Genomic DNA, 57,223 nt, shown 5'->3' on the forward strand with positions numbered 1-57,223 from the left:
ATTTCTGTTGGGGATGGGTTCAATCAGATTGAAGCTGGCAGCGGTGATGATCGGATTTCAGCTGGCGATGGTGAAAACTCGATCACGGCGGGTGAGGGTCGAAACCGCATTCAGGCCGGTGACGGGGACACTCAGGTTCATACTGGATCGGGTAGCGATGATATCCGCCTAGGTGATGGCGCCAATGATATCTGGTCCGAAGGCGGCGACAATAAGATCAGTAGCGGAGACGGCCATAACATCATTGTCACGCATGATGGCAAAGACAGTATCAAAGTCGGCAATGGCCTTAACGAAATCGATGCTGGCGAAGGGCACAACCGGATTGATGCCGGGAAGGGTGAGAACCGGATCACAACCGGCGATGGCAACGATACAATTCGCGTCAAAGGGCGAGAAAACACCATCGAGGCCGGGCATGGAAAGAACTCCATTACCGCAGGTGACGGCGATACCGAGGTCAAAACTGGTGATGGCAATGACACCATCAAACTGGGCGATGGGCTAAATTGGGTCCGGGACGAAGGTGGCGACAACCGGATTACAGTCGGGGACGGAACCGCCTTGATCGAGACGGCTGACGGTAAGGATGACATTCGTGTTGGGGATGGGTACGCCGACATTTCCACCAGTAATGGCGACAAAAAGATTTCCGGCGGCGATGGCAGCATGAGTGTTTTTGTAGGAAACGGTAGGAACACCATTACGCTGGGCGATGGTGACAACGAGGTGCATGCCGGCGATGGCAATAACCGGATCACCATTGGGGATGGATCCGGTTTTATATTTGTTGGCGACGGAAATAACAGCATCCGCACCGGCGATAGCAATAACCAGATTTCGGCGGGCAATGGCAACAATAAAATTTCTTCTGGCGACGGATACAATGAAATCATCACCGGCGACGGCAAAGATGACATCCGCGTCGGTGATGGTGACGGTGAAATCTATGCAGGCGCAGGCGATGATAAGATCCGCACCGGCGACGGTAATGCTGAAATCTGGGGGGACGAGGGCGACGACTCCATCCAGACTGGTGACGGAGATGACAAAATCCGGGGTGGTCAGGGCAATGACCAGATCTCGGCGGGTGATGGTTATGACACGGTCTATTACGCCGGTTCATTCAGTGATTACGTTCTTGAGGGGTCGCGCGAACGTATGCAGATCAGCTCTATCGGCGAAGGTGTTTCTGACGCAGGTATAGATCAGCTCCGAGATGTTGAGGCGATTTATTTCTGGGGTGATGGCACTCTGCTGGATCTCACCTGGGAGGGCGACCCGACGCTGGTTGAGGATCATGTATCAGCCCAAGGTGATGACCCTTTGATCATTTCCCTGTCGACGCTGCTGGAAAATGATGAGGGCCTGGGCGACCAACTGCCTGTATTTACGGTAAGCGAATACAGCACATCCGGCATTCGGGTGACCTATGATGGCGAGAATATCACCTACAACGCCGATGACGTGCTGCAGTACCTGGCTGAAGGCGAGCTGTTTGAAGACAGCTTTACCTATTCAGTGGTCGACCCATATGGCGAGGTTTTTGAAGCCGTAGTGAATGTTTCACTGACGGGGGAAAATGATGGCCCAGTTGCGAATGATGATTTGCTTATCGACGACACCGCGCCTGCGTACGCCGTTGAGCTTGGTGAAAGGGTCGTGGTCAACCAGGGTATGCAGGGGAGGCAGGCCGATCAATCTGTGGTCACCCTAAAGGACGGCGGCTATTTAGTCGTCTGGTACTCTAGGGGGTACTACGACCCAGACGTCAGTGTTGAGGACCGTCCAGCTGTTGGACTTTGGGTGCGTTCTTTTAGTGAAAACGGCGTCCCGACAAGTCATGACATTAATGTTAGTCAGGTGCCTGTATCTAATCAGACTGGACACGACATCGCTGTTTTGGAAAACGGCAATTATGTTTTGACCTGGCTTAGCGCTGACGAGACAGTTGGTGCGCCAGGGGAGGTGCGGCCATGGTGCGTCAAGGCAAGAGTATTTGAGGCTGATGGCACGTCGGTGACAAATGAGTTCCGTGTTTCTGAGGAATGGGGCAACCAGTGGTCTCACGTGAATTACCAAGATGTCGTGGAACTTGAAAATGGTGGATTTGCCGTCACGTGGAGGGTATCTGAATACACCTCTACGGGCAGCATTGACACTCCAATGGCTTCGGTATTTGACAATGAAGGGCAGCCTGTTCGCGAGCAATTTGCGCTCACAGAAGATTCAGAAAATCTATATGGAGCCCCCAGCATGGTTGCACTGCCTGATGGTGGGTTTGCCATCGTCCAAGCATACGGTACGGACGTACAATATCGCCATGACATAAACATCGATTTCTATGATGACGCCGGAATTTTGACATCTACCTATGCAATAACCGACAATGCTTCTGAAGCTGTTGAGAACCGAACTCCAACGGCTAAGGTTGGCCCAAATGGAGAAATTCTAGTCACCTGGCTTAGGCTTGATTACCGAAATACGGAAGATCTGGGTTACTACGCTACGATACTTAACGCTGATGGTACCGAAGCAGTGGGTGAGTTCCGGCTAGATCAATCGTCAGATCCATATACTATGCCAGACACAACATGGCTGGATGATGGTCGATTTGTTGTGACTTGGACCACATCCACAGCTAGTCAAATAGACGAAGTGCGCGCGCGGGTTTTCAATCCGGACGGAAGCGAAAATAGCTCCGTTTTCGTAGTTTACGAAGATCCCAATAGTTCGGGACCCGCGGTGCCCTCAGTTACGACCTTGGACGGCGATCGGATTGTGGTTACATGGTATCAAGAGCGTTATTTCGAGACGGGGGTAGGAGGTACCGACATCCTCTCTCGTGTTGTTGACGTGAATGGAGACATTTACAGCGCGGTTTACACAGATGAAGATAGCCCGGCGGTAATCGACATTGCAGAGCTACTTGGGAACGACAGTGATGTAGAAGGCGATGAGTTTATCTTCTCGCTGGCGAGCGCCACCAGTGAACACGGGGCCACGGTGACCTATGATGCGGAAACTGGCGCGCTGACATATGACGCGACACAGGCCGCTGATATTCAGGCTTTGAACGGTGGCCAAGCGATGGAAGATAGCTTTGTCTATACTATTTCGGACGGGCATGGCGGCATCGATCAGGCGACTGTTACCATCGTTGTCGCTGGCGTGGATGAGGCTACCCCGATCGCTTCAGATCTGGCGCTTACACCGCCCGTGATCGACGATATCTGGGGGTAAAAACGAATTGCTCCAACGCGGTTGCCCTAGCATCATGCAACGAGCCGCTTGGGGCATGAACCTGCCGTTAGACATGGTTGGGACAAACGACCGCAGTGCGTTGGTCCTGGCTGCCTAACACACCTGGCGCCCTTACTTAGAAAAGGTGGCTTACTGCGCGCAGCGGCCGTCAATGCTGATTGCAGCCAATGTTGGCAATCTACCCCTATGCTGGATCTTACGCCTGCGCTGTGCAAAAACGTTTCCCACTTCCAGCGTTTAGATGAAGCAGGCACTTAACTCTATGACATTGATTGTTTGGAACTAATTCTCTTCTGGGAAGCGGTGTCGGAACTGGGCGCAGGATTTCCCAGTTTCGACACCCGGAATCTGCACATTTGGCAAGATCAAGACATGGGTGAAATGGCCAATCAGCTTTATTTGTAAGGCTGTTAAGGAGGGCAGGACAAGTTGCAAGAATGGGTGTCTCAATATTGGCCGACTGGCATGAAAACTCCGTTTCTCGCCGCTTTGAAGGACACCCGCCAAATCTGTCCAGAACGCGGTTTGCCGTTACGATACTCTCTATTTATTGGGGTAAATCCGGCTTTTTCTGCCATCCTCTGGGCTCTTCTGTTTACTGCAATAATAATCCAACAACACGGGACAGAGTTTCTTGCAATCTTGGACATAGAAAGTTGCAGAAACTCGTTTTTGAGTTCTAGGACACCCTTGCGCGATATTGATCGCCTGCCATTCCAAGTTTTCAAAAGTTGTCAATTTGACCCCGTCTGCGTGGGCGAGTGCTGCATTTTCGCTGAAACTGCTTCTGGTCAAATTGAAACCCAGACACTCCTGTCCAGCCTTAGCGTTCCTCGGTAAAAATGGAAAAAGTGCATGGGCGGGGTATGCGATGCGCGGCTTAGGTCGGACGTTTCACAAATAGAAATAACATTTTTTGAAGTCGGGGCGGCTCTGAAACCTAGCAACTGGATGTTGATCTCCATTCCACGCGCGTCAAAATTCATCTAACGTCTGCGGTGACCAAGGCTGGTCTGCCAACTGGGGCCAGTAACGATTTGTTTAATGCTCGCCGCAATTTGAAAATACAGGGATACAAATGGCTGAATCTGACGAAGAAAAAGTAGCCGGGCGCCTTCATGGTGAACAGTTCGAGCCCGAGAAGGAGGAAAATATTTTGGCCCGGCTGGTCTACATGCTGCTGATCGCAGTCATGATATCTCTTGCCCAAACGGTTCTGGGGGCGGCTACCGTGTTGCAGTTTATTGTCATGTTGACCAACAACAAGCAACCGAATGAACGGCTTGCCGATTTTGGAACCGATCTGGGAATATGGATTGCAAAAGCGGCGCGTTTCCAAACTGCTGCGAGCAACGTTAAGCCATGGCCCTGGACGGAGCTGGATTAAACCCCGGATGCCAGAGCTATTTGCTTTGCATCCGCTGGAAGGCCATGGGCAGAATTGAAGGATAAACAGAGTGAAAGTTTTTATTAGCGCTGATATTGAAGGCACCGCTGGAATAGCCAGCTGGGACGAGGCACGCAAAAGCGGCCCCGACTATGGTGAGTTTCGCGAGTACATGAGCGCCGAAGTCGCGGCGGCTTGCGAAGGTGCTTATGCTGCGGGCGCCCGTGAAGTTGTGGTGAAAGATGGCCATGAAACCGCGCGCAACATCATTTCCGCACGGCTGCCTGATTATGTTACGATTATCCACGGTTGGCCTGGAAACCCACATTCGATGATGTGCGGTCTTGACGAGAGTTTCGACGCAGCACTTTTTACAGGCTACCACGCCAAAGCCGGCAGTTCAGCCAACCCTCTTGCACATAGTTTCAACGGGAGGATCTCTCGGTTTTATTTCAATGGAGAGCTGTCTTCTGAGTTCACACATAACGCCCACATTGCAGCGTATCACCACGTGCCATCAGTTTTTATATCCGGAGACCATGGCATTTGCGGTGACGCCTCATCACTTGTCCCCAATATCCGAACTGTACCTGTCTCCAAAGGAATTGGACCTGCCTCTGCCTCAATGACACCACAGCGGGCTTGCTCTGAAATTCGCGCTGGTGTTGAAGCTGCGTTAAAAGGTGATCTCTCGTCCTGTATGCTGACCATGCCAGATGAGGTGGACATGCAGATCGAATATTCAAACCCAACTGAGGCCTACCGATGTAGCTGGTATCCGGGTGCCGAGCTGATGTCTGACTGCCGACTGCGGTTCCGCCACAAAGATTTTTTTGAAGTTATGCGAGCATTTCGGTTTATCGGATAAAGATCGGCTATCCCACTTTCGCACCCTTTTTGACTTGGCATCTACATCGTCAGGTGTTTTTCGGCTAGATATCCAACCACGCGAGGCGCGTGCGCCTGTAAAACACAGGTGTCAGCCCTGTAAGTCTTTTGAAATTCCGTGACATGTGAGCCTGGTTAGCGAAGCAGGTTAAATAGGAGACTTCTACGGTAGGATGGCCGCGAGACAGAATTCTTCTCCAGTGGCTCACCCGCGTGCACTTCGCAGGGTGGTCTCGCGAACAACACGCCACGACCACCCAGATGGGGCTCGCCGCGATATCGGATACCTTGGGTCCCGTCATCCGCCAGCGATAACGTCAAACCGCCATGTCTGTGACTAGCTTGGTGTTGTGGGTACAAACGGTAGCGGCACCCGACAGCTACTCCAAAGTGCGCGTTCCGCTGATTGGGATACGTGATCCAGTATGTCCCTCCCAGTTTAGTTCATCCGGACCTGGGAGCATAACTGTTGTTGCAGCGCATCTGAGCACTAACCTTATCAATAGATCTGCAACATAGGAAAATTGGATCAATAAAAACGAGGCCGGTTTTGTGATTTATAAACTCCGTATCCTGGCATTTATACTGGTTTTATCAGCTGGCGTCGTCCCAAGAGCAATTTTGGCTGAAAGCCGCATCGCGCTGGTTGTAGGTAATGGAAGCTACAGCTCAGTATTGCCCTTAGATAACCCCGAAAATGATGCAACGCTAATTGCAGAAACTCTTGTGGACCTAGGATTTGCTGTCACACTTCTGATTGATGCAAGCCAAGCTGAATTGAGACAAGGGATTTCCCAATTTGGCAGTGATCTACGCAAGGCCGGGCAGGCTGGGACCGGGCTATTTTACTATGCGGGTCACGCTCTACAATCCTTTGGCAATAATTACTTATTGCCTGTTGATGCCAGCCTAACCGACGCGGCTGATTTGGGCCTGGTGGCGATAGAGGCTGAGTCTGTTTTACGGCAAATGTATTCCGCTAAAAATCGTACAAATATCGTCATATTGGATGCTTGTCGCAACAACCCGTTTAAGACCATTCCGGAGTTCAGTGACAATGGTTTGGCCGAAATGAAGGCACCTGCGGGCACCTTTCTGGCCTATGCAACCGAACCCGGTGGTGTTGCGCTTGACGGATTAGGCGATAACAGCCCGTTTACCCAAGTTTTGGCCCGCGAAATGATGACACCCGGCGCCCCGGTTGAACAGGTTTTTAAGAATGTCCGTGTGGCTGTACAGGCCCTTACCAATCAACAACAGACCCCTTGGGACACGTCTTCCTTGATCAGTGATTTTACGTTTGCTGTCGCAGAAGATCTCAGCTCTGAAGACAGGGCCGAATTGCAATTGTGGAACGCTGATCGGTCAGCCCGGGATTTGGCGCAGGTGAAGTTGTTTCTGGAAGCATATCCCCAAAGTCGTTACGCGCCGGATGGTCAAAAACTACTTGCTGCGCTGACGGAAGGGACGCTGTCGGAATTCGCCGACACAGAGCAAACAACGGTGGGACGAGCTGCTGACCCGCCCGTAGATGAGCGTTTGTCGAACGTACAAAGTTGGATGTTCCAGCTTCAAGAACTGGATGAAGACGGTGCTGTCGAAGCTTTGGCTGCAACGGCCTATGACATGTTCATTATCGAAGCAGGGTATAATTTTTCTGATTGGTCCTACAATACCCCGCAAATCATAGATCAGCTAAAAGAAAAGCCAGATGGGAGCCCGAGGGTATTGATTGCCTATGTTGATATTGGGCAAGCAGAAGACTACCGGGCTTATTGGCAGGATGACTGGGTCGCGCCCACAAAAACCAGCCGAGGATACCCGAGCTTTCTGATTACGATTGATCCTGACGGGTGGTCAGGAAATTTTCCCGTCGCCTATTGGGAGGAAGACTGGCAATCGCTTTGGCTAGGGTCAAACGGGATTATTGCGGATCTCGCAAGGTATGGCTTTGACGGTGTTCTTCTGGATTGGGTTGAAGCCTATGATGATGACCTGGTTCGCAAGGCCGCCAAAGAGGCTGGCGTTTCTCCTGAACTTTCGATGATCGCATTTATTGAGAAACTCGGGGAGGCCGGAAAAGCAGTTGACCCAAACTTTCTGGTGGTTGCCCAGAACGCCATTTATCTTATCGATACTGATCCTGACCGATACACAAGCTCCATTGATGCGTTGGCGGTTGAAGACACTTGGTTTCACGGGTGGGGTGACAGTGACTGGGATGATCCAGACGGGGGGGATCAGCAATACCGTCACGATGATGAATATTCGACCAACGCGCGGTTTGCGCAAATCGCTCTGTACCAGAAAGTGGGATTACCTGTTTTTTCCGTAGACTATGCGCTCGATAAAAATAACGTTTCAAGGGTATACAGCGAGGCTAGTAATCACGGCTTTGTTTCACTTGTAACGCGCGTGGCACTTTCTAAGCTGACCGAAACACCGCCACCAAGGCTTGCATCCGATTAGATGGCATCACGCAATTCTGCCTGCTTTGGCTTCACTGTCGCCACTTGCTGGTGTGTATGTAGCACGCTTGGATGGCATTGATCCCTTGGCGCAGGTCGCACAAACGGCTGCTGTCAGCCCGCCTAGGGCCATCATCGGGCGTCGACTACCGGTCCTGTGGATCTAGCGGACAGCCAGCGGTGCAGTGGCAATAACTCTTCTATCAGCGCTCATAACATATCGAACTTCATAGCTACCCGGTTTACCCGGTACGTTGATCGTCAGCGGCGAACCATTTTTGGTGTAAGAATAAGTCTGGTCGTTTTCGCCCGGCCCACCAATTGCAATGATATCACCTCGATAGTCCGGACCACTCCATATGACTTCGATCTTTCCTCCCGCCGATGCGCTGGGCGGTGCTGACAAGGTGGCAGTTACCTCTGTCACGGTGATTTCTGATTTCGCCAGTGACTTTCGTTCGGTTCCGGCCAGATACTTCACAACGTAGTCACCGGGCAGCGCAGGAAGAGTGAGGTCGAGTGGTGTCCCACTTTTGGTGTAGCTGTAGTTCAGATAGCTGCGATCCGGTTCATCGGTTTTGCTGACGACAATGATATCCCCTTTGTAATCCGGGCCCTGCCAATCAATTTGAATGGTGCTGCCAGCAGGCGCTGTCTCAGGGGCTGTCAGGCTGGCACCAATCTCAGTCACTTCGATTTCAGTTGTCGCCTGCACAACGCGATCTTGTCCGAGAATGTAACGGATTTCATATCGCCCGGGCTTTAGCGGCAATGTCAGGTCAAGCGGTGAACCTTGTTTGGTGTAAGTATAGGAGAGGTATTTCCTATTGTCGGCTCCGATTTCGGCCACCGCTATGATATCACTCCGATAATCCGGTCCGATCCAATCGACCTGCACGTCACTGCCTGCGGGTGCTGACGCGGGACCGCTCACTGAATACTGCAAACCAGTCACTGTCACCGGCACACGGGCCAGCATTCGGTTTTTCTGGCTCATTCGATAGACGATTTCATAATCGCCGGGATCTGGTGGCAGCATGAGTTCTGCCGGTGATCCATGTTTGGTATATACATAGTTGATCAGTTGATCCGTCCCCGGTTCGGTGACTGCGATCACATCACTTTTGTAATCTGGACCCCTCCAATCGATTAGCACTGAGGCGCCAGCGGGCAGGGTGTCTGGTGGTGTAACCGAGGCCTCAACCGGGGTGACTGTGATAGTCTGAGTGGCCAGCACCTTGCGATGATCACTTGATACATATCGTAGCTCGTATGCACCTTCCTCCGAAGGCATCATCAGATCCAGAAGAGGACCGTGTTTTGTATAGGTGTAGTTGATCCAAGGGGATGAGGTTTCCGGGTCGGCGACGGAAATCAGATCACCCTTTTGGTCTGGTCCAGACCAGCGCACTTGTATCGTGGAACCGGCAATTGCGGTTGCAGGCCCTTCGATCGTGGCCGAAGGACGAAACTCTGGCAGCTCCAACACGACCTGTTTGTCTACAGACCCGATGCCAAACCGTTTTTCCACCGTTTCCTCATCAGCGATTCTGAGGACCGAGATTACGTATTCGCCGCGGTCCAGTTCGGTCCTGATGTCCGCAACTGCCTGGTTTTCGAGAATTGTCCCGTCTGGTGAGGTCAGGTTCCAGATCAAACCTTCGGTGATACGTGGGCCATTGCGCCCATCAATTGCATGAGCACGCAGGCTAACGGGATCAGGCTCTGGTTCTGGGGCTGGCGTAGCTATCACCGCTAGTGCAGTGCTTAGCTCAGCAGCAGTATCCGCCGTTCTGAACGTGCCGCCGGTTTCTTCGGCCAGACACCGCATCTGGGCAATTGCTTCGGGATCTCCGATATTGAACCCGACAACATGGGCGGTGAAATCAACACCTGACTCTTCTAGCGCACGTGCTGCGGCGCACGGGTCTGGATTGCAGGTTTCAATCCCGTCAGAGACTAGGATAACTGTGGCCTTCTCCTCGGTATAACGCAGTGCTTCGGCGGCGTTGATAACCGCGTCCGTCATTGGCGTTTTCCCTTTGGGCTTGATCGAATTTACCGCTTCGACGATCGCGCCGCGTTGATCAACCTCAGGGGGGATGATCGTTTCGATGTCACTGCAATCCCCCTTGCGGCGATGACCATAGACCGTCAGCCCGAGTTCCTGGTTGTCAGGCAGTGTCTTGATCAACTCTCCAACCACGTCCTGGGCGATTGAAATCTTGGCCGTACCGTCGATCTGCCCCCACATCGAACCCGATCCATCAAGTACCAAAATGGCTCGCGACTGCTCTTGTGCGGTGCTTGCTGATGGCGCGATAACGAATAATGCAGTGACGACAGCAAGAAGTAATCTGATCATGTCCTCAGTCCTTTTGCATAGCAAAACAGAGAGATTGCGGTAGGAATTTGCCGACCAAGTGTGGTTGGGCTCTCACCGTTTGGTCGTCGTTAATTGGCAAAGCACGAACTTCTGTCTAGGTTTCAAGCCAGAATTCAGGTGCAACCACGGACAAACCGTAACAGGTGCTCCGATCTGCAATCAAATAGATGGCCTTTCCCCAAATTCAATCCAGTTCAGTTCCTCAGGTAAGCATTGCAACGCCTGAAGCGCCTAAGGAGGCTGTCCGATAACCACACAAAACGGCTATCTATTGATCGCTGATATTTCCGGCTACACCCAGTTTCTGACATCTTCTGAACTTGAGCATGCGAACCCAATTTTGCAGTCATTGCTAAGTGCTATGGTCGAACAGGTCGGCGAACCGCTACAGTTCTGGAAAATGGAAGGCGACGCGGTACAGGCCTATTCAACACAGCAGGGCTTTCCCACTGGCGAGACTTTTCTGGCCACCTGTGGGAACCTCTACAATGCCTTTGCGACCCGCCGGCAGAACATCATCGCCAACACCACTTGCACCTGTCAGGCCTGCGCCAATGTGACTGGATTGGACCTAAAGATCATTGACCACCACGGGGAATTCGAAGAGATGCAAGTTGGCCCAATGAAAGACATCTCGGGGGCGGATGTGATATTGGTTCACCGGATGACAAAGACCGATGTTGGCTCCGTCACAGGCATCCGCAGTTACGCCCTGTTCAGTGAGGCGGCGGTGAGGGCCATGGATATCGAAGATGCGCTGGTCCCGTATTCCCACCCCTTTGAGCACTTTGGCGAGGTTTCGATGCAGGTCTATGATCGGGCAAAGCCTGGGAGAGCTTCCGCGTAGCTGTGAACATTTTTTCTTGGAAGAAACGGATGGCGTCTGGATCTACCATCGCCATTTTGATCTGCCGATTGTCGCAATCTGGGATGCCTTGACCGCCCCGGAACTTAAACAACGCTGGATGGACGGTATGATATCGGTGACGGTCGAACGACCAAAAGGACGTATTGGCGCCGGATCAGGATATCATTGTGCCCACAAAGCTGCCGACTTTCGTTATTGGGTCACGGATTGGGAACCCTTTGAATATTTTCCACGCGTATCCACGATCCGGGCCGGGAGAGCATCAGTAAGCCTGAGACGTACCAGCTGAAACCAACCAGTACAGGAACTGACTTTCGCTACACCATTGGCCAGGCCCATGATGCCGAGGGAAATCGTTCTAAGATTTCGGAACAGGAGGCTGTTGGTTTTCTTTCGGAATTCTGGCCGGTTTGCTTCGATGAAATGGAAGCACTGCTCCGCAATGTTGAATAGTCATTGATCCATATAGCTGGGATTGAGTGTTGCCCAAGCCAGTTGAGCCACTGGCTGTCCGCCGGGACAAGACTTTAAAAACCGTTGGTATGGCGATCCGTTAAAAGTGAGCTATCTTTGATCGATCCAGCCAATTACTGGCTGTGTTATCAAACCGGAGGTCTCCATGACACTTAAGCAATCCGCTCAACAGTTCTTTGATGCATGTGAGACTGGAAAAGGGTGGGAGATCTGCAAGCAATGGTGCCACGCCCAAGCGACGTTTTCAGCACAGGCTGATGCCCTTGCAGAGGTCTCGACGCTCGAAGGTTATACCGATTGGATGAAGGGGTTGCTGACACCAATGCCGGATGGGCACTACGAATTGAAATCCTTTGCCGTGGATGATGAACGAGGCAATGTGATGGCTGCAGCAGTGTTCCACGGGACCCATACCGTTGATGCCGGGTCAGGTGCGCCAACGGGCAAATCCGTTTCTGCCGACTATGTTTATGTGATGGATTTCGACGGTGAGAAAATCAAACACATGACCAAGATCTGGAATGATGGCCACTCTCTGAAACAACTCGGATGGGCGTAACAAGCATATTGAGACACTGAGCGCAGGCCCCGACCAATTGTCCATTTACGATGGCTGGATTTGGTTTGCCCGGTGTCCGCTCTTACAACGATTGGCTCCTCTCACAGGCAGACGCAGATACCCATTGTAGGGCATGTTTGAAAACCGGTTAGAGCAGGAACCATTTCTCCAGTCTGCTCCCCGCCCATTCTGTTAAAATTCCCTACCAACGGCATCGTTCTCAGGGCGCGCTAGGACGGTGAATGCAATACACCGTTCAGATAACATTTTTCGAATGTAATTGTTCGCGAACAATAGTTTATCAACGGTGCCTTTTCACTGCACATAACCGCGGGTCACCTTCCGCTTGCAGCAAATGTTGCAATTCTAGTATTGGCAAATTGAGTGCTAAAAGAATTTTTTTGTAAGGCAATGTAGTGCGAAATTTACTTAGGCTATCTGGTTCTGCGTTGGCCCTCTTATTTTTGGGTTTTGGTCTAAGCTGGCTTTGGGTGATGCCCAAGGGCGAGCTGAAAGGGGTTTGGCAGTCTGACGGCTATGGGCTGGTAATCGACGTTGGTTCACTTTGGATTGATGTCTATGAACAGACCAAGGTCAGCTGTTTGCATCAGTCACGCATACCGTCACATCTGAGCCTGGTGAACTGGCTTGAAGATGTGACGTTTGGGATGGAGGAAGACCGGCTGCGTCTTGATGTGTCTGGTGTGCTTAATCCGATCATGGCGGATGGGATCCCGGTTCTTCCAGATCTCTGCCATACAGCAACGCCCAAAGCCCCCGGTACTACACAAGAGAATTTTGACGTGGCCTGGCAGGTTATGCAGGAGCATTATGCTTTCTTCGATTTACATGGAGTAGATTGGAGCGAAAAGCGTAAGACGCTGCGGCCTTCTGTGGATGCTGTTCTGGACGACACCGCGTTATTTGCCCTGCTGAGCAAGCTTTTAACCGGGCTAGACGACGGCCATACCTATATCCAAACGCCCGGTGACGGGTTCTCCCCCGAGTTGACCGACCCATGGCATGCCGAGCGTGTTGCGTTTTCAAAGGTAACTGCAGGGGCAGTTCGTGAAGGGCTGACCAAAGTAGACGGAAGCCAACTTAGCTATGGTTGGTTGACGCCGGAGATTGGGTTTATCTCATTTGCGGGGATGTCAGTTGCCTCTGTTAACGGCCACACCGACTCGGTTGTAGCGACCAGGGCCTTCGCTGTTGTTGCACAGGAATTGGCAGCGGCAAAGGCCATCGTGTTGGATATACGGTTCAACCCTGGTGGGTCAGATGACGTTGCACTGGCCTATGCCAGTTTTTTCGTAGATGGAGGCGTTCCCGCCTTTACCAAATCCACGCGTAACGTATCCGGTTATACATCACCATTTACCGCAATGATCCCAGACACGCCCATTTCATTCGATCAGCCCAGCCTGCTTCTTACCAGTAACTATAGTGCAAGTGCGGCTGAGATATTCGCCCTCGCGATGCAGCCATTGGAGCACGTTCAAAGTCTGGGCACCACAACATCAGGTGGATTGTCAGATATCATGGAGGTCAGCTTACCTAATGGGTGGCAACTCGGATTTTCGCATCAGCGCTACCTAACGCTTGATGGCGTCCTTTATGAAGGCCTTGGCGTTCCGGCGCATTGGCCCCGTGCGATGGATGTCAGCGGGTTTCGCGCAGGCAACGACAGCCTGTTGGAAGAGGCAAAGCAGCGTCTTACGGCACAGATTTCCGTCTCTTCGGACTGATTTTATTGAGGTTAGGCTCCCCGAAGACGTGATCCGAATGCAGTTTAATGCGTTTGCGTAAGGCACGTCGATGGATGGCGTCGGCCACTCGATGACAATTTCATCTGGGTGTGGAACTGGGGGGCGGCAGGGCATGACCCTGAACAAAGGCGCGCGACCCAAGGTGTGAGAGCAAATGTGCCAAATCAAGAAGAGAAGGTGCGGTTGCAACAGTCATAAGGCAGATCAATAAAATAAATAAAGAGGGGACACTGTAGAAACGGTGTGGCTTACTAAATCAGTCAGATACCGAATATCCCAAGTACCAAAAAAGCTTTCTGCCTTGCGTTTGTTACAACCGCACCAAACATTTAGCCTTAAAGTTGACCATAGGGTATGCGGGTATTCCTGACCTTTTGAAGACGGTAGTTTTGAGCCATAGTTTCGTTTGATGCATTGACGCGGCAGAGCTGTCGGAACAGTCTGCCGATATGAAAAACTCTTTGACCATTCTCCGCCTGCCACGCCCATTTGATCCTGAACTTGGGGCGGACGCCCGTGCTCAGGTTCCTGCTCTGGACGGCGATCTGGCGGCGCTTGTGTACGGCGCAGCCGGGTCAAGCCCTTACCTGAAAGAGTTGATCGGGCGCGAGGCCAGCTGGCTGGAAGAGGCGTTGGATGACCCTCAGCTTGCAATGACACAAGTGTTTGATGCCTGTCGTGCTCTGGCCCCAGATCAGATGAAACCGGGATTGCGACAGGCCAAACGAAGGGTGGCACTACTGACGGGTTTGGCCGATTTGGGCGGCGGCTGGAGTTTGGAACGGGTGACCGGTGCACTAACCGACTTTGGCGCGCTGGCAGCAGATGTGGCGATTAAAGCAGAGATTGCAACCTTGATCCGCCGAAAGAAACTGCCGGGTATGGTTGAAGATGACATTGCCACGGCTGCGGGCCTTAGCATTCTGGCGATGGGCAAGATGGGCGCACATGAGCTGAACTATAGTTCAGACATCGATATGATCTGCCTGTTTGATGAAAGCCGGTTTGATCCCGATGATTTTTTTGAAGTCCGTCAGGGGATGGTGCGTGCGACGCGCAATATGTGCGCAACGCTGAGTGACCGAACGGCTGATGGCTATGTCTTTCGCACCGATCTGCGCCTGCGTCCAGATCCTGCCGTTACACCTGTGTGTCTGGCAATGGAAACAGCAGAGCGTTATTACGAAAGTCTGGGCCGCACCTGGGAGCGTGCCGCGTACATCAAAGCCCGCGCCTGTGCCGGAGATCTGGCGGCGGGTGAGCGATTTTTGAAAACACTTCGCCCCTTTGTGTGGCGCCGCCATCTAGATTTTGCGGCCATTCAGGACGCCCATGACATGCGGCTTAGAATACGCGAGAACAAAGGGACGGGTGGAGCCATCGAGGTCCCCGGCCACGACATGAAACTGGGTCGCGGTGGAATCCGGGAGATCGAATTCTTTACTCAAACCCGGCAGTTGATAGCAGGCGGGCGCGACGAAGGGCTGCGCCTGCGCGGTACGGTAGAGGGGCTGGCAGCATTGGCTGACCGGGACTGGATACCAGAAGAGGTTGCGGTGAAACTGACCGATCATTATTGCGCGCATCGCGAGGTCGAGCACCGCATCCAGATGGTACATGATGCCCAAACACATCAAATGCCAAAGTCAGAGGATGGGCTGGCACGCGTGGCATGTTTGATGGGCCGCGATGTCGAAGACTTGAAGGAAGAGATCAAGGAACGTCTGAGCGAAGTTCATGTACTGACCGAAGACTTTTTTGCACCCGGGCCTGATGCCAATCATGTTGCACTGTCCCATGATCTAAACGGCGATATCATCGCGCGCTGGCGCACCTATCCTGCGTTGCGATCCGCGCGAGGTGCGCGGATTTTCGAAAGGCTCAAACCTGAACTGCTGTCACGGTTGAATAAAACCGCGAAACCGGCAGAGGCACTGGTGGCCCTGGATGGATTTTTGGCAGGGTTGCCCGCAGGGGTGCAACTGTTTTCCTTATTGGAAGCCAACCCTCAACTGATTGACCTGTTGGTCGATATCGCGGGCACCTCTCCAGCACTTGCCAGCCATCTATCACGCAATTCAGGCGTGTTCGATGCGGTGATTGGTGGGTCGTTTTTTGATGCCTGGCCTGGAGTTGAGGCGCTGGGGCATGAACTGGCAACCATCCTGGCACAGGAAACGGACTATGAGACGCAGTTAGACGCTGCCCGGCGCTGGTGTAAGGAATGGCATTTCCGGATAGGAGTACATCACCTTCGCGGCCTGATAGGTGCACCTGACGCTGGGCGTCAGTATGCTGAATTGGCAGAGGCGGTGATTGTCGCAATTTGCCCCGTGGTGGTAGCACAGTTTGCCATCAAACATGGACCTCCTCCCGGACGCGGGGCTGCGGTTTTGGCCATGGGCTCATTAGGGGCCGGGAGGATCAATGCGCAATCTGACCTTGATGTCATTGTGATCTACGACCCGCAAGCGGAAGACACCTCTGACGGTAAACGTCCACTGGCAACACGTCCCTATTACTCCAGACTGACCCAGGCCCTGATCACTGCTCTGGCCGCCCCGATGTCGCAAGGACGCTTGTACGAGGTTGACATGCGGTTGCGGCCTTCCGGCTCAAAAGGGCCGGTGGCCACCAGTTTTACCAGCTTCATACACTATCAGAAAAACGAAGCCTGGGTCTGGGAACATCTGGCTCTCACCCGCGCCCGTGTTGTGGCTGGGGCCACAGGTCTTGCGCGCGATATTGAAACGTTTCGAAGCTCCGTCCTGTCGACACCAAATGACCAAAATAGGGTTCTGGCTGAGGTGGCTGAAATGCGCGCCCGTCTGGCCGCGGCCAAAAAGCCCGCTGGGATTTGGGATGCCAAGGTTGGTGGCGGCCGGATGATGGATATCGAATTGATGTCACAGGTTGGGGCGCTGTTGTCGGGCAACCCGGCGCAGAATGTCAGCGCAGGATTAAGGGGCACAGTCGCAAGTGGCTGGCTGAGCGTCGCTGAGGCGACACAGTTGCAGGAAGCTTATGATCTATTCTGGTCGGTGCAGACAGCAACACGCTTGTTGTCTGCGACCGGGATAAACACCTCCAATCTGGGCGAGGGCGGAGCACAGTTCCTGTGTCTCAGCACTGGCTTTGACAATCTGGAGGCATTGCAGAATAGCTTGGATGTAAGATACCAGGCCTGCGACGACCTGATTACCCAGGCCTTGGAGCGGGAGAGTGCGGATGTTGGGCAAGACTGAATTGGACCCCAAGTCTCTGATGTATGAGGCGTATCGGATAGATGGGATTACCCCTTCACAATGTCGCAGCATTTTTCTGGATTGGGCGCTTTGCCTGCCTGCGGGGCAGAACAACCGTGATGCGATTCAGGTGATGCTGGATCGATATGGAACAAACAATCCTGACCATCCAATGAGTCTGGTCTTGCGACAGGGGCTAGAGGGTTCTGTAACTCCTAAACGGCGTGGAGGATGGCGTGGGCGGGAACGCCCCCAGTAACCCAGACTGGCAGATATCTATCTCTCAATTGCGCTCAGTGGTGTTGTCGGCCCCGGGACTGAAAGTTTTAGATCACGACACATCTTACCGTCGTCATTTGCAGGCAATTGGTAGCCCTGATCGTCAAACAAACGCCAACCTTGGTTTTGTCCAGATAGTCGCCCCTCTGTTCGGGCTGTTTTTAGGGGCCTTCCCATGATCCGGTGATATCGCTAAGAGAGGCCCATGACAGCTTCCTCTCCTGCGTCCCAGCGCGCCCGCGTCCGTATGAAACCTAAATCCAATGCCCGCGCCATCCGGCATGGGTTTCCTTGGGTCTATGCCAACGAACTGGTCACTGACCGTCGTACCCGTAAACTTGCGCCTGGTGCTCTGGCCGTGCTTGAGGATGAAGCACAGACCCCAATGGGGTTGGTGACGGTCAACCCGGAAAGCAAGATTATCGCCCGGATGCTGGATCGCGATCCACAAGCCGATCTGAACCTTGCTTGGTTTGAAGCCCGCTTAAGCCGTGCACTGCAGATGCGAGAGCAACTGTTTGATGCACCATTCTACCGGTTGGTTCATGCCGAAGCAGATGGTCTGCCAGGGATCGTAATCGACCGTTTTGGGGACGCCTGCGTGGTGCAGCCCAACGCAGCCTGGGCCGAGGTGCATATCGAACTGCTGACCCAAGCTCTGGTCAACGTTACCGGTGTCGGCACCGTGTTGAAAAATGCTGCTGGCCGCACTCGCAGTCTTGAAGGGCTGGATGATGTGAACATGGTACTTCATGGTACCGCACCAGAGGCCCCGATAACGGTGCAGATGAATGGCGCTAGCTACATGGCAGACCTTACCGGTGGTCAGAAAACGGGCCTGTACTACGATCAACGATACAACCACGCATTTGCGTCTCAACTTGTTGCACCCGAAGCCCGCGTGCTGGATGTCTTCTCGCATGTTGGTGGGTTTGGACTGGCCATGCTGGCAGGTGGCGCAGGTTCGGCGCTTTGCGTTGATGGTTCTGCCCCGGCATTGGCCTTAGCAGAGCAGGGGGCTGCTGCCAGCGGGTTTGGCAATAAATTGAGCACCCGCCAGGGCGACGCATTTGATACCCTCGCTGCATTGGCTGCTGAAGGTGAGACCTTTGATGTGGTGATCTGTGATCCACCAGCTTTTGCGCCTTCCAAACCAACACTGGAAGCCGGACTGCGGGCCTATGAGAGGATTGCAAAACTGGCAGCGCCACTGGTAAAACCCGGCGGCTATCTTGGGCTTTGTTCGTGCTCACACGCTGCAGACCTTAGCAAGTTCCGCGGGGCTTCGGCGCGCGGCATTGGTCGGGCCGAACGGTCGCCGCAGTTGATTCACACAGGATATGCCGGAGCGGACCACCCTCAACTGCCGCAGCTGGCCGAAAGTGGCTATCTGAAAGCTGTATTCTTCCGTCTCGACTAAGGTTGCAGCATGAAACTGCTTCTGGATACCTGTGTTCTCTACCCCACTGTGATGCGCGAAATGCTCTTGGGCGCCGCCCGGCTGGGGCATTTCGTGCCTCTGTGGTCGACCCGGATACTGGGCGAGTGGGAACGGGCAGCCATTAAACTGGGTCCGGAAGGCGCGGCGCAGGCCTGCGCTGAGATTGCCCTGATACGCGCCAACTGGCCGCAGGCAGAACTGCCCGCCACGCAAGGATTGGAACAACGGCTGTGGTTACCGGATCCTGCGGATATTCATGTGTTGGCCACTGCCATTTCCGGATCTGCAGATGCCATCGTAACGATGAACAACAAAGATTTCCCGCGCAATATCCTGGCGGAAGAAGGCTTGAAAAGGCTTGGGCCTGACGAGTTGCTTCATTCCATTTGGCTAAAAGACAGCTCGGGAATGCAACAGTTGGGCGAACAGGTCCTTACCGTAGCAAACCGTCTGTCAGGCAGTGAGTGGCAGATCCGTCCCTTGCTAAAAAAGGCGCGCCTGCCACGACTGGCCAAAGCACTGGCGGGTTAGGCAGCTTTCAGGATTTCCGCTGCAATCTCAAACGATTTCAGCCGTGCCTGATGGTCGTGGATTTGCCCGGTTATGATCAGCTCATCGGGCTGATAGCGTTCGATAATATTGGATAGGGCAGCCTGCACTGTGTCTGGGCTGCCGGTGGCAGACACCTGCAAGGCCTCGTTTACACCTGCCAGAACATGCGGTTCCAGATGTGCCGCGATGTCATCAACTGGGGCAGGGAGTTTGCCAGGCTTTCCGAGTCTCAAGCGGGCAAAGGCTTGTTGCATGGTTGTGCGCAACCGGGTGCCTTCGGCATCACTATCTGCTGCAAAAACATTGGCCGCAATCATGGCGTGGGGTTTCTCGAGGTGGACCGACGGCTGAAAACTGCGCCGATAGAGGCTCAGGGCTTCGTCCAGTGCCTGTGGTGCAAAATGTGAGGCAAAAGCATAGGGCAGCCCAAGCTGTGCGGCCAACTGTGCGCCGTAAAGACTGGACCCCAATATCCAGACGGGAACCTGTGTTCCCTGACCGGGAAAGGCCCGGACCTTTTGTTCGGGGTCATCAGGGCCCAAGAATTCCATCAATTCCACCACATCCTGCGGAAAATTGTCACCGTGCCCCATACCACGTCTTAGCGCGCGGGCCGTTAGCATATCGGTACCGGGTGCCCGACCAAGCCCGAGGTCGATCCTATCGCCATGCAGGGCGGCAAGTGTGCCAAAGGATTCCGCGATCATATAGGGCGCATGGTTGGGTAACATGATGCCACCGGCGCCCACTCGAATGCGTTGGGTCTGACTGGCGATATGACCAATAAGTACCGCCGTAGCAGCGCTGGCAATACCGGGCATGTTGTGATGCTCGGCCAGCCAATATCGGTGAAAACCCCAGCTTTCAGCCTTTTGGGCCAATTCGGTGCTGTTTTTCAGAGCCTGCGGGATATAGCTGCCCTCCGGCACAGGGGCAAGATCAAGAAGCGAAAACAGCATTGGGTCTCTCCGTGTCATGTTACGCAGACTTGGGCACTCTGATCTCGTGGTACAAGGGAGCGTTAGGTTTTGTTCCAGCGGCTTTCGAGGTTCTCGAGTGCCGCGATCCGTTCCTCGGTTTTTGGATGGCTCATCAACCAGGCTGGCGCCATGCCCGCACGCTGTTGGGTCAGGGCCTCCAGCTTTAGGAACAGGCTTTTTTGCGGCTCAACACCGATCCCGGCTTTGGTGAGCAAAGCAGCGGCATATTCATCGGCCTCATACTCATCACCGCGCGACAAACGGGCAGCCAGCAGCGAGGTCAACATATTGGCAATCCATCCGCCAATAAGAGGAATGTAACGTCCAATGATCATCATCAGGGCTGTGCGCAGGGCGTTTTGCCCGGAAAAATCTATCATCCGGCGTTTGGCATGCCCCAGTGCAACGTGCCCCAGTTCATGTGCAATAACCGAGGCCAGTTCAGCGTCGCTGACTTCACCTGACTGATACTTGCGGTAAAACCCGCGGGTGATGAAAATCCGCCCATCCGGCGCTGCCAATCCGTTGACTGGATCAATTTCGTAGATGAAAACCGGAATACGTGGAATTTCCAGCGCAGCGGCCATCCGGTCCGTCAGTGCCTTCATTTTTCGATCGGCAAGCTCGGTCGATTTGGCATCCAGTTCTTTATGGGTGCGCCAGATCGAAATGCGATACATCACAATGCCATAGGCAAGGGCAAGCAGGATTGGGGTCAGGCGTAACATGGCTTAGATATGGGCTGTGCAAACGCAATGGGCAAGGGCAAGCCCGTACTGCGGTTCACCGGGTTAAATCTTTCATGCCTTGCTCTAGTCCCGACAGGGTCATTGGAACCATCTGATCCGCAAAAATTTCCCGGACCATGCCAATCGAGTGGGTGTAGTCCCAGTACTTTTCAGGGACCGGGTTAATCCACAGGTTCGACGACCACTGCTCGCGGGCGCGTTGCAACCAGACTTGCCCGGCTTCTTTGTTCCAATGCTCGTTAGCCCCACCCGGATAGGCAATCTCATATGGGGACATCGACGCGTCACCAACAAAGATGCATTTGTAGTCCGGCCCATAGGTCCGCAGCACTTCGTGTGTCGGGATCTGTGCATCCCAACGTCGGGCATTGTCACGCCACACGCCTTCATACAGACAATTGTGGAAGTAATAGTATTCAAGGTGTTTGAATTCGGTGCGCGCGGCCGAGAACAGCTCTTCGACAATTTTAATATGCGGATCCATTGATCCACCAACATCCAGAAACAGCAACACTTTGACGGCGTTATGGCGTTCGGGGCGGGTTTTGACGTCCAGATAGCCGTGCTCAGCCGTCGAACGGATGGTGTTATCCAGATCCAATTCTTCGTGCGCTCCCTGACGCACCCAGCGGCGCAAACGTTTCAGCGCCACCTTAATGTTGCGGGTTCCAAGTTCGACGTCACCGTCCAGATTTTTAAACTCGCGCTTGTCCCAGACCTTGACCGCGCGACCGTGGCGGCCTTCCTTTTGGCCGATCCGCACTCCCTCAGGATTATAGCCATAGGCTCCAAAAGGAGACGTACCAGCCGTACCAACCCATTTGCTGCCACCCTGATGGCGGCCTTCTTGTTCCTTCAGGCGCTCCTTTAGCGTTTCCATCAGTTTGTCAAAGCCGCCAAGGGCTTCAATCTCAGCGCGCTCTTCCTCGCTCAGGTGTTTTTCCGCCATTTTGCGGATCCACTCTTCGGGGATGTCGACAGCATCCATCACAGCCTGCGCCGAAATAGCCTCTAGCCCTTCAAAGGTGGCAGCAAAGGCGCGGTCAAACTTGTCGATATTACGTTCGTCTTTGACCATCGATGAACGGGCAAGGAAATAGAATGCTTCGATGTCATATGTGGCCAACCCAGCCTTAATGGCTTCGAGAAAGGTCAGATACTCACGCAGAGACACAGGGACTGAGGCATTGCGCAGGTTCTCGAAAAAAGGTTGAAACATGGATTTAAAGCGCCATTCGGTGCGCCACAATGGTGATCAACATGCCAGCCAAGCCATATAAAATGCCGTAAACAGCGGCATATTGCAGGATGTCGCCAAGACCCCCACCACGTTTTCGCGCTGAAAATACCCCCAACAGAGCCCCGATTGCCAAGCCGCCGATTACGATCATATTCTGTCCGTCCGTCTATGTATTGGGGCGCAGAGCCGCGATTTCATTCACTTTGGACCGCACCGCCCAGTCTGAACCAAAGCCGTAGCGCGCCCACCCCAGACTGTCCAGCCTGACAGCTTGAGCGGCCTCAAAATCGCCAGTCAACTCCAGCGCTTCAGCCTGCAAGAGCATCAGGGTGGAGAGCAGGGCAGCATTTTCAAACTTCGCCGCGGCGGTGATGCTGGGCTGGGCCATCGTCAGGGCGTTGCTGCCCTGACCGCGGGCAATATCATAGGCCATCATCCGGGCCACAATTTGGGCCCGGTGCAACTGTGTGCTTGGGGATTGCCCCAAATAACGCAATGCGGTTTGAAAGTGCCGTTGCGCCAAAACCGGATCGCTGCTCTGGATCATGCGACCAAGTATATAGTGGCCAAAGGCACGTCGATGATCTTGCCAACCCAGTTTTTGTGCTGTGGTCACAGCTTGGTTGGCGGCACGTCGACGGGTTTCACTTGATACACCGGGGCCCAATGCGGTTTCTATCGATGAGATCCACTCCCGAGGGCTCTCCTGCAGCGCGGTAGACGAAAGGGCGTCGCCCGCCGGGTTGTAACGGGTCAGGATTGCAGGCAGGCGGGCAGCAACCTGTGCACGGCTCATGCCTGTGGAGAGTTCAGGCGCGTAGGTTGCACGTAGAATTAGCATGTCGAACCCGGTCAGAACGGTGTGAACATTGTCGTCGTTGAACACAGAATCAGGCAACCGGTACAGGTCGTTCAGCGGCCCGATAGACTGCGCAAGCTCTTCATGTAAACAATCGCGGACTTCTTGTGGGCTGACATCATTGGGAATGAAAATGGCCAGGGTCTCGCGCTGCCGCAACTGTGCCCAATTGGTGCTAGCCCGGCGCTTGCTGCGCCGATATTCAGCCAAAGAACTGACGTTGGGCACAACAAAGCAGGCGGCTTTGGGTAAGGCTCGGCGGATTTCTGAGCGGCTGACAGATTCAATGGTAATATTGGCGCTGCCGCTGTTGACGCGGCGAATATTGATGCCTGCTTCTTGTTGCAGCCGAGACAACAGGTTGGCCAGATCTGAATTCAGATTGCTCGCAGGTTTGCCAGTTACTCGCAGTGTAATAGGGGCATCAAAACGGGTAAAGGTGGGCAAAGTCGTGCCACCTTCCAGTTTGAAATGCAGGTCCAGAAAATCCCGTGCCATATCGGCATTAGAACGCTGTGGGGCGACCGGGCTTGGGGCGCCAAACGTTTTGACGGGGGGTAAGGCACTGTCAGCAATAGTGGCCCGTGTTGGTGGGCGTTCCAGCGGAACTGTGTCACAGCCCGCCAGGACCACCACAAAAGCCAGAACCGCGCGGCAAATTTTCACCGCTGGTACCGAATAAATGGGGTCTGTTTGCCAATGCGGTCGTAGAGCTTACGCGCTGTGTGGTTGAACTCTTGTGTCATCCAATACACCGAGCCACTTCCCTGCACATCCGCAGCCGCGTAAACAGCTTCAATCAGGGCACGACCAACACCGGTTCCGCGTGTTTCAGGACGGGCATACAGATCCTGCAGATAGCAGGTGTTGTCTTGGGTCCAAGCGTGGCGATGAAACAGATAATGTGTCAGGCCAACCAGGTGACCGTCTTGCTCTGCGACAAAACAGGAGAAATCCTGTGGATCATCCCCAATCAGGCGCGCAAATGTTGTGTCATAGATCGCATCTGGCAAAGACGTTTCGTAAAACTCCAGATAGTCATGCCAGAGTTCAGCCCATTCAGGGCGGTCGTCTGCACGTAAGGCACGGATCGTCACTTTGCTGGTCATCGTTGGAAAATCCAATAGGTGGCGGGAATTCTATAGCTATCAATCATGGTGTCACTGGTCATCACTCATGGCAAGATATGAGACTAGCGTTTGCCGCGTGCCATAAAAGCCAACCGCTCAAACAAATGCACATCCTGTTCGTTCTTCAATAGTGCACCATGTAGCCGGGGCAGGGCGTCCGCACCATCACGGGCCAGATCTTCAGGGGACAGATCCTCAGCCAGTAACAGTTTTAACCAGTCCAGAACCTCAGAGGTAGAGGGCTTCTTTTTCAAACCGGCGGTATCGCGGATCTCGTAAAATTGGGTCAGAGCAGTCGTTAGTAAGGTCTGTTTGATGCCCGGATGGTGTACTTCGACGATCTGCTTCATCGTTTCCGCATCGGGAAAGCGGATGTAGTGGAAAAAGCAGCGCCGCAAAAACGCGTCTGGCAGTTCTTTTTCGTTGTTCGAGGTGATGATCATAATTGGGCGGTGCTTGGCCCGGATGGTTTCACCTGTCTCGTAGACGTAGAACTCCATCTTATCGAGTTCCTGAAGAAGGTCATTGGGGAATTCAATATCTGCTTTGTCGATCTCATCAATCAGCAAAACAACGCGTTCGTCCGCTTCAAATGCCTCCCAAAGTTTGCCTTTTTTGATGTAGTTGCGCACATCGTGCACCCGTTCATCACCCAGCTGACTATCGCGCAGACGGGAGACCGCATCATATTCGTACAAGCCTTGTTGGGCGCGGGTGGTGGATTTGACATTCCACTCGATCATTCGAAGGCCCAGAGCCGTGGAAATCTGGCGTGCCAGCTCGGTTTTGCCGGTGCCAGGTTCGCCTTTAACCAGCAGTGGGCGCTCGAGTGTAACAGCCGCATTAACGGCGATTTTCAGGTCGTCGGTTGCAACATAGTCTTTAGTGCCCTGAAATCGCATGTGTTTCCTACTTTTTTTCTAGCTATTTGAATGATGCTCGGTCGTTACCATGCTTTTAACTCAGTGGAGATACTATTGTGTAGTGACAATCTCGAATGGAGCAGATAAATGCTGCGTCAGAGGGGGCGGCCAGATGTTTGGGAGTACACTATGACCAACATTCATGGCCTGACCGAAGGAGCCGAAATGAAGCAAGAAGTGTTTCTGCCGGATGACTATCGACCGGCCGAAGATGAGCCTTTCATGAATGAAAGGCAGTTGGAGTTTTTCCGACGAAAATTGTTGAACTGGAAGCAAGATCTTCTGGCAGACAGTCGTGACACGATCGAGGGTTTGCAGGATAACACCCGCAATATTCCCGATGATGCCGACCGCGCCAGTGAAGAAACTGATCGATCGCTGGAACTACGTACCCGCGACCGGCAGCGCAAGCTTGTGTCCAAGATCGACGCAGCAATTCGTCGCATTGAAGAAGGTGAATATGGTTACTGCAGCGTTACGGGTGATCCGATTTCGCTGAAGCGCCTGAATGCCAGACCAATCGCTACCATGAGTCTTGAAGCGCAGGAACGGCATGAACGTCGCGAAAGAGTTCACCGCGACGACTGAAGCGCGTTCAAAATCTTGAAAACAATTCAACGCCGGGGCCTGTTGTCCCGGCGTTTTTCGTTTATGTGGGTGAAGCATATACTCGGTTGGACGTGATGGAACTCAAAGGTCAGAGAATTACGATCATTGGTGGTGGTATCGGCGGATTGACCTCTGCCTTGGTGCTGCAGCAACGCGGTGCCTCGGTGACCGTGCTAGAGAAAGCTGAAGCAATTTCCGAAGTTGGTGCCGGGCTTCAAATCAGTCCAAATGGCGTTGCTGTGCTGAAAGCACTGGGATTGCACGATGATCTGGCTTGGCGATCACAGCGGGCACGCGCAGTGGTTCTGAGACATCACAAACACGGGCAGCAAGTTCTTCGGCTGGACCTGGATCAATACAGTGTAGGGCAGAATTTCTACTTTGTGCACCGGTCTGACCTGATCTCAATTTTGGCTGATGCTGTCCGGCGCGCCGGAATTCAGGTGAGGTTGCTTCAAAAAGTGGATCGGGTTGAGGCAGGGCCGTCGCCCGTTGTGCATCTCTCCAATGGTGCTCAGTGCGGCGGTGATTTGGTAGTTGGAGCAGATGGGCTGCATTCTAAAGCCCGCAAAGCATTCAACGAACCGGGCCAGCCGTCTTTTACTGGCCAGGTGGTTTGGCGGGCAACGGTACCAAATGTATTGAACCTGCCCCCCGAAGCGCAGGTTTTTATGGGATCAAAGAGGCACCTGGTGGCCTATCCTTTGCGGGATGGCGGTCTGGTCAACATCGTCGCAGTGCAGGAGCGTAGCGAATGGGCTGACGAAGGCTGGAACCATACAGATGATCCGGCCAATCTTCGGGAGGCGTTTCGAAGTTTTGGTGGCACAGCGGCTGGCCTGTTGTCTGCAGTAGATGATGTCCGTTTATGGGGGTTGTTTCGTCATCCGGTGGCCAAAAATTGGCATCAGGGACGTGTGGCCATTCTGGGCGACGCTGCGCACCCAACGCTGCCCTTTATGGCGCAGGGTGCCAATCTGGCACTGGAAGATGCCTGGGTGTTGGGCGCGTCGCTGGCCTCTGCTGATACCATAGATTCTGGTTTAAGTCTGTATCAACAGCAACGGCGCGACCGGGCGGTGAAAGTCGTTGCTGCAGCCACCAACAATGCTTGGAAATACCATTTGCGCGCGCCGCTAGCCTGGCCTGCGCACCAGTTGCTAAAGCTGGGCGGGCGGTTTGCGCCACAGCGGATGGTCAGCCAATTTGACTGGATTTATCAGCACGATGTGACAGCCCAGCCATAACAGGCTGGCTCTGACCACATCGTAGTGAGGGCTACAGGTCTAGCTCGACCCAAACCGGAACATGGTCTGAAGGCTTGTCGCCACCACGAACATGCTTGTCGATTTGGCAATCCATCAACAGATCGGCGGCCTGAGGCGACAGTAGGAAGTGGTCAATGCGAATGCCGTCATCACGGTTCCACGCACCCGCCTGATAGTCCCAGAACGAATAGTGGCCGGCGTCCTGATGGCGGGCGCGAAAGGCTTCGGTGAAACCCAAATTGACGAGGCGCTGAAACGCTGCACGGCTTTCAGGCCGATGCAGGGCATCTTCTACCCAGGCCTCTGGCCGTTTGGCATCTTCAGCCTGAGGGATGATATTGTAGTCACCTGCCATCAATGCGGGGGCATCCTCAGCCAGCAGCTGCTTGGCGCGTTCGTGTAACCGGTGCATCCAACGCAGCTTGTAATCGTATTTGCCACCCGGTTCGGGACGTCCGTCGTCCTGCAGTTCAACCGGATTTCCGTTGGGTAGATAAAGTCCGCAAACGCGCAACGCCTGTTTGCCTACAACAGTCGCTTCAATCCAACGGGCCTGTACATCATCATCATCGCCAGGCAGGCCACGACGAACATCTTCCAGCGGCAGCTTTGACAGGATTGCAACGCCATTAAAGCCTTTTTGGCCATGGGTTTCGACGTTGTAGCCACGGTCTTCGAATAGCTCACGAGGGAAGGCCTCATCGACGGATTTGACCTCTTGCAGCAACACCACGTCAGGCTGTGCATCATCCAGCCAGGCAGGCAGAGCCTGTGCACGCGCCTTGATACCATTGATGTTGAAGGTGGCGATTTTCATCTCACGTCTCCTGTTGAGGCCAGGAGTGATCTATTGCCGATACCGGCAGGAGAGGCAAGGCAGCGGTTGTGTTGCAGGGATAAGCGATTCGGTTTTGTGTCAGAAACCGACACTGCACGACCGCAAAATCAACCCGTAGTAGAGTAAATTTGGTTTGCGAATTTGCGCTAGCCGACCTGCGGGCCGGAATATTTTCTGGAAATTTATTGCTCTTTTTTTACAGCGATTTGCGAGGTGAAAGCTACAAATTTGCTGCACTAGACCCCTTAGGTTGCACAATTTAGCCGTCAAATCAGCCATTGCGTGTGCTATCAATATGTATACATCCACCCCAATTTAGGAGTTTAGCCATGACCGCCCTTCGTATTCCAACTGAGCTGCCAATTGCCACCAAAACTGCTTCTATCAGCCAGTTCGACGGAGATGGCACAGCGTTGTTTTCTTCAGGGTCAGCGCCAGAAATGAGTGCGGACATTATGAGCGGCGACGCGACTTGGGCGTTTTCATCTGGTTCAACACCTACCTGTGTATCGGATGCCTTGAAAGGTGAAGCAACACAGTTGTTCTCTTCTGGATCCACTTCGGTTCGCTGTCAGCTGACATCAGTTGGTGACGGCACAGAAATGTTCTCGTCAGGCAGCTAAGCATACGGGCAGGCGTGGCGCCTAGTTTTCACAAGGAAGAGGAAAGACCGAAAATGTCAAATATCATTCCTCTCAGGGCGCCACTGTCACAGCCACCAGCTGCTCCGCAATACGGCGCATTGATCGGTAATTTTGCCCAATACCGGAGACAGCAAGATGATGTTTTCTGGCTAAAAGAAAACGCAGAGCTGCTGAATATTCTAGAGTGTACCGGTGCCAAATTATGCGGAGATCAATTCGAACCTCTGGTTAGCTTTTACAGTAACATTGAAAACAGGATCTGTTTTTTTCAGCAATACTATAGGTTTATTCTGTCCATTTGCCTAGACTTAGAGGATCTGGGGTTTGGTGGCGACAAGGGCGAGGAGATTGCCCATTGGGTAGCACGCCAGGGGCTGGCCGAGGCTGAGTTGTCAGATTTACAACGCGCCGAAGCCCGTCGCCTTTTGCTGCGACGCGGTGTTGCCGGTGTCGCGAATAGCATGGCACTTACAGACCGTTTGTATCGCTTTATTAACCGCCCCGAGACATTTGCTCTGCCAAACAAAAAGGCAGCTTATGAACTCACACATATTGTTTTTTACCTATCGGAGTATGGTCGCCGCGATCCCGGGCTTGGCAAGCAAGCCATATTGAGTTTGGAATATGCGGGCCTGTTGGCTTTCTTAGATCAAAACTCAGATTTGTTGGCCGAGGTCTGCATTTCGCTGCTATACGCTGGAAAGCACCCGCCAGCGGCTTGGTTGGACTGGTTGCGTTGGCAAACTGCCGGGTTTGTGATCACCAGTGCCACACCGGGGGCGGGACAAGATGCTTATCATGATTATTTTGTCTGCAACTGGGCAATGGCTACCGTGAAGGGGGCGCCTTTTATTCCACAGATGGCCCCGGGGCCGATGCAGATACGCAAAAGCGCAGCACGGATAGGCCCATTGCGTCAGATGTCGCAGATGTTGTTCGATCTGGGGCGCGATCGTAGCCCTAGTTGGCCGGTGATGCGGCAACATTTGGAGCCGGGACTCAGCAAGGAGTCTTACGAAATCCTACGCACAGCTGAAAGCAGCAGCGTCCATTTTGAGGGGTTCTTTGCCAGTTTTGCACGGTCTTCGTTGGTATTTGGCTAGCAACGGGCAACAAGTCTGGTGTCTTACATTGAGAACGAAGTCCCACAGCCACAGCTGGAACTGGCATTAGGATTTTCAATGGTGAACCGGGCACCAATTAGCTCCTCGGTGAAGTCGATCACCGCATTTTCCAGAAACGGCAGCGACACAGCATCAACCACCACCTGTTCGCCCTGACCCGATAGTACCAGATCGTCGTCCTTGGCATCATCCAGCGCAATTTCGTACTGGAACCCGGAACAGCCACCACCTTCTACCGCGATACGCAGGGCCTGACCCTGCACGGCAGCGCCAATCTCGGCCAGTCGGGCAAAGGCTCTATCGGTTACTTTTGGTGGTAGTTGCATACCATCTCCACGAAGTTCTGTTGCGGCGCAGTCTAATATATAGAAAGGTAGAGGCCGGGCGACAAGATTTGCAAAGGAAAAGATTACAGATGCATGCGCCTTATGCTTCAAAGCCAGAAAACACCCGTGGACGATTGGTTGCCGAAGAGGAGAGTAGTTTTCGCTCGCCTTTCCAGCGAGACCGCGACCGGATCATTCACGCCAGTGCCTTTCGCCGCCTGAAACACAAAACACAGGTTTTTGTTGAACACGAAGGTGATAACTACCGCACGCGGCTAACCCATACGATCGAGGTTGCACAGGTCGGTCGCACCATTGCTGGTGCTTTGGGGCTGAACCAAGAACTGACAGAAGCCGTGGCTCTGGCCCATGACCTGGGCCATACCCCGTTTGGTCATACAGGCGAAGACGCCCTGCATGCGCTGATGGAACCCTATGGTGGGTTTGACCACAACGCACAGGCCATTCGCATCGTCACCGCGCTAGAGCGGCACTACGCTGAATTTGATGGGTTGAACCTGACTTGGGAAACGCTCGAGGCAATTGCCAAACATAACGGCCCCGTGGTTGGCGAACTGCCGTATACTCTGGCCGATTACAACGCGCGGCATGATTTGGAACTACACACCTATGCCAGTGCCGAGGCGCAGGTGGCGGCCCTTGCTGATGATGTTGCCTATAACAATCACGATCTACATGACGGCTTGCGGGCCGGTTTGTTTACCGATGCAGATATTGAACAATTGCCAATCATCGGCCCCTGTTATGCTCAAGTTGATGCGTTGTACTCCGGTCTCGATCCCAACAGGCGCCGCCACGAAGCACTGCGCCGGGTGTTTGGGGTCATGGTCGGGGATGTGATCGATACTGCGCGTGCCGCATTGGCCAAAACCGGGGTGCAAAGTGTTGAAGCTGTCCGGGCTTTAGATCATCCCGTTGTCCAGTTCTCGCGACCGATCTGGGCCGATCTAAAGGAAATCCGCGCGTTTCTGTTCACCCGGATGTACCGCGCACCCACGGTGATGGTGAAGCGGACCGAAGTGGGGAAGGTGGTCGAGGCGCTGTTTCCTTATTATCTGCAAAAGCCACTTCAAATGCCCGATCGCTGGCATGCTGAAATCCAAGCCGCAGATGGCGAAACCGCTTTGGCACGCATCGTGTCGGATTACATTGCTGGCATGACCGACCGTTTTGCCCTGCAAGAGCACCAGAGGCTAATCAAGGGGCTGGAAGTGAGTAAATAGCGGTTTGTCGTGATCTGATGCCTGTTTCCAATTCGCAGCATCAGACCATAAGATATTGACCATTGGGCTGGGCATGATACTTCGCGGTCTTGAACCTATGGGACACCAGACATGAACTTGTTTACAGATATCCGCTCGCTTGTGATTGAAAGCCTCGACACGATGGTGTCTGATGGCACGCTGCCCGCAGGTCTGGACTTGCGAAATGTAGCGGTTGAACCGCCCCGTGACGTTGCTCATGGCGATATGGCGACCAATGCTGCAATGGTACTGGCAAAACCCGCCAAGAAAAAGCCACGCGATATCGCCGAGGCTCTGGCGGTCAAGCTGGCCTCTGATGATCGGGTCACCTCTGCCGAAGTCGCTGGGCCAGGCTTTCTGAACCTGCGTCTTGCAGCATCAGTGTGGCAAGGGATCCCAAAGTCGGTTTTGGGTGCGGGGCTGGATTTCGGCCGTTCCAAGATGGGGCAGGGGCTCAAGGTTAATGTTGAATATGTCTCGGCCAACCCCACTGGGCCGCTACATGTTGGTCATACCCGTGGTGCCGTATTTGGGGATGCACTGGCCAGCCTGTTGGACTTTGCCGGTTACGACGTTACCCGCGAATACTACATCAACGATGGCGGTGGTCAGGTCGACGTCTTGGCGCGGTCTGTCTACCTGCGATATCTTGAGGCACACGGCCAAGAGGTTGCTTTCCCCGATGGCACTTATCCCGGCGACTATTTGATCGACACCGGCAAGGCGCTGAAGGCCAAAGTCGGTGATGCCTATGTTGACCAGCCCGAGGATGTCTGGCTGCAAGAGGTTCGGACCTTCTCGACCGATGCCATGATGGAGCTGATCCGTGCTGACCTGAAGTCGCTGGGCGTGGTAATGGACAAGTTCTATTCAGAGAAATCGCTGTATGGTACCGGCCGGATCGAAGCCGCAATTGGCGAGCTGGATGACAAGGGATTGATCTACGAAGGTGTGCTGGAACCACCAAAGGGGAAGAAGCCTGAGGATTGGGAACCGCGCGAACAAACCCTGTTCAAATCCACCGAACATGGCGACGATGTGGATCGTCCGGTTAAAAAATCCGATGGCGCCTGGACCTACTTCGCGCCTGACATTGCCTATCACTATGACAAGGTTGATCGTGGCTTTGATATGCTGATCGATGTCTTTGGCGCTGATCACGGTGGCTATGTCAAACGGATGAAAGCCGCAGTTTCGGCCCTGTCTGATGGCCGGGTGCCACTGGACATTAAGCTGACGCAGCTGGTCAAACTGTTCAAGGATGGCCAGGAATTCAAGATGTCGAAACGGGCGGGCACCTTTGTCACCCTGCGCGATGTGGTGGATCTGGTCGGGGCTGATGTCACCCGCTTTGTGATGCTGACCCGCAAAAACGATGCATCGCTTGATTTTGATTTTTCCAAAGTGCTGGAGCAGTCCAAGGACAATCCGGTGTTTTATGTGCAATATGCAAATGCCCGGATCTGCTCGACGCTGCGCAAGGCATCAGAGGCCGGAATCGTCACCGATGATGCGACCCTTGGTGCGGCTGATCTGTCATTGCTGGATGATGCGGCACAATTGTCCGTTGCCAAAAAACTGGCTGAATGGCCGCGATTGGTGGACATTGCTGCCCGGACACATGAACCACACCGGGTCGCGTTCTACCTCTATGATCTGGCCTCAGATCTGCACGGATTGTACCATCTCGGCAAATCCAATGACGATTTACGATTTGTTAACACAAGCAGCCAATCGGCAACACATGCAAAATTGGCGCTGGCTCGGGCCGTTTCGATTGTTATTTCTGCCGGTTTGGGTATTCTAGGGGTGAATCCGGCGCAGGAGATGCGGTAACAAAATCGCCCGAAACGCTGGTCTGAGGCAGATCAATAGACCCTGACATGCGCATCGTCGCATCAAACGGGCAGTGAGGCGGACATGGCGTTAAACGCGCAAGCTGGCGATAGCCAGGCTTATTCTTTAGTAGGCGCATCCCTTTCAAGGGCGGCGGCCAATGGAAATCAGTACCAACCACAATATCACAATGGTGATCCGCAGGGCTATGGCCTTACGGATCACCATCATGCCATGGACCACGGGTCTCCCGCAACAGAGAGTGGCGGCGTTGCCAAGGCGGTGGGGCTGCTGGGCGCTGTTGCGTCGCTGGCACTAATCGTTGGAATCGGCGTTTGGGGCTACAAACTGGTGGCGCGTGACGTCAGTGGGGTGCCCGTTGTGCGCTCGCTCGAAGGGCCCATGCGGATACAACCAGACAATCCAGGTGGACGATCTGCGGACAATCAGGGGCTGGCTGTGAATGCTGTCGCTGCCAATGGTACGGCGGCAGACCCAGCTGATCGTTTGACGCTGGCTCCGGCTTCGATGGATCTGACCGAAGATGATGTTCCCGTTTCCGATGTGACAGTTACGGTGGCTCCAATTCCAGCCCCACTTCAAGAGGAACCACTTTCTGAGGCTGCGGTAACAGCTTTTCAGAATGGGGAAATTGATGCCTTGGTGGCCGAACTGACAGAGGGTGTTACCCCGCTGGGTGAGCCTGTGGCTACTCTGGCCTCGGTTGCTGCGCCGGTAATTGTCCAACCCACACCTCTGCAGCCAGTGGAAACTGCCGCAATTATACCTCTTGCTCCGTCACCAGCCGTTTTGAATGCCCCCGGTGTTAAAGTGTCCTTACGTCCATTGGTGCGCCCCGCTCGCGCATCGCTCTCGCAAGGCAGTGGTACGCCAATACAAGGTCGCTCTGCTCTGGAAGTTGAGGCTACAAGCCTGGCTGCGGGGACACGGTTGGCACAGCTTGGTGCCTATGAAAGTGCGGCTGTGGCGCGGGCTGAATGGGAACGTATTTACGGTCAGTTTGGAGATTACTTTGAAGGCAAGAGCCGGGTAATCCAAAAGGCTGAAAGTGGCGGTCGCACCTTCTATCGGTTGCGCGCGATGGGCTTTGATGATCTGTCGGATGCCCGCCGGTTCTGCGCGACCTTGGTTGCGGGCAAGGCAGACTGCATTCCAGTGACCACACGCTGATGCGGTTTGGTGCTACCATATTGGACGCCGAAGGGCTGCGATTGACCGCCGAAGAGATGGCTCTGTTTCGTGATACGAATCCCTTTGGCTTTATTCTGTTTGCCCGCAATGTTGATTCGGCTGATCAGGTCCGGGCGTTGTGTGACGATTTCCGCAATGCGGTGGGGCGCAACTGTCCAATTACAATTGACCAGGAAGGTGGCCGTGTTCAACGCTTGCGCCCACCTTTGGCCCGGCAATGGATGCCGCCACTGGAACATGTAGAACGTGTTCTTTTGCCCGAAAACACGACCAGAGCGATGTATCTGCGCTATCGTTTGATTGCGCAGGAACTGTTTGCACTTGGAATCGACAGCAACTGTGCACCGATGGTGGACCTTGCAGGCAGTGAAACACATGCATTTTTGAAAAATCGCTGCTACGCCAGTGATGTCCAAACTGTTGCTGAGTTGGGACGCGCAGCTGCGCAGGGCCTGCTGGATGGCGGTGTGCTGCCGGTGGTGAAGCACTTGCCAGGACATGGTCGGGCCACAGCAGATAGCCATTATGACCTGCCGCATGTCGGTACTGATCCAGACATTCTGGACAGCACTGATTTTGCCGCGTTCCGCAGCCTGAACGATTTGCCGATGGGGATGACCGCACATCTGGTTTATGATGCCATCGACAGTGTCCCAGCCACCCTGTCTCCTGTCATGATGCAACTCATCCGTACCCAGATCGGTTTTGATGGGCTGATCATGACCGACGATATCTCGATGAAGGCCCTGCAGGGGGCACCTGCTGATCTGGCGCGTGCTTCGTTGGATGCGGGCTGTGACGTTGCGCTATATTGCAACGCGCCTTTGGCGGACCGTGCAGCGGTTGCCGATTCAGTGGGTGAAATGACAGACAAGGCCCAAATTCGGGCTGAACGGGCCCTTGCAGCCCGTCGAACACCCGATGAACTTGACATCGATGCCGCCGAAGCGGAACTATCTGCCCTTATGGGCGGATTGGTGTATGGCTAACGATCTATTTCAGGAGACGGCTCAATCGGTTGCCGAAAGGTTGGCTGCCGAAGCGCTGATTGTGGATGTCGACGGGTTTGAAGGCCCGCTCGACGTCTTGTTGACTCTGTCCCGCAGTCAAAAAGTAGACCTGCGCCGGATCTCGGTGTTGGAATTGGCGCGGCAGTACTTGAACTTTGTGGAACGAGCCAAGGTGCTGCGGATTGAACTGGCGGCCGACTATCTGGTGATGGCCGCCTGGTTGGCGTTTTTGAAATCACGCCTTTTGTTGCCGCCTGAACCAGGGGAAGACGGACCAAGCGGTGAAGAGCTCGCGGCCCATCTGGCTTTTCAACTCCAACGACTTCAGGCTATGCGCGATTCTGCAGCCCAACTTATGGCGCAGGATCAGCTGGGCCGTGACTTCTTTGCGCGTGGCCAGTGCGAGGACATCACCCGGATTAAGACCGTAACTTACAATGCCACTTTGCTGGATCTGATGCAGGGCTATGCCCGTATCCGTACCCGTGATGATTTTCGTCCGTTTGTATTGGACCGAGAATCAGTCTTCACCATGGAAGAGGCACTGGAGCGCATGCGCAAGCTGATCGGGTTTACTGGCAGTTGGACGGATATGCTGAGCTATCTGCCCGACGGTTGGCACAGTGATCCAGTCAAACGCCGCTCCGCCACGGCTGCAACTTTTGCCGCCTCGCTACAGCTGGTAAAAGAGGGCAAGGTGCAGCTGCGACAAAGCGAGACCTACGCCCCAATTCAACTGCGCAGCTGCGACAAGGAAAATTGATGGAAAACCATAGCGCAGCTCCAGAAGGTGAAAACGAAAGCCTGTTTGACGCACCCTTGATGGCTGAACAGGAACGTATGGTTGAGGCTGTGTTGTTTGCCAGTGCTGCGCCAGTCACCCTGAGAGATCTCGAAGCAAGGATGCCGTACGGCTGTAATCCTGGCGAGGCATTGGCGCATTTGCGCAAGAAATACGAAGGCCGTGGTGTGCATGTGGTTCGCATTGGCGATACCTGGGCGATGCGAACGGCACCAGACCTTGGCTTTCTGATGCAAAAAGAAACCGTTGAGACGCGCAAGCTGAGCAGAGCAGCAATCGAAACGCTGGCGATCATTGCGTATCATCAACCGGTGACACGGGCGGAAATCGAAGAAATTCGGGGCGTATCCGTGTCGCGCGGTACGATCGACCAACTTCTCGAAATGGAGTGGATCCGGCTTGGGCGACGTAAAATGACACCAGGCCGTCCAGTGACCTTTGTGGTCACCCCACAGTTTCTGGACCATTTTGGTTTGGAAAGTGCCCGCGATTTGCCTGGATTGAAAGAATTGCGCGCAGCTGGTTTGCTGGAAAACCGGCCGCCGCCGGGTGCAATGGCGCTAGGCGATTTGGATGTTGATGATGACGATGCCCAAACCGAATTGTTCGAAGAGTGACATTGGCATCTGTCTTCGCCTCGAAATCAACTTAATCGACTGATATTTCCGGCACTGATCTCAAGGGGATGCCAGTATGAATATGAACAGTTTGATAAACATGATTGTGCGGCAGTTGATGCGGCGCGGTGTGAACTCTGGAATTAGGGCGGGTATCAACGCAGTTTCAAAACGGCGCACCACAGGCCGTCACAATGACCAGACCAAAGATGCGCCAGATTTGAATGGTGATGCCAAACGCCGGGCTAAACAGATGCGTCTGGTGCGGCGTGGGCCATGGCAGTAGGTCGACGTAGCCCTTTGGCTTCGAACATCTCGATCAGGCACAAAAACGCTGACACTGCCAAACAACCAGCCAAACCCCAGTTTGCATAGGCCAGCCCGCCAAGCGCAGGCACCGCAAAGATGCACAGATATGTTGCTGTGCTATACAGCCCCATGATGGCGCCGCGTTGTGACGGGTCTAAGGCCGTCAGTCTTGCCACCAGCAAATTTAAGCCAAGATGCTGAAAGATGCCCCAAAGCGCGGCCACCATCAGCAGCCCATAAAAGGTACCAGACAGTGCGATCATGCATACATACGTCAGGGTGATAGCCAGAAACACCGGTGCTGTTGCGCGTTCCAACCCGATTTTATCCAAGATAGGGTCTGCTAACACAGCCAGTCCAAAACCAATCCCATAGAAAAGCGGAACCAACCCGGCTTTTGTCGTGCTTAACCCTAAATCCACAGTGACATGGGCGCCAATGAAGAAGTAGGTGATGTAAAAGCTGAGCATCAACAACACGGTAGCCAGCAGGCCGCGCTTAATTCCGGGGACCTTGAGTGCAGTCAATGGCGACGTCGCACGGCCGCCAGAACTTCCCAAGTTACGAAGACGGGTACTGAAGAGCCAAAGCAAGGCGGTCCCAACCGATAACGAGATATAGACTGCCCGCCAGCCGAAGTGATCAGTGATCCAGGCGCCAAGGCTGACACCCAATACCAATGAAACTGTCCACCCTGTCAAAACAGCTCCCAAAGTCTGCGACTCACGACCCTTGGGCGCAATGGTCACGGCCAGCGTGTAGATAGATGGTAAAGCGGCCCCAGCGGCCACCCCGCATAGGGTCTGCGCGGCAATCAAGGCATAAAGAGTCGGCGCAAAGGCACTGGCGGCTAAGCCGATGGCCAGAAACACCAGGGTAACCCGCAACAGGCGGCCGGCACCAAACCGATCCCCTAGGGGGGCCAGTAACATGGCAGCAAAGGCGACACCCAACCCATACGCACTGGCGGCCTGCATCACCTGTGCAGCGCTGACCTGCAAGTCAGCACCAACAGCTGTGACCAGAGGGGACAGCAACAGTGAATTTGCCCCAATCACCCCAATGGCGCTTAGCAAAATGAGAATCGATGCCACCATGATCTTGCCCTCGAAGATTGTTCAGAGGTAACCTCTATTCACGGAATTTGGTTCTGTGAAGTGTAGAGGGTACCCGTGATGACAAAAACAGATAGCATTCAGAGGAAACCCCGTGCTGCACGGGAATTGGACGATCTGGACAGAAGAATATTAGGTGAGTTAAGCCGCGACGCAACCCAGGCCTATGCGGCAATTAGTCAGGTGGTTGGCCTGTCTCCACCCGCGGTGCACGAACGGGTTAAACGGTTGCGCGCCTCAGGGGCGATCAAAGCAACTGTGGCCCAATTGGATGGACCGGCGGTTGGAAAGCCATTGCTGGCCTTCATCCATGTGGACACTGTGGGGTGGGGCAAGACCAGCGCAATGATGGCGCTAGGCGACTGGCCGGAGGTGGAGGAGATTCACTCTGCGACAGGGGACACCTGTCTAATCCTCAAGGTTCGTGTTGCCTCGCCACTGGCGTTAGAGGGGCTGTTGTCGCAGCTTTATGATACCCAGGGTGTGCGTGGGACCCGCACATATCTAACCCTGTCGACACATTTGGAACGCGCCGTGCAGGCCGAGGTTTCAACCGACCTTGAAGACATGGCGGGGATCAAGTGAGGTTCGCTTTATGCTTTTGTTTTGAAGTGCTTGGAGAGCTTTAGACCCTGGCCTTGATAGTTCGACGCAATGCCGGAACCATAGAGTTGTTCCGGCACCTGCGCCATTTTCTCATACACAAGTCGGCCGACAACCTGACCATGTTCCAAAACAAACGGAGCCTCGTGGCAACGCACTTCCAACACCCCGCGCGATCCGGCCCCACCAGCTGCATCATGGCCAAATCCAGGATCAAAGAAACCTGCATAGTGGACTCTGAACTCCCCAACCATGGCGAGGTAAGGGGCCATTTCAGCGGCGTATTCCGGTGGAATATGGACGGCTTCGCGGCTGACCAGGATGTAAAATGCGCCGGGATCCAGAATGATACGGCCTTGGGTGGTGCGGACTTCTTCCCAATAATCATGGGCGTCGTATTCGCCAATGCGTTCCAGATCAATCACCCCAGTGTGGGGTTTGGCGCGATATCCAACCAGATCACTGCCGGGCAGCTGCAGATCAACTGAAAAGCCGAGACCATCCTGAATGACCGCAGGCCCGTCGACCAATGGGGACTGGGCGTGAAGCAAATTCAGCTCATCGTCACTGAGGACAGCCTGACCCGTTCGGAACCGTATCTGGTTCAGGCGCATTCCCGGTCGAACCAGAACCGAAAAAGACCGCGGGCAGATTTCAGCGTATAGGGGGCCAGTATATCCGGGTTTGATACGATCAAATTCCACACCACCATCCGTAATGGTACGGGTGAGCAGATCCAGACGTCCGGTCGAACTTTTGGCATTGGCCACTGCGGAGACATCATCTGGCAGGTCCAGCTGCTCCATCAAAGGAACCACGTAGACGCAGCCTTTTTCCAGCACAGCGCCATCGCTCAGGTCGATGCGGTGCATTTCGAATTCGTTCAGACGATCGGCGACACTCTGGCCGTGTCCTGCCAAAAACGAGGCGCGCACCCGGTAGGCCATTGTGCCCAGACGCAGGTCAAGGCTGGCGGGTTGGATCTGGGCGGCTTCAACGGAAGGCGATCCGTTGATTTCGCCGCGTTCGATCATCGTTTCAATGGCTTGGCTGGGTAGTACGCCGGTCATGGTGGATCCTGTCTCTGGTCGTGCCATGAGTGCAACGACCTGCTGAGTCTGGCCTATTTTTAGTCTCGGCGCAATTCGACAAGTGCCAAGTATTGCTCGGCGGATAAACAAAACGCCCGGGTGATTTCTCACCCGAGCGTTTTTGTATGGTCGGGCTAGCAGGACTCGAACCTGCGACCTTCCGTCCCCCAGACGGACGCGCTACCAGGCTGCGCCATAGCCCGTTATTGAGAGCGTTCTACTGGATTTGAGGGCAGGGGCAAGAGGGAAATTTGGACTTTGATCAATTGGCAGGCTGATTGTTCTGGCCAGCCATAAGTGTTTTGAGTTGCCCGGCACAAATCAAGGCTTGTTCTTGGCTGGCTGCATCCAAAGAGGTGATGTTTGCCAGTTGAGCCAGAACGCCTGCATGTACCACAGTCAGCGAGTCATCAGCGATGTCTTCGATCTCGACAATCAGTGGAGTCGCCGCCACCGGCGGGGGTGCTGTGGTCGCATCAGTCTCGTTCAGGGCATCGATGGTTTCTGCAGGAACAGGGTCGGGCTCTGCAGGAATTGGGTCAGCCGCTGGATGTGATGTCGGAGATTGGCTTTCAAATTCAATCAGGTCAGCAGCCGCATCAAAGCTCTCTTCAACGGGAGAGCTCGGCGGGGTTGGCTCATGTGGAGCATCGAGATCCATATGCATTTGGTCCGGGACTGAAGGACGCGGTGCAACAAAATCTACAAAGGCGTCTTCGATCTCGACCACCGGCATCGGGTCCGCGGTCGCCTCTAGTGATGCCGAGCGCTCCGAAACATATGCAGGGCCGTGGTCGCGCAACAGGGCCTGTACCTGTTTGATGGTCTGGCCTTCGTCATGCAGGAGGTGCTTGATCCCGCCCAGCAACAACATGTCAGCGGGGCGGTAATAGCGTCGCCCGCCCGCGCGTTTAACCGGTTTGATTTGGCTAAATTTACTTTCCCAAAAACGCAAAACATGCGCCGGAATCCCTAACCATTCCGCAACTTCACTGATTGTGCGAAAGGCATCTGGTGACTTTGACATAAAATTTGGTCCTGTTACGAGCGGTTGCCGCCAGCGACACGATCTTTCATCAAATGCGAAGGCCGGAAGGTCAAAACTCGACGAGGTTGAATTGGAACCTCTTCGCCGGTCTTTGGGTTGCGGCCAATACGGGCGGATTTGTCCCGCACGCTAAAGGTGCCAAAAGACGAGATTTTTACCTGTTCGCCGCGGACCAATGCATCAGACATATGGCCGAGCATGCTTTCCACCAGCTGGGCACTTTCGTTACGTGAAAGCCCAACTTCGCGAAAAACGGCTTCGCTTAAATCCATTCGCGTCAGAGTCGTGTCACTCATAACCAATCCCCTTGTTTTATAAACAATAGGGCGTAGAGAATTTCCCTGTCAATATCAATGATTTGCAATGACCGGATTCGTAGACCTGTGTCTGGCTCAAAAACTTACCAGCGCAGAACCACTGAACCCCAGGCTAAACCGCCGCCAATGGCCTCAGCAACGATCAGATCGCCGCGCTTGATTTGACCCCGTTGCTTACCAATTGAGAGTGCCAAGGGAATCGAAGCTGCAGAGGTGTTGCCGTGGTCCTGAACAGTTACCACAACCTTATCCATGCTCAGTCCCATTTTCTTGGCGGTGCCCTGAATGATCCGTATATTTGCTTGATGGGGGACAATCCAGTCGACCTCCGGAGCTGTCAGACCAGCCCGGTCTAGGGCTGTATTGGCAGTTGAGGCCAGTTTTTCGACCGCATGGCGAAACACCTGATTTCCCTGCATCCGCAGAAAGCCGGTGTTCTGGGTCGATACGCCGCCGTCCACATACAAAAGGTCTTTGTAGCGCCCGTCCGAGTTCAGATCTGTGGAAAGAATGCCCCGGTCATCACTGTCTCCTTGGCCTTCCTGGGCTTCAAGCACAACAGCCCCAGCCCCATCACCAAACAAGACACAGGTCGAGCGGTCGCTCCAGTCCATGATTCGGCTAAACGTTTCCGCACCAATCACTAGCACGCGTTTGGCTTGCCCTGAAAGGATCAGCGCATTTGCGTTGCTCAGGGCAAATACAAATCCGGCGCAGACCGCCTGGACATCAAAGGCAAAGCCACGGGTCATCCCCAGGGCGGCCTGAACCATGGTTGCTGCGGACGGGAAGGTCAGATCGGCGGTAGATGTTGCCAGAACAATTGCATCAATGTCATTTGCTTCGCAGCCTGCGTCGGCGAGTGCGGCCTTAGCGGCATGTGTGGCCAAATCAGAGGTGGTTTCACCCTCGGCGGCAAAATGGCGGCGTTCAATCCCCGAACGGGAGCGAATCCACTCGTCTGAGGTTTCGAGCGAGGCTTCGAACTCTGCGTTTTCGACCACACGCTCTGGAAGATAATGTCCAACACCGGTAATCACAGCACGTCGCGTCATTCTATTGCCTGCCTTTAGTCTTTTTGAGTAGTTGCCCTGGCGAAGTCGCGGGCAGGTGTATCTTGGGTAAGCTCAACTGAGGATGCAACCCGTGCCGCCAGCTTTTCTGCAAAGCCTTGTTCAGCGAGACGGAACGCCAGTTTAACTGCAGCGGACACTCCGGTTGCATCAGCGCCACCGTGGGATTTGACCACGGTGCCATTCAGACCAAGGAACACACCGCCATTTACCCGGCGCGGATCGATTTTTTTGGAGAGACGCGTAAGCGATGGCAGCGCCAGCAGGGCCGCCAGTCGTGACAATATGGAATATTGAAAGGCGTCACGCAGCGTCGATCTGATCAAGCTTGCAGTGCCTTCGCCAGTCTTGATCGCAACATTTCCGGTAAAGCCATCAGTCACGATCACATCTGCGGTGCTGCCAGGAATATCACTGCCTTCGACAAAACCGACAAATTCAAAGCTCCCGCGATCGGCATGTTCAGCGATCAGCGCATAGGCTTCTTTCAGCTCGGCATGGCCTTTGTGTTCTTCAGTTCCCACATTCAACAACCCAACCCGAGGGCGGGCGATGTCCATAGAGTTGCGGGTATAGGACGTGCCCATCAGGGCGTACTGCAGCAGATCCTGGGCATCGGCCCGCACATCTGCCCCGACATCCAACATCACGTTGAACCCCTGAGGATTGCTCGATGGCCACAAAATTGCGATGGCAGGCCGGTTGACGCCGGGCAGCTTACGCAGGCGGATCATGCTGACAGCCATCAAGGCGCCAGTATTGCCACAGGAGACAGCCCCGGCGGCTTCCCCATGCTTAACTGATTCGATGGTTGACCACATCGAGGTGCCCTTGCCATTGCGCATGACCTGAGATGGCTTGTCGTCCATCGTCACAACATCGCGCGCATCTCGAACCTCAACGCGCCCATCTAAGACACGTTTCTTGGCAACCAGAGGTGTCAGCTGCTCGATTGGCCCGTGCAGGATGAACCTGATATCCGGGTTCATTTTTGCGGACATGGCAATGCCGGCCACCACAACTGTGGGACCGGCATCTCCGCCCATGGCGTCGACCGAAATGGTATTACGGCCAGCAGGTACCTGAGTATGGTCGGTTTGACCTGTCATGCGTAAGCCTGTCTGGCAAATGAGCGTATAACGGGGCTTATGCCGCGTCCTCGTCGATTTCGTCGTTGGTGCTGACGATTTCTTTATCGCCGTATGTACCACACGAAGGGCATACGTGGTGCGGGCGCTTCAGCTCACCGCAGCTCGGGCATTCGTTCGGGTTTGCAGCAACCAGGGCATCGTGTGCACGACGATTGTTGCGACGCGACTTGGATACTTTGTTCTGTTGGACAGCCATGTCTCAACCTTTGTCTATTGGGGCCGTGGGGCAGATCCCGGTGGCCGGATTTCGTTGTTCGTTTCAAACGGTGTGACGAGCGTTTAGGCCGCGGCCTGTCCGATGTCCAACCATAATTCCGATGAGCGCGCGAAAATACTGCGAATCCGACGCTGTGCAAGCGGTATTTAGGGCAGCAAAACGGATTGGACCAGAGCTCATATGTCTTTAATGCAATAAAATATCCCTAGTGATCCTTTTTGAGCTGATCCTGCAACTCGGCTAGCCCGGCAAACGGCCGGGTGTCTTCGTCCCGCATGGGTTCCTCTCCTGGTGCCGTGAACACGGCTTCGCCAAGTTCGACACCTTCTTTTCGCGGGTAGTGCGGTATCGCGAGTGCCAGAGCTTCTACCATTACTGCCTGAGGGTCGATATGGCTGCCAAGCAATTCAGCGTTGTCATCTTCTGGCATTTCCACCTCGGGTTCGTCGGAAGTTTCCATACCTGCAAGAAAAAAACGTTCAACCGGAACGTCGATACGGGTGGTCACTGGTTCCAGTGTGACGACGCAAACCTGTAGGGCTGTTGCACCAAGCTTACCGGTCAAGTGCCAGTCGCGTTGATTCTGGGCGTTTATCTCACCAGTGAACCTTAGTTTACGTAATCCACGCAAATCCAGTTCCGAGGCCAACGCCGTCATGGCGGCGGAATCAGGGCGAATATCAAAGCTTGTCGGGCTGTTTTGGGACAGATCGGCAACGCGTAGGGCAGGGGTATCAGACATCGCGGACACTTTCGTTTCTTGAACCGGAGGCCGGGTTTAGGTAATCGGGTTCAAAGGCGTTATCAAGCCGCGACGGGAGAGCAGCATGTTGTCATTGGCATATCGGTTGAAATCAGTGTTTAGAATCGTGGTTCTTACAGGGGCAGGGTTGGCACTGGTCAGCTGCGCTGGCCAATACCGCAATCATGGTTATGTGCCCAGTGAAGAGGACTTGGCCGAGGTTGTTCTTGGCGTCGATACTCGGGATTCTGTCGCTGAAACAATAGGTGCTCCGTCGTCTTCCGGAGTTTTAGATGCTAGCGGATATTACTACATCGCCACCCGGTTGCGTCATTATGGTCCCAGTGAGCCCAAACCGGTTTCGCGTGAACTGGTCGCCATCAGCTTTGATCAGGCAGGTGTTGTCAGCGGGGTTGAACGTTATGGGCTTGAGAACGGTAATGTGATTCCTTTGCAGCGGCGAGTGACCAGTACGGGCGTTCAGGATAAAACATTCCTGCGCCAGCTGATGGGTAGCTTGGGCAACATAGGACCAGGTGATCTCCTTCAATAAAGGGGGGCGGTGTCAATTGGCCCAATCAAGGCGTCTTGTTGACGTTGCGGAGATCAGCCATGCCACATCCCACTGAAATCCTGAGCAAGGGGCACTACCGTGCCCGATTTGCTCAGGGTGACCGCGATCTGTCCGCCGCGCAGAGTTTCCGAAGCCAGTGCTTTGGTATCACAACACCTGATCTGGATCGTTTTGATGACTCGTGTCACCATATCCTGATCGAAGATATCCGCTGTGACATGCTGGTGGGGTATTTTCGCGTTTTGCACCTTGCTGATGGTGCCTGTGTCCCACAGAGCTACTCAGCGCAGTTCTACGATTTGTCCGGGCTTGAACAATACTCAGGTCCAATGGCTGAAATGGGACGGTTTTGCATTCATCCCAACGTAAATTCTCCCGATATTCTGCGTTTGTCTTGGGGAGCGCTGACCTGCATCGTTGATGACATTGGAATTCAAATGCTGTTTGGCTGCACGTCTTTTGCTGGCACTCAGGCAGATCGCTATCTTGATGCGTTTGCAGTCCTCAGGCACCGCCACCTGGCGCCTAACCTCTGGCTACCGCAGGTTGGGTCGCCAAAGGTATTTAAGTTTGATCTGCTGTCGCAATATAAGCCTGATTTGAAACGGGCCATGTTGCAAATGCCCCCCCTGTTACGAAGCTACTTAGCGATGGGAGGGTGGGTCAGTGACCATGCGGTGGTTGATGCCGAATTGAATACCATGCATGTGCTCACCGGGCTCGAAGTTGCTACAATCCCTGACAGTCGCAAACGTCTGCTCAGGGCTGTTGCTGGGTAAGTTTTGGTCTCTGGTACAGCAAGAAAACCGGCCTGATCCGTGCCGAGGCGTTGACCTGCCTCTGGGGGCGCGGTAGCTGGCGGATATGGCACGTATTCCTCTTTTGCAGATGTCCGGTATTTCGCTGACCTTTGGTGGTGAGCCGGTTTTTTCCGATCTTGATCTGGTGGTTCAACCCAGCGACCGTGTGGCGCTGGTTGGGCGCAACGGGTCTGGTAAATCCACTTTGATGAAGGTGATGGCCGGGCTGGTCGAGGCCGACACTGGCACCATTGTTACCCCACCGGGGCGCTCCGTTGGTTATATGGAACAAGACCCCACGATGGATGGTTTTGCCACGCTGGGCGATTTTGCCTGTAGCGGGTTAGAGCCAGGGGAATTGTACAAGGTTGAGCGGGCAGGCGAAGGGTTGAAGTTTGACCCCTCGCGCAGCGTTGAAACCGCTTCTGGCGGTGAGAAACGCCGCGCGGCACTTGCCAAGCTGATGGCAGAAGCGCCGGATTTGATGTTGCTGGACGAACCTACCAACCACTTGGATATCGAAGCAATTGGGTGGCTGGAACGCGAGTTGAAGTCGACCCGAACAGCCTTTGTGCTGATTTCACACGACCGTGCATTTCTACGCGCGCTGACCCGAGCCACCTTGTGGATTGATCGCGGTCAGGTGCGACGTCAGGAAAAAGGGTTTGATGCTTTTGAAGCCTGGCGGGATACCATCTGGGAAGAAGAGGACATGCAGCGCCACAAGCTGAACCGGCTGATTAAATCCGAAGCTCGGTGGGCGGTGGAAGGCATCAGTGCGCGACGCAAGCGCAACATGGGACGGGTGCGCGCGCTGCGGGATCTGCGCGAACAGCGTGCGGGTCAGATCAAACGTCAGGGCACAGCCGATTTCGCCCTGGATACCTCACCCAAGTCCGGGCGTAAGGTGATCGAAGCAGAGCGCTTGACCAAAGGATTTGGCGACAAACAGATTGTGGTTGATTTCGATCTCAAGGTGCAGCGCGGTGATCGGGTGGCTTTTGTTGGCCCCAATGGGGTGGGAAAAACCACCTTGCTGAAGATGTTGTTGGGGCTGGAAGCACCAGATTCTGGCTCCGTCAAACAGGGTACCAAGCTGGAAATCGCCATGTTCGACCAGACACGCGACCAATTGAACCCCGATTTAAGCCTGTGGGACAACCTGACCACTGATCCCGAAATGGGCGTTTCGGGTAAGTCCGATCAGGTGATGGTGCGTGGCATGCCCAAGCACGTGGTTGGCTATCTCAAGGATTTCTTGTTTGATGAACGTCAGGCCCGTGCTCCGGTACGGTCGCTGTCGGGAGGTGAAAAGGCGCGGCTTTTGTTGGCCAAGCTGATGGCGCGGCAAAGCAACTTGTTGGTTTTGGATGAACCGACCAACGATCTGGATATCGAAACGCTGGATCTTTTGCAGGAGCTGCTGGACAGCTACGACGGCACAGTGCTGCTGGTCAGCCACGATCGGGACTTTCTGGACCGGGTTGCGACCACCACCATCGCAATGGAAGGCGATGGGCGTGCCACCGCCTATGCCGGTGGGTGGAGCGATTACCTGAATCAAAAGGGACCATCTGAAGCTGAGCAGGCAGAGAAAGCAAAATCGGCTAAGGTGAAAGTCAAGCAAGAGACCAAGGTGGTGTCTGGGCTGTCTTTCACTGAAAAACACCGGCTAGAGGCCCTGCCTGAAGAGATCGAACGTCTGGAACAAGAGATCGCGAAACTTGAAGGGCTGATGGCTGACCCAGAGCTGTTCACACGCGAACCGGTGAAGTTCAAAAAAGCCAGCGAGGCCCTGGTGCAGCGGCAGCAAAAACTATCTGCATCCGAGGAGGAATGGATGGAGCTGGAAGAGAAAGCCGGGGGTTAATTGTTTCGCGCGCGAAACATCCATTAAAAATGGAGAGATTTCTGTAAGGGAAAAGTCACAGTATTTGCTCGGTAGTAAATGAAGAGTTTTATCGAGTCCGTAGTGTAAGCTACTAAAGATATTGAATAATATGTGGGATTGAATGGTCTCTGCGATTTGATGAAGCTATGGTTTACGCAACGGTCGGAGGTGCTGCGTTGAACGCAACACCTCCTGATCAATCAGCGCATGCGCAGCGCGCCGTCAAGCCGAATGACCTCTCCATTGAGATAGCCCATTTCAACGATGAATCCGGCCATCCGGCCATATTCAGAGGCCTCTCCCAGACGCGGTGGATTGGGCACATCCGCTGCCAGTTGTTGTTGTACCTCTTCGGGCAAACCCGCCAACATTGGTGTCATGAAGATACCTGGCGCAATGGTCATCACCCGAATGCCGGTTGAAGCCAGATCGCGGGCCATTGGCAGGCACATGCCAACCACACCACCCTTGGAGGCGGAATAGGCGGCTTGGCCCTTTTGGCCATCAAAGGCAGCAACGGAAGCCGTATTGATAATGACACCGCGCCCTCCATCGGGTTCAGGATCATTCTTGGCGATTTCAACCGCTGCCAGTCGGGCGACGTTGAAGGTGCCGATCAGGTTGATGTCGATGGTACGTTGAAAGGCGTCCAGTGGATGTGGTCCATCGCGGCCTACGGTTTTGATACCAAAAGCAATGCCAGCACAGTTCACGCAGGCTGAAATCCGGCCCATTTTCTCAACAGCATAGGCCATTGCAGCGGCAACCGAGGTCTCATCGGTGACATCCGTTTGCACAAAATGTCCGCCGATTTCGGCAGCCACGGCAGCGCCACGTTCGGCGTCGCGGTCAAGAATGGTGATCTGGGCGCCATTTTCAGCAAAGTGACGCGCTGTGGCTTCTCCCAAACCCGAAGCGCCGCCCGTGATGACGGCGGCGGTTGTGGATAATTTCATGAGCAGGGCTCCTCGCGTTATCTGAACATACGTTCAGATAAACAAGATCACCTAGGCCTGTCCAGTTTTCCGGGGCGTCATTAAGCGACGGTCCAGCGCAGCAAGTGGTCCAAGCAAGCGCCCCATGGGCGGCCAATAGGCCCAGGTCCCGCCCAAGCTATGTAGTTTTGCTCCGGTCCCCAGTTTGAAACGGGCCAGCCCGGCGGCGTCTTCTGTGTTGATCAATCCCAGATCCAGCTGCAGGTAGTCCTGTGCCGCGAGCCAGTTCATCGCTTTCCACATCAACAGGTTATGGGCAGAGAGACTGCGGCCCCGGTCTGTTGAATGGCTGATATGATAGGTGGCGCTGTTGCCATGACACAGGATAAGCACGGCTGCGATCACCTCGCGACCTTCGAACGCCTGAAACAGTTTTGCCTTGCCGGGGTTTTCATGCACATAGGCCAATGTCAGGTCGATGGGCCAATTGCGGTAGCCGCGCTGGCCCTGCTGTTTGGCATCCGCCTGGAGCAACCAGTGATCCGGGTCCAGCGGCATGTTTTTACATTTGACCTGTAGGTTTTGCGATTCAGCATGGTTTAACCGGTTGCGCCATTTTTGATGTAATGCGGCGCGGCGTTCTGACTTTGACGTGGTCAGCCCAAGTTGCGCAACCTGCGCCGGGCTGATCAGGGGAACAGCGCCGAGTTTCGCCAGATCTGGCGTGGGTGACTGTGGTGATAGGATTACGGGCGTCCGGCGCAGTCCATTTTCCTGCAGCAGTTCCAACAACCTGAGTGGCTTGGTGATCTGTGCCCGGTTGACCATTGCAACATCAATACGGCCCCAAAAGCGTTGTTGCATAACAACTGTGTCGCCCAACTGATCAAGGACCAGAGGCTTTTGACCACGCAGCTGTACCGCGCGGGTAAATTCCTGCGATTGGGCCAAGGCGTGGATGGGGACTGAGCGTTGAATGGGGCGGGGCCTGACGTCTGCTGGCATGAAATCGAACATAGGCGCCATTAACGCCGTATAAACCTAAATGATGGTTAATGAGGCTATGAAAAATTCTATTCAAATCCTCGGCCACAGTGCCCCCGCGCCACGTATGACCAAAGCCGCTGCAGTGTTACTGGCTACAGCACTATCTGTACCTGTGTTCCTGGCCCTTAGTGTACTTGATTATTTGGTTCTGTAGACTGCTTTTGCGGAGCCGTCTCTCGAACCCTGCGTCCTCACCGAACAGGTCCGCGCCGCGCCTGGCGTGGCGCCCGGCCCAACGGGAGGAAGGTATCTTTGATATCTTACTCCGGGCGGGAGCTGTTGGTTAGGCATCAAGGGCCGTGCGAACGGCCCTTGTCTGGTCATTGAGGTTGGTTGTCCTATGCGTCCAGTTGCACCAGGGCATGGCGCTTTTTACCTGCGCTTAATTTGATCGGAGAGGTCAGCGCCGCAGCGTCAATCATTAGCCCTGCATTGGTCAATGGTTCGTCATCCAGCCTGGCGCCGTTTTCCTTGATCAGACGTTTGGCGTCTTTGCCGGATTTGGCGAGGCCGGATTTAACAATCAGTTGAACGATGGACATGCCATCACCAAGGTCAGCGGCTGACAAAGACAGGGTTGGCAGGTCGTCGCCCACGCCACCTTTTTCAAACACTTCACGAGCGGTTGCTTCGGCGGCCCTGGCGGCTTCGGCACCGTGCAGCAGGGTTGTCACTTCGTTCGCAAGACGGACTTTGGCCTCGTTGATCTCGGACCCTTCCAGTGCGCCCAGACGGTCGCATTCGTCCACTGGCAACTCGGTATAAAGCTTCAGGAACCGGCCAACATCCGCATCTGTTGTGTTGCGCCAAAACTGCCAGAATTCATAAGACGACAACATGTCCGGGTTCAGCCAGATCGCGCCGGACTGGGACTTTCCCATTTTCTTGCCGTCCGAGGTGGTCAGCAGCGGTGAGGTTAGCCCATAAACTTCGCCTTCGATGGTGCGGCGGGTCAGGTCGATACCGTTGACGATATTGCCCCACTGATCCGAGCCACCCATTTGCAGAACGCAGCCATAGCGGCGGTGCAGTTCCATAAAGTCATAAGCCTGCAGGATCATGTAGTTGAATTCGAGGAAGGACAGCGACTGTTCGCGGTCCAGGCGTGATTTCACCGATTCAAAGGCCAGCATCCGGTTGACCGAAAAATGCCGACCAATGTCGCGCAGAAACTCCAAGTAGTTCAGACCGTCGAGCCATTCGGCATTGTTGATCATCACAGCGCCGTTTTCACTGTCGTTGTAATCGACGTAGGCCGAGAACACTTTCTTGATGCCGGCGATATTGTCGTCGATCTGTGCTTCGGTCAGCAGCGGGCGTTCATCCGCGCGAAACGACGGGTCGCCCACTTTGGTCGTGCCGCCGCCCATAAGCGTGATTGGCTTGTGACCAGTTTTTTGCAACCAGCGCAGCATCATGATTTGGATCAGCGATCCAACGTGCAATGACTTGGCAGTGGCATCAAACCCGATATAGGCGGGTTGGCCGGGTGTCATCAGGGCTTCGTCCAGGCCTTGATAATCGGTGCAATCGGCAAGAAAGCCGCGCTCCATCATGGTGGCGATGAATTCCGATTTGGGGTGATAGGTCATGATGTGCCTCGGCTATGGTATGCGTCGGCTTGTATAAAACGCAATTGCGGCAGTGGGAACCGGTTTTCGGCAGAAAAAACAGCGCCTATAGTGGCGGATAACGGGCCAAGGCAAGCCCCGCTGCGGCATAAGGGATAGAGCATGGCGAAAGCGATAGCAAAAACGGGTGTGGTTACTGCGCTGGGAATGATGAGCGGCACCTCGCTGGATGGGGTTGATGCGGCTGTTATCGACACGGACGGGATCCGAATTCACAACTTTGGTGCCAGTGGGTATCGCGCCTATTCCGAGGCTGAGCGAACCTGCTTACGCGCAGCACTGGGACACTGGGGCGGTGCCGAGGCTGAGGCCGCCGCCGAGGTAGTAGATGACGCTCATGCTGAGCTGCTGTCAGGGTTTTCTGACTATGATGTTGCAGGGTTTCATGGGCAAACTCTGGCCCATGCGCCACGTCAGCAGGGGACCTATCAGGTCGGCGACGGTGCGATGCTGGCGGCCAAAACAGGTCGGCCTGTTGTTTGGGATTTTCGCTCTGATGACGTTGCGATGGGCGGCGAAGGTGCGCCTCTAGCACCCTTCTTCCATTTTGCCTGCGCGAAATATTTGAACCTGAAAAAACCAGTTTGTTTTCTCAATCTCGGCGGGGTTGGGAACCTGACCTATGTCGATCCGCGGTTTGACACGCCGGAAGAGGCCGGGGCCTTGCTGGCCTTTGACACCGGACCAGCCAATGCGCCCGTCAATGACCTGATGCAGGCGCGGTTGGGGCTGAACATGGATGCGGATGGGCGGTTGGCTCAGTCCGGGACCGTTGAAACCGGGGCGCTCGAACTGTTTTTGGCCGAATCCTATTTCTCACGGCTGCCGCCCAAATCTCTGGACCGAAATGATTTCTCTGAAATGATCAATTTGGTTGGCGAGTTAAATGACGCAGATGCCGCCGCAACATTGACTGCGATGTGTGCAGCAGGTGTGGCGCAGGGTATGCAGCACTGCCCCGAATCCCCCTCTAGCGTTTTGGTCACTGGCGGCGGCCGTCACAATCCGGTGCTGATGCAGATGTTGGAGGTCTCGCTCGATTGTCCGGTTCAAAAGGTCGAAGAGCTGGGTCTGGATGGAGACATGCTGGAGGCGCAAGCCTTTGCCTATCTGGCGGTCCGGGTGGCGCGTGGCATGGCCACCTCTGCCCCCGGTACAACCGGAGTTAGTGCTTGTGTGGGCGGTGGCGTGGTGAGTCTCCCTGGATAAAGGATATAGTCCGGGTATAGGATCAGTGTGCGGGGCGGTCCAAAGCTCTACTTAAAACCTCTACAAACGCGTTCGGATTGAAAATCATCTGATCATGACCGACACCGGGGACAACGGCGATTGAGATGCCATTTCTTTTCAGTTCGCTGGGATCAGGAGCGTCGGCCTTAATTTCACCAGTGTTTTCTGGATATGTTTCCTCTCCGTAAACAAATGTCCGCTTCAATGGGAGTGAGAGGAAACTTTGCTTAAAATTGGCGGGTAGATCGACAAGAGATTTGCTGTTTCTATATATGCCCGTGAAGTCGACATCCTCCCAGGCACCACATCTCCATTGAGCCTCTGTATCTCCGTCGCGACCATCCTTTCTCCATTTTGCAAGCAGCTTTGGGAAAAGGGTAGTTACAAACTCGGTTTCAGAGACCGAGGTGAAATACTGTGTTCCCATGCCTCCGCCAGGTGTAACGTTTCCCTCACACACAATCAGTTCGGAGACCAGATCTGGCCTTTGCATGGCCAGGTAGATGGCAACAGTCCCTCCCATGCTGTGCCCGACAATTACGCATTTCTGTAGACCCTCGTGATCTAGGATCTTCGCAACGATTTTTGCATGGTTTTTGCATCGAGTGATCAAAGTCTGAAGGCCGTTCACTATGCCCAACCCCAAGATAGTCGATCAAAATACTGCGGAAGCCACGCATTTTTGGGTGGGTTGCGGTTGGCAGAAAGTTTGCCAAGGACGGAAAGCTGAGTGCGGGTAAATAGACTGCTGCTGGCCCGTACCCTTCGATGACATGATATCGAACAGTGGCGTCAAACTCTTTCAAATAAAGACTATTCATTATGCGTCCCTTTGGATGCTTGTCGACTGAATATCGTTGTGAGCTAGTTAACAACATGACATGTTTCAGTCTCGAAGAATGTCAAATCCGTCTGCGGCCAGTTCAAATCCATCAAATTGAAACCCTGGCGATACAGTGCAACTGACCAAAGTGTATTCTCCAGTTGTCCGTGCGGCTTGCCAATGGCCCTTGGGAACGATGATCTGCGGCGCACCTTTGCTCAGGTCTGGGGTTAGAAGATGGTCCTGGGCGGGGCCTTCGTCGCGTTCAGAGAGCGATAGCGTCAAGGGCGCCCCGGCATGAAAAAGCCATATCTCGGTGGCATCTACCCGGTGCCAGTGGCTGCTTTCACCTGCGGCCAGTAGAAAGTAAATGCAGGTTCCCGTCGCACGTCCTTGATTTTCTGCCTGCCAGGTTTGGCGGTACCATCCCCCTTCTGGGTGCGGCTGTAGATCCAGCTTGGTGATAATGTCTTTTGCAATCATGGCGGGGGCCTTTCTTCACTCTGGCAATTCTGATTTCAGCGCATATGTTCTGCGCATGAGCATGCACATCCCTTTTGACAATTCATACGCCCGGCTGGCGCCCAGTTTCTACAGCAAACAGGCGCCAGACAGGGTGACGTCGCCCAGTTTGCTGGCTTTTAATACCGATCTGGCACAGCTGTTAGACATTTCGCCCGGCGATACCGACGAGATGGCCCAGGTGTTTGGCGGTAACGCGGTGCCGGATGGGGCTGAACCTTTGGCGCAACTCTACGCCGGCCACCAGTTTGGCAACTATAATCCACAACTTGGTGATGGTCGGGCGCTGCTTTTGGGCGAAACGATTGGACGTGACGGGGTACGCCGAGATATCCAGCTCAAAGGATCCGGTAGAACGGCGTACTCCCGCGCGGGCGATGGTCGTGCCTGGCTGGGGCCGGTGCTGCGCGAATATGTAGTCTCTGAGGCCATGCACGCACTTGGTGTTCCCACCACCCGTGCGCTAGCCGCGGTGAGCACAGGAGAAACAGTCTGGCGTGAAACTGGGCTGCCCGGTGCGGTGCTAACCCGAGTTGCCTCCAGTCATCTGCGGGTCGGCAGCTTTCAGATCTTTGCCCGCCGTGGTGAGATCACCAACCTGAAAGCGCTGACAGACTATGCAATCCAACGCCATTATCCTGGGGCTGATGGGCCAATGGGGTTGCTGCGCGCGGTGCGGGATGCGCAGGCTGCGCTGATTGCCAAATGGATGGCTGTTGGTTTCATCCACGGGGTTATGAATACAGATAATTCGTCGATTTCAGGGGAAACCATCGATTATGGCCCCTGTGCCTTTATGGATGTGTATCACCCGCAGACCCTGTTCAGTTCGATCGACCGACAGGGGCGCTATGCCTATGGCAATCAGCCCGATATCGCAGTGTGGAACCTGGCCCAATTGGCCACGGCTCTGATCCAGCAGTTGGACGACCCCCAAACCGGTGTCGAGGAGGCAACTGAGATTGTTCATGCGATGCCAGACATGATGCAAGAGCATTGGCTGCAAAACTTCCGCGCCAAGCTGGGGATAACCACTGCCCGTGATGGGGATTTGAACCTGATTTCGGATCTACTGGCCCTCATGGCTCAGGACCAAAGCGATTTTACCAATACGTTTCGCAGTCTGGGTGCTGGGGAACCCCGTGACCAGTTTATTGACCGCGACAAGTTTGACGCCTGGGAGGCAAACTGGAAAGCGCGGTTACAAGATGAACCTGACCCACAATCCTTGATTCGCCGTAGCAATCCCGGCTTTATCCCGCGCAATCACCGGATTGAGCAAATGATCACAAAGGCGGTTGAGGGCGATTTCACCTTGTTCAACCGGCTAAATCGGGTGCTTTCGCGCCCCTATGAAGATCAACCGGATCAAGCTGAACTGCGCCATCCCCCAAAGTCCGACGAAGTGGTGCAGGCAACGTTCTGCGGAACCTGATCCTCTTCATCTAGCTGAAAATATCCTCGGGGTGAATTGGCCATCGGCCAAGAGGGGCAGACGGCCCCTGTGGTCAAAACACTCAGGTTCACTCTGGACCTGCGGAGCGGATCGCCGCACTAAGAAGACAAGCCTAGGAGTTACGATGCCAGAGCCGACCCTGCGACTTGCCAGCTATAATATTCAGAAATGTGTCGGCCTTGACCTGCGTCGAAAGCCACGCCGTACCTTGCAGGTGATCGAAGGCACCGGTGCCCAAATTGTGTTGCTGCAAGAGGCCGACAAACGCCTCCCGCCACGCCCGGCAGCCTTGCCGCATTTTGTCTTGAATGAAGCAGGCTGGATGGTGGCAGATCTGGGTGGCGCCGGGTCACTGGGCTGGCATGGGAATGCTATTTTGTGGCGTCCGGGAGGCGTGCAGATGCGGGACCACGGGCATATCCACCTGCCTGGGCTAGAGCCGCGTGGCGCCGTCTGGGCTGAATTTGACACTGCCATTGGCCCCCTGCGGGTGGTGGGTGCGCATTTGGGTCTGACAGGCAGGGCCCGGCATGAACAGGTCCTGCATTTGGCCCGCGAGAGTGCGGGTTTTGACGACATTCCTGTGGTTTGGGGGGGGGACTTCAATGAATGGTCGCGCTCCCCTGTGTTGGAACACCTTGCCCCGGCGATGCAGTTTATGGCACCCAAAGCCAGCTTTCCGGCGTTGCGTCCCATTGGGGCGCTAGACCGAATGGCTGTTAGCAAACAGTTGAGTGTGGCCGCACATGGGGTCTACCGTGATCGCCCGGCACATATTGCATCGGATCATCTGCCGGTTTGGGCTGATTTAAGCCGCGCATAAAAAAACGCGCCCTAGACTGAACTGGGACGCGTTTGTGTTTTCTGATCAGGCTGCGGATCGGTTGCCACCACCACCACCGCCGCCACTGCGACGACGACGACGCTGTCCGCCTGGTTTCGCACCGTCGCCACCACCAGCAGAGGACCTGCGTTGGCCACCACCACCGCCGCCACCACGACGACGGCCGCCACCGCCATTGGATTTCTTGGCACCGGGCTGGACTTCCCATGGGGTGCCCGAGGCAACGGGAATGGTGGTTCCCAGCGTTTTTTGAATATCCTTCAGTTCACCCATTTCATCTGGTGAACAGAATGCAATCGCAGCACCGTCTTTGCCCGCGCGTGCGGTCCGACCGATACGATGGACATAGGCGTCCGGTACATTGGGCAGGTCATAGTTGTAGACGTGTTTGACGTCAGGAATATCCAGCCCGCGTGCAGCCACATCGGTGGCAACCAAAACTTTGATCTGGCCGGATTTAAACGCAGCAATCGCACGGTCGCGTTGACCCTGGCTTTTGTTGCCATGGATCGACGCGGTTGAGAAACCAGCCTTTTCCAGCGTCTTCATTAGCTTTTCAGAACCGTGCTTGGTGCGGCCAAAGACCAGCGCACGCTCATCGGTGTGCTTAGCAAGTAGTTCTTTCAGCAGCGAGGTCTTCTCTGCTTTTGCGATAAAGTGAATTTCCTGGGTCACTTTGTCTGCGGCTTTGCCTGGAGGGGAAACCTCGACGCGGACCGGGCTTTTGAGATAGCTGCTGGCAATCTCGTTCATCTGCTTGGGCATGGTGGCCGAGAACAGCATTGTCTGGCG

General features: G+C 54.4%; 56 protein-coding genes and 1 tRNA gene (1 of these 57 cut by a window edge). 31 read left to right on the plus strand and 26 right to left on the minus strand.

The genetic code is table 11. The features are described from left to right. The 4 genes from GO984_RS23295 to GO984_RS00010 form a co-directional block, all read left to right on the plus strand. Window positions 1-3,243 (plus strand): Ig-like domain-containing protein (locus GO984_RS23295; protein WP_167740153.1); only part of this gene is annotated, 3,243 nt, incomplete at its 5' end. A 486-nt stretch (window positions 3,244-3,729) separates the two neighbouring features. Beyond that, window positions 3,730-4,104 carry a hypothetical protein gene (locus tag GO984_RS23300; RefSeq protein WP_167740154.1) on the plus strand — a complete coding sequence of 125 codons (375 nt, stop codon included), beginning with the start codon at window positions 3,730-3,732 and terminating at the stop codon, window positions 4,102-4,104. Window positions 4,105-4,342: 238 nt separating this feature from the next. Further along, window positions 4,343-4,651: a DUF4389 domain-containing protein gene (locus GO984_RS00005; protein WP_157020568.1), complete on the plus strand. Its 309-nt coding sequence runs from the start codon at window positions 4,343-4,345 to the stop codon at window positions 4,649-4,651. 70 nt (window positions 4,652-4,721) lie between these two features. After that, on the plus strand, window positions 4,722-5,519 hold the full coding sequence (locus GO984_RS00010) for a M55 family metallopeptidase (protein WP_167740155.1): 798 nt from the start codon (window positions 4,722-4,724) through the stop codon (window positions 5,517-5,519). Window positions 5,520-5,674: 155 nt separating this feature from the next. Here GO984_RS00010 and GO984_RS23955 read toward each other — a convergent pair whose 3' ends face one another. Beyond that, window positions 5,675-5,899, minus strand: a complete 225-nt coding sequence (locus GO984_RS23955) for an AraC family ligand binding domain-containing protein (RefSeq protein WP_425339634.1) — start codon at window positions 5,897-5,899, stop codon at window positions 5,675-5,677. A 192-nt stretch (window positions 5,900-6,091) separates the two neighbouring features. Between GO984_RS23955 and GO984_RS00015 the strand changes: the two genes are divergently transcribed. Continuing rightward, complete coding sequence (locus GO984_RS00015) at window positions 6,092-8,008, plus strand: caspase family protein (RefSeq protein WP_157020569.1); 1,917 nt, start codon at window positions 6,092-6,094, stop codon at window positions 8,006-8,008. A gap of 162 nt (window positions 8,009-8,170) precedes the next feature. On the opposite strand, the gene GO984_RS00020 is transcribed toward GO984_RS00015, so the two are convergent. After that, complete coding sequence (locus GO984_RS00020) at window positions 8,171-10,372, minus strand: vWA domain-containing protein (RefSeq protein ID WP_157020570.1); 2,202 nt, start codon at window positions 10,370-10,372, stop codon at window positions 8,171-8,173. Between the two features lie 292 nt (window positions 10,373-10,664). Here GO984_RS00020 and GO984_RS00025 point away from each other — a divergent pair, with 292 nt between their 5' ends. The 7 genes from GO984_RS00025 to GO984_RS00055 all read left to right on the plus strand — a co-directional run bounded on the left by GO984_RS00025 (window position 10,665) and on the right by GO984_RS00055 (window position 19,559). Further along, complete coding sequence (locus GO984_RS00025; protein WP_157020571.1) at window positions 10,665-11,240, plus strand: DUF2652 domain-containing protein; 576 nt, start codon at window positions 10,665-10,667, stop codon at window positions 11,238-11,240. 640 nt (window positions 11,241-11,880) lie between these two features. Further along, on the plus strand, window positions 11,881-12,294 hold the full coding sequence (locus GO984_RS00030; RefSeq protein ID WP_157020572.1) for an ester cyclase: 414 nt from the start codon (window positions 11,881-11,883) through the stop codon (window positions 12,292-12,294). A 494-nt stretch (window positions 12,295-12,788) separates the two neighbouring features. Then, window positions 12,789-14,042 (plus strand): S41 family peptidase, encoded by a 1,254-nt coding sequence (locus tag GO984_RS00035; protein WP_157020573.1) that lies wholly within the window; start codon window positions 12,789-12,791, stop codon window positions 14,040-14,042. Between the two features lie 470 nt (window positions 14,043-14,512). Continuing rightward, window positions 14,513-17,308 (plus strand): [protein-PII] uridylyltransferase family protein, encoded by a 2,796-nt coding sequence (locus GO984_RS00040; protein ID WP_157020574.1) that lies wholly within the window; start codon window positions 14,513-14,515, stop codon window positions 17,306-17,308. Next, a complete protein-coding gene (locus tag GO984_RS00045) occupies window positions 17,292-17,567 on the plus strand; it encodes a hypothetical protein (protein WP_157020575.1) in 276 nt (91 codons plus the stop codon). The genes GO984_RS00040 and GO984_RS00045 overlap by 17 nt, the downstream gene beginning before the upstream one ends. A gap of 225 nt (window positions 17,568-17,792) precedes the next feature. Then, entirely contained in the window at window positions 17,793-19,007 is a 1,215-nt protein-coding gene (locus GO984_RS00050) for an RSP_2647 family RNA methyltransferase (protein WP_157020576.1), read from the plus strand. A gap of 9 nt (window positions 19,008-19,016) precedes the next feature. Then, the gene (locus GO984_RS00055) at window positions 19,017-19,559 is read left to right on the plus strand and encodes an RSP_2648 family PIN domain-containing protein (RefSeq protein WP_157020577.1); all 543 of its coding nucleotides are present in this window, start codon (window positions 19,017-19,019) and stop codon (window positions 19,557-19,559) included. Here GO984_RS00055 and GO984_RS00060 read toward each other — a convergent pair. The 7 genes from GO984_RS00060 to GO984_RS00085 all read right to left on the minus strand — a co-directional run bounded on the left by GO984_RS00060 (window position 19,556) and on the right by GO984_RS00085 (window position 25,440). Next, a complete protein-coding gene (locus GO984_RS00060) occupies window positions 19,556-20,539 on the minus strand; it encodes an LLM class flavin-dependent oxidoreductase (protein ID WP_157020578.1) in 984 nt (327 codons plus the stop codon). The two genes, GO984_RS00055 and GO984_RS00060, sit on opposite strands and share 4 nt — an antisense overlap. Window positions 20,540-20,601: 62 nt before the next feature. After that, the gene (locus tag GO984_RS00065; protein ID WP_157020579.1) at window positions 20,602-21,288 is read right to left on the minus strand and encodes a M48 family metallopeptidase; all 687 of its coding nucleotides are present in this window, start codon (window positions 21,286-21,288) and stop codon (window positions 20,602-20,604) included. A 55-nt stretch (window positions 21,289-21,343) separates the two neighbouring features. Further along, entirely contained in the window at window positions 21,344-22,528 is a 1,185-nt protein-coding gene (locus tag GO984_RS00070) for a vWA domain-containing protein (RefSeq protein ID WP_157020580.1), read from the minus strand. 4 nt (window positions 22,529-22,532) lie between these two features. Then, window positions 22,533-22,700: a hypothetical protein gene (locus tag GO984_RS23305; protein ID WP_167740156.1), complete on the minus strand. Its 168-nt coding sequence runs from the start codon at window positions 22,698-22,700 to the stop codon at window positions 22,533-22,535. A gap of 15 nt (window positions 22,701-22,715) precedes the next feature. Continuing rightward, window positions 22,716-24,068 (minus strand): DUF2927 domain-containing protein, encoded by a 1,353-nt coding sequence (locus tag GO984_RS00075; RefSeq protein WP_342448057.1) that lies wholly within the window; start codon window positions 24,066-24,068, stop codon window positions 22,716-22,718. 2 nt (window positions 24,069-24,070) lie between these two features. After that, on the minus strand, window positions 24,071-24,517 hold the full coding sequence (locus GO984_RS00080; protein WP_157020581.1) for a GNAT family N-acetyltransferase: 447 nt from the start codon (window positions 24,515-24,517) through the stop codon (window positions 24,071-24,073). Window positions 24,518-24,600: 83 nt separating this feature from the next. Beyond that, on the minus strand, window positions 24,601-25,440 hold the full coding sequence (locus GO984_RS00085; RefSeq protein WP_157020582.1) for an AAA family ATPase: 840 nt from the start codon (window positions 25,438-25,440) through the stop codon (window positions 24,601-24,603). A gap of 186 nt (window positions 25,441-25,626) precedes the next feature. On the opposite strand from GO984_RS00085, the gene dksA reads away from it, so the two are divergent. Continuing rightward, window positions 25,627-26,049 (plus strand): RNA polymerase-binding protein DksA, encoded by a 423-nt coding sequence (gene dksA / locus GO984_RS00090; RefSeq protein WP_138163429.1) that lies wholly within the window; start codon window positions 25,627-25,629, stop codon window positions 26,047-26,049. 95 nt (window positions 26,050-26,144) lie between these two features. Further along, a complete protein-coding gene (locus GO984_RS00095) occupies window positions 26,145-27,317 on the plus strand; it encodes an FAD-dependent oxidoreductase (RefSeq protein WP_157020583.1) in 1,173 nt (390 codons plus the stop codon). Window positions 27,318-27,348: 31 nt separating this feature from the next. On the opposite strand, the gene xth is transcribed toward GO984_RS00095, so the two are convergent. Then, the gene (gene xth, locus GO984_RS00100; protein ID WP_157020584.1) at window positions 27,349-28,155 is read right to left on the minus strand and encodes an exodeoxyribonuclease III; all 807 of its coding nucleotides are present in this window, start codon (window positions 28,153-28,155) and stop codon (window positions 27,349-27,351) included. Window positions 28,156-28,505: 350 nt separating this feature from the next. Here xth and GO984_RS00105 point away from each other — a divergent pair, with 350 nt between their 5' ends. Further along, the gene (locus tag GO984_RS00105; protein ID WP_157020585.1) at window positions 28,506-28,799 is read left to right on the plus strand and encodes a DUF6749 family protein; all 294 of its coding nucleotides are present in this window, start codon (window positions 28,506-28,508) and stop codon (window positions 28,797-28,799) included. Between the two features lie 53 nt (window positions 28,800-28,852). Beyond that, entirely contained in the window at window positions 28,853-29,923 is a 1,071-nt protein-coding gene (locus GO984_RS00110) for a DUF6902 family protein (protein WP_157020586.1), read from the plus strand. Between the two features lie 23 nt (window positions 29,924-29,946). Here the strand turns inward: GO984_RS00110 and GO984_RS00115 are convergent, their stop codons facing one another. Beyond that, window positions 29,947-30,270, minus strand: a complete 324-nt coding sequence (locus GO984_RS00115; protein ID WP_138163300.1) for a HesB/IscA family protein — start codon at window positions 30,268-30,270, stop codon at window positions 29,947-29,949. A gap of 89 nt (window positions 30,271-30,359) precedes the next feature. Here GO984_RS00115 and GO984_RS00120 point away from each other — a divergent pair, with 89 nt between their 5' ends. From GO984_RS00120 to GO984_RS00150, 7 genes are all read left to right on the plus strand, one after another. Next, window positions 30,360-31,514, plus strand: a complete 1,155-nt coding sequence (locus GO984_RS00120) for a deoxyguanosinetriphosphate triphosphohydrolase (protein WP_157020587.1) — start codon at window positions 30,360-30,362, stop codon at window positions 31,512-31,514. A gap of 111 nt (window positions 31,515-31,625) precedes the next feature. After that, complete coding sequence (gene argS / locus GO984_RS00125; RefSeq protein ID WP_157020588.1) at window positions 31,626-33,371, plus strand: arginine--tRNA ligase; 1,746 nt, start codon at window positions 31,626-31,628, stop codon at window positions 33,369-33,371. 84 nt (window positions 33,372-33,455) lie between these two features. Beyond that, complete coding sequence (locus GO984_RS00130) at window positions 33,456-34,562, plus strand: SPOR domain-containing protein (RefSeq protein WP_157020589.1); 1,107 nt, start codon at window positions 33,456-33,458, stop codon at window positions 34,560-34,562. Further along, window positions 34,562-35,572 carry a beta-N-acetylhexosaminidase gene (gene nagZ / locus GO984_RS00135; RefSeq protein ID WP_157020590.1) on the plus strand — a complete coding sequence of 337 codons (1,011 nt, stop codon included), beginning with the start codon at window positions 34,562-34,564 and terminating at the stop codon, window positions 35,570-35,572. Before GO984_RS00130 ends, nagZ begins: the two co-directional genes overlap by 1 nt. Beyond that, on the plus strand, window positions 35,565-36,356 hold the full coding sequence (locus GO984_RS00140; RefSeq protein ID WP_157020591.1) for a segregation and condensation protein A: 792 nt from the start codon (window positions 35,565-35,567) through the stop codon (window positions 36,354-36,356). Before nagZ ends, GO984_RS00140 begins: the two co-directional genes overlap by 8 nt. Continuing rightward, window positions 36,356-37,012 carry an SMC-Scp complex subunit ScpB gene (gene scpB / locus GO984_RS00145; RefSeq protein ID WP_157020592.1) on the plus strand — a complete coding sequence of 219 codons (657 nt, stop codon included), beginning with the start codon at window positions 36,356-36,358 and terminating at the stop codon, window positions 37,010-37,012. The genes GO984_RS00140 and scpB overlap by 1 nt, the downstream gene beginning before the upstream one ends. A 76-nt stretch (window positions 37,013-37,088) precedes the next feature. After that, window positions 37,089-37,298 (plus strand): hypothetical protein, encoded by a 210-nt coding sequence (locus tag GO984_RS00150; RefSeq protein ID WP_157020593.1) that lies wholly within the window; start codon window positions 37,089-37,091, stop codon window positions 37,296-37,298. Here GO984_RS00150 and GO984_RS00155 read toward each other — a convergent pair. Further along, entirely contained in the window at window positions 37,258-38,418 is a 1,161-nt protein-coding gene (locus tag GO984_RS00155) for an MFS transporter (RefSeq protein WP_157020594.1), read from the minus strand. The two genes, GO984_RS00150 and GO984_RS00155, sit on opposite strands and share 41 nt — an antisense overlap. A 78-nt stretch (window positions 38,419-38,496) precedes the next feature. Between GO984_RS00155 and GO984_RS00160 the strand changes: the two genes are divergently transcribed. Further along, window positions 38,497-39,021, plus strand: coding sequence for an Lrp/AsnC family transcriptional regulator (locus GO984_RS00160; protein WP_157020595.1), 525 nt, complete (start codon window positions 38,497-38,499; stop codon window positions 39,019-39,021). An 8-nt stretch (window positions 39,022-39,029) separates the two neighbouring features. Here GO984_RS00160 and GO984_RS00165 read toward each other — a convergent pair whose 3' ends face one another. The 8 genes from GO984_RS00165 to GO984_RS00200 all read right to left on the minus strand — a co-directional run bounded on the left by GO984_RS00165 (window position 39,030) and on the right by GO984_RS00200 (window position 44,678). Beyond that, window positions 39,030-40,109: a 2'-deoxycytidine 5'-triphosphate deaminase gene (locus GO984_RS00165; RefSeq protein WP_157021164.1), complete on the minus strand. Its 1,080-nt coding sequence runs from the start codon at window positions 40,107-40,109 to the stop codon at window positions 39,030-39,032. Window positions 40,110-40,256: 147 nt separating this feature from the next. Beyond that, window positions 40,257-40,333, minus strand: a tRNA-Pro gene (locus GO984_RS00170). 59 nt (window positions 40,334-40,392) lie between these two features. Continuing rightward, window positions 40,393-41,157 carry a MerR family transcriptional regulator gene (locus GO984_RS23520; protein WP_245230942.1) on the minus strand — a complete coding sequence of 255 codons (765 nt, stop codon included), beginning with the start codon at window positions 41,155-41,157 and terminating at the stop codon, window positions 40,393-40,395. A gap of 14 nt (window positions 41,158-41,171) precedes the next feature. Then, window positions 41,172-41,474: an integration host factor subunit alpha gene (gene ihfA, locus GO984_RS00180; RefSeq protein WP_138163288.1), complete on the minus strand. Its 303-nt coding sequence runs from the start codon at window positions 41,472-41,474 to the stop codon at window positions 41,172-41,174. Window positions 41,475-41,578: 104 nt separating this feature from the next. Continuing rightward, a complete protein-coding gene (locus tag GO984_RS00185; RefSeq protein ID WP_157020596.1) occupies window positions 41,579-42,550 on the minus strand; it encodes a beta-ketoacyl-ACP synthase III in 972 nt (323 codons plus the stop codon). Window positions 42,551-42,564: 14 nt separating this feature from the next. Continuing rightward, on the minus strand, window positions 42,565-43,677 hold the full coding sequence (gene plsX / locus GO984_RS00190; protein ID WP_157020597.1) for a phosphate acyltransferase PlsX: 1,113 nt from the start codon (window positions 43,675-43,677) through the stop codon (window positions 42,565-42,567). 37 nt (window positions 43,678-43,714) lie between these two features. Beyond that, complete coding sequence (gene rpmF, locus GO984_RS00195) at window positions 43,715-43,915, minus strand: 50S ribosomal protein L32 (RefSeq protein ID WP_157020598.1); 201 nt, start codon at window positions 43,913-43,915, stop codon at window positions 43,715-43,717. Between the two features lie 226 nt (window positions 43,916-44,141). Further along, a complete protein-coding gene (locus GO984_RS00200; RefSeq protein WP_157020599.1) occupies window positions 44,142-44,678 on the minus strand; it encodes a YceD family protein in 537 nt (178 codons plus the stop codon). An 85-nt stretch (window positions 44,679-44,763) separates the two neighbouring features. Between GO984_RS00200 and GO984_RS00205 the strand changes: the two genes are divergently transcribed. The 3 genes from GO984_RS00205 (at window position 44,764) to GO984_RS00215 (ending at window position 47,922) form a co-directional block, all read left to right on the plus strand. Then, window positions 44,764-45,231: an outer membrane protein assembly factor BamE gene (locus GO984_RS00205; protein WP_157020600.1), complete on the plus strand. Its 468-nt coding sequence runs from the start codon at window positions 44,764-44,766 to the stop codon at window positions 45,229-45,231. Between the two features lie 59 nt (window positions 45,232-45,290). Continuing rightward, the gene (locus GO984_RS00210) at window positions 45,291-46,031 is read left to right on the plus strand and encodes a GNAT family N-acetyltransferase (protein WP_157020601.1); all 741 of its coding nucleotides are present in this window, start codon (window positions 45,291-45,293) and stop codon (window positions 46,029-46,031) included. A gap of 85 nt (window positions 46,032-46,116) precedes the next feature. Further along, on the plus strand, window positions 46,117-47,922 hold the full coding sequence (locus tag GO984_RS00215; protein ID WP_157020602.1) for an ABC-F family ATP-binding cassette domain-containing protein: 1,806 nt from the start codon (window positions 46,117-46,119) through the stop codon (window positions 47,920-47,922). Window positions 47,923-48,143: 221 nt separating this feature from the next. On the opposite strand, the gene GO984_RS00220 is transcribed toward GO984_RS00215, so the two are convergent. Both GO984_RS00220 and GO984_RS00225 read right to left on the minus strand, forming a co-directional pair. Continuing rightward, window positions 48,144-48,899: an SDR family NAD(P)-dependent oxidoreductase gene (locus GO984_RS00220; protein ID WP_157020603.1), complete on the minus strand. Its 756-nt coding sequence runs from the start codon at window positions 48,897-48,899 to the stop codon at window positions 48,144-48,146. 51 nt (window positions 48,900-48,950) lie between these two features. Continuing rightward, the gene (locus GO984_RS00225) at window positions 48,951-49,895 is read right to left on the minus strand and encodes a GNAT family N-acetyltransferase (RefSeq protein WP_157020604.1); all 945 of its coding nucleotides are present in this window, start codon (window positions 49,893-49,895) and stop codon (window positions 48,951-48,953) included. A 46-nt stretch (window positions 49,896-49,941) separates the two neighbouring features. Between GO984_RS00225 and GO984_RS23310 the strand changes: the two genes are divergently transcribed. Next, on the plus strand, window positions 49,942-50,079 hold the full coding sequence (locus GO984_RS23310; RefSeq protein ID WP_167740158.1) for a hypothetical protein: 138 nt from the start codon (window positions 49,942-49,944) through the stop codon (window positions 50,077-50,079). Between the two features lie 184 nt (window positions 50,080-50,263). On the opposite strand, the gene tyrS is transcribed toward GO984_RS23310, so the two are convergent. Further along, entirely contained in the window at window positions 50,264-51,517 is a 1,254-nt protein-coding gene (tyrS, locus tag GO984_RS00230) for a tyrosine--tRNA ligase (RefSeq protein ID WP_157020605.1), read from the minus strand. Between the two features lie 141 nt (window positions 51,518-51,658). Between tyrS and GO984_RS00235 the strand changes: the two genes are divergently transcribed. Further along, a complete protein-coding gene (locus tag GO984_RS00235) occupies window positions 51,659-52,765 on the plus strand; it encodes an anhydro-N-acetylmuramic acid kinase (RefSeq protein ID WP_157020606.1) in 1,107 nt (368 codons plus the stop codon). 22 nt (window positions 52,766-52,787) lie between these two features. Here GO984_RS00235 and GO984_RS00240 read toward each other — a convergent pair whose 3' ends face one another. Then, the gene (locus GO984_RS00240) at window positions 52,788-53,417 is read right to left on the minus strand and encodes an alpha/beta fold hydrolase (protein ID WP_167740159.1); all 630 of its coding nucleotides are present in this window, start codon (window positions 53,415-53,417) and stop codon (window positions 52,788-52,790) included. Window positions 53,418-53,672: 255 nt separating this feature from the next. Continuing rightward, window positions 53,673-54,092 carry a cupin domain-containing protein gene (locus GO984_RS00245; RefSeq protein WP_138163427.1) on the minus strand — a complete coding sequence of 140 codons (420 nt, stop codon included), beginning with the start codon at window positions 54,090-54,092 and terminating at the stop codon, window positions 53,673-53,675. Between the two features lie 55 nt (window positions 54,093-54,147). Here GO984_RS00245 and GO984_RS00250 point away from each other — a divergent pair, with 55 nt between their 5' ends. After that, window positions 54,148-55,566: a protein adenylyltransferase SelO gene (locus GO984_RS00250; RefSeq protein WP_157020608.1), complete on the plus strand. Its 1,419-nt coding sequence runs from the start codon at window positions 54,148-54,150 to the stop codon at window positions 55,564-55,566. A 145-nt stretch (window positions 55,567-55,711) separates the two neighbouring features. Continuing rightward, window positions 55,712-56,410 carry an endonuclease/exonuclease/phosphatase family protein gene (locus GO984_RS00255; RefSeq protein ID WP_157020609.1) on the plus strand — a complete coding sequence of 233 codons (699 nt, stop codon included), beginning with the start codon at window positions 55,712-55,714 and terminating at the stop codon, window positions 56,408-56,410. Window positions 56,411-56,455: 45 nt separating this feature from the next. On the opposite strand, the gene GO984_RS00260 is transcribed toward GO984_RS00255, so the two are convergent. Then, window positions 56,456-57,223, minus strand: the 3' portion of a protein-coding gene (locus GO984_RS00260) for a DEAD/DEAH box helicase (RefSeq protein WP_245230943.1). Its footprint extends 540 nt past the window's final position; 768 of the gene's 1,308 nt are visible here — the last part of the coding sequence; its start codon lies beyond the right edge, outside the window — the gene reads right to left on this strand; the stop codon is at window positions 56,456-56,458.

The sequence above is a fragment of the Parasedimentitalea huanghaiensis genome (genome assembly GCF_009753675.1).
GTDB classification, from domain to species: domain Bacteria; phylum Pseudomonadota; class Alphaproteobacteria; order Rhodobacterales; family Rhodobacteraceae; genus Parasedimentitalea; species Parasedimentitalea huanghaiensis.

Bases quoted from the DNA above. Each gene is read 5' to 3' on its own strand.
- GO984_RS00200 (WP_157020599.1), bottom strand. From the start codon at position 44,678: ATGTCTGATACCCCTGCCCTACGCGTTGCCGATCTGTCCCAAAACAGC.
- GO984_RS00115 (WP_138163300.1), bottom strand. From the start codon at position 30,270: ATGCAACTACCACCAAAAGTAACCGATAGAGCCTTTGCCCGACTGGCC.
- GO984_RS23310 (WP_167740158.1), top strand. From the start codon at position 49,942: ATGAAAAATTCTATTCAAATCCTCGGCCACAGTGCCCCCGCGCCACGT.
- dksA (WP_138163429.1), top strand. From the start codon at position 25,627: ATGAAGCAAGAAGTGTTTCTGCCGGATGACTATCGACCGGCCGAAGAT.
- GO984_RS00045 (WP_157020575.1), top strand. From the start codon at position 17,292: ATGTTGGGCAAGACTGAATTGGACCCCAAGTCTCTGATGTATGAGGCG.
- GO984_RS00245 (WP_138163427.1), bottom strand. From the start codon at position 54,092: ATGATTGCAAAAGACATTATCACCAAGCTGGATCTACAGCCGCACCCA.
- xth (WP_157020584.1), bottom strand. From the start codon at position 28,155: ATGAAAATCGCCACCTTCAACATCAATGGTATCAAGGCGCGTGCACAG.
- argS (WP_157020588.1), top strand. From the start codon at position 31,626: ATGAACTTGTTTACAGATATCCGCTCGCTTGTGATTGAAAGCCTCGAC.
- GO984_RS00140 (WP_157020591.1), top strand. From the start codon at position 35,565: ATGGCTAACGATCTATTTCAGGAGACGGCTCAATCGGTTGCCGAAAGG.
- scpB (WP_157020592.1), top strand. From the start codon at position 36,356: ATGGAAAACCATAGCGCAGCTCCAGAAGGTGAAAACGAAAGCCTGTTT.
- GO984_RS00160 (WP_157020595.1), top strand. From the start codon at position 38,497: ATGACAAAAACAGATAGCATTCAGAGGAAACCCCGTGCTGCACGGGAA.
- GO984_RS00060 (WP_157020578.1), bottom strand. From the start codon at position 20,539: ATGCTGTTTTCGCTTCTTGATCTTGCCCCTGTGCCGGAGGGCAGCTAT.
- GO984_RS00035 (WP_157020573.1), top strand. From the start codon at position 12,789: ATGCCCAAGGGCGAGCTGAAAGGGGTTTGGCAGTCTGACGGCTATGGG.
- nagZ (WP_157020590.1), top strand. From the start codon at position 34,562: ATGCGGTTTGGTGCTACCATATTGGACGCCGAAGGGCTGCGATTGACC.
- GO984_RS00055 (WP_157020577.1), top strand. From the start codon at position 19,017: ATGAAACTGCTTCTGGATACCTGTGTTCTCTACCCCACTGTGATGCGC.
- GO984_RS00040 (WP_157020574.1), top strand. From the start codon at position 14,513: ATGAAAAACTCTTTGACCATTCTCCGCCTGCCACGCCCATTTGATCCT.
- GO984_RS00050 (WP_157020576.1), top strand. From the start codon at position 17,793: ATGACAGCTTCCTCTCCTGCGTCCCAGCGCGCCCGCGTCCGTATGAAA.
- GO984_RS00220 (WP_157020603.1), bottom strand. From the start codon at position 48,899: ATGAAATTATCCACAACCGCCGCCGTCATCACGGGCGGCGCTTCGGGT.
- GO984_RS00080 (WP_157020581.1), bottom strand. From the start codon at position 24,517: ATGACCAGCAAAGTGACGATCCGTGCCTTACGTGCAGACGACCGCCCT.
- GO984_RS00250 (WP_157020608.1), top strand. From the start codon at position 54,148: ATGAGCATGCACATCCCTTTTGACAATTCATACGCCCGGCTGGCGCCC.
- GO984_RS00150 (WP_157020593.1), top strand. From the start codon at position 37,089: ATGAATATGAACAGTTTGATAAACATGATTGTGCGGCAGTTGATGCGG.
- plsX (WP_157020597.1), bottom strand. From the start codon at position 43,677: ATGACAGGTCAAACCGACCATACTCAGGTACCTGCTGGCCGTAATACC.
- GO984_RS23520 (WP_245230942.1), bottom strand. From the start codon at position 41,157: ATGTCAAAGTCACCAGATGCCTTTCGCACAATCAGTGAAGTTGCGGAA.
- tyrS (WP_157020605.1), bottom strand. From the start codon at position 51,517: ATGACCTATCACCCCAAATCGGAATTCATCGCCACCATGATGGAGCGC.
- GO984_RS00110 (WP_157020586.1), top strand. From the start codon at position 28,853: ATGTCAAATATCATTCCTCTCAGGGCGCCACTGTCACAGCCACCAGCT.
- GO984_RS00065 (WP_157020579.1), bottom strand. From the start codon at position 21,288: ATGTTACGCCTGACCCCAATCCTGCTTGCCCTTGCCTATGGCATTGTG.
- GO984_RS00155 (WP_157020594.1), bottom strand. From the start codon at position 38,418: ATGGTGGCATCGATTCTCATTTTGCTAAGCGCCATTGGGGTGATTGGG.
- GO984_RS00255 (WP_157020609.1), top strand. From the start codon at position 55,712: ATGCCAGAGCCGACCCTGCGACTTGCCAGCTATAATATTCAGAAATGT.
- GO984_RS00070 (WP_157020580.1), bottom strand. From the start codon at position 22,528: ATGTTTCAACCTTTTTTCGAGAACCTGCGCAATGCCTCAGTCCCTGTG.
- GO984_RS00130 (WP_157020589.1), top strand. From the start codon at position 33,456: ATGGCGTTAAACGCGCAAGCTGGCGATAGCCAGGCTTATTCTTTAGTA.
- GO984_RS00105 (WP_157020585.1), top strand. From the start codon at position 28,506: ATGACCGCCCTTCGTATTCCAACTGAGCTGCCAATTGCCACCAAAACT.
- GO984_RS00005 (WP_157020568.1), top strand. From the start codon at position 4,343: ATGGCTGAATCTGACGAAGAAAAAGTAGCCGGGCGCCTTCATGGTGAA.
- GO984_RS00185 (WP_157020596.1), bottom strand. From the start codon at position 42,550: ATGACGCGACGTGCTGTGATTACCGGTGTTGGACATTATCTTCCAGAG.
- GO984_RS23305 (WP_167740156.1), bottom strand. From the start codon at position 22,700: ATGATCGTAATCGGCGGCTTGGCAATCGGGGCTCTGTTGGGGGTATTT.
- GO984_RS00085 (WP_157020582.1), bottom strand. From the start codon at position 25,440: ATGCGATTTCAGGGCACTAAAGACTATGTTGCAACCGACGACCTGAAA.
- GO984_RS00020 (WP_157020570.1), bottom strand. From the start codon at position 10,372: ATGATCAGATTACTTCTTGCTGTCGTCACTGCATTATTCGTTATCGCG.
- GO984_RS00235 (WP_157020606.1), top strand. From the start codon at position 51,659: ATGGCGAAAGCGATAGCAAAAACGGGTGTGGTTACTGCGCTGGGAATG.
- rpmF (WP_157020598.1), bottom strand. From the start codon at position 43,915: ATGGCTGTCCAACAGAACAAAGTATCCAAGTCGCGTCGCAACAATCGT.
- GO984_RS00120 (WP_157020587.1), top strand. From the start codon at position 30,360: ATGCATGCGCCTTATGCTTCAAAGCCAGAAAACACCCGTGGACGATTG.
- GO984_RS23300 (WP_167740154.1), top strand. From the start codon at position 3,730: ATGAAAACTCCGTTTCTCGCCGCTTTGAAGGACACCCGCCAAATCTGT.
- GO984_RS00095 (WP_157020583.1), top strand. From the start codon at position 26,145: ATGGAACTCAAAGGTCAGAGAATTACGATCATTGGTGGTGGTATCGGC.
- GO984_RS00205 (WP_157020600.1), top strand. From the start codon at position 44,764: ATGTTGTCATTGGCATATCGGTTGAAATCAGTGTTTAGAATCGTGGTT.
- GO984_RS00215 (WP_157020602.1), top strand. From the start codon at position 46,117: ATGGCACGTATTCCTCTTTTGCAGATGTCCGGTATTTCGCTGACCTTT.
- ihfA (WP_138163288.1), bottom strand. From the start codon at position 41,474: ATGAGTGACACGACTCTGACGCGAATGGATTTAAGCGAAGCCGTTTTT.
- GO984_RS00165 (WP_157021164.1), bottom strand. From the start codon at position 40,109: ATGACCGGCGTACTACCCAGCCAAGCCATTGAAACGATGATCGAACGC.
- GO984_RS00030 (WP_157020572.1), top strand. From the start codon at position 11,881: ATGACACTTAAGCAATCCGCTCAACAGTTCTTTGATGCATGTGAGACT.
- GO984_RS00210 (WP_157020601.1), top strand. From the start codon at position 45,291: ATGCCACATCCCACTGAAATCCTGAGCAAGGGGCACTACCGTGCCCGA.
- GO984_RS00225 (WP_157020604.1), bottom strand. From the start codon at position 49,895: ATGTTCGATTTCATGCCAGCAGACGTCAGGCCCCGCCCCATTCAACGC.